Below are 54,920 nucleotides of genomic sequence, written 5' to 3' on the forward strand. Positions count from 1 at the left end.
GTAGGCGGCCGAGACCGTGGCGCTGAACGGGCCGGTGTCGATGAGGCCGAGCGCCAGGCGCACGCCGGCGTCGCGGCGCGCGCCGACCTTCTTGTCGAGGGCGGTGTTCTGCTGCCAGCCGTCGCGTTCGGAGAACAGGGCCGAGGCCGTGGCGCCGACATGGTCGCTGATCGCCCCGCCGGCGCTGGCCTTGTAGCGCTGCAGGCCGTAGTCGCCCCACGAGGCCTCGAGCGAGCCGCCGGCCGCGTCGCCGGGCTGACGGGTGACGTATTTCAGCGCGCCGGTCATCGAGTTGCGGCCGTAGAGCGTGCCCTGCGGCCCGCGCAGCACCTCCACCCGCGTGACGTCGGCCAGGTCGAGGTTCGCGACCGACAGCCGGGCCTGGTAGACGTCATCGACATAGATGCCGACGGGCGGTTCCGAGGTGATCATGCCGCCGGTCTGGTCCAGCGCCCCGCGCAGGGCGACCTGGATGGTCGAGGGCGAGGCGCTGATCTGCGAGACGTAGAGGCTGGGCACGGCCGCGCCCAGGGTCTCGACCTTGGTGATCTGCAGCTGGTCCAGGGCCTTGGCCCCGAAGGCGCTGACGGCGACGGGCGCGTCCTGCAGCTTCTGCTCGCGCCGCTGGGCGGTGACGACCAGATCCTCGACCGTAGTCGGTTTTTCCTGGGCCAGGGCCGGCGTGACGCCGGCCAGGATCGCGCCGATGGCCGCCGCGCCGCATAGAACCGATTTTCGCATTTCCGCTCCCCCTCTGGTGGAGCGTTCAGGAGGGAAAGACGCAAGGCTGGGCGCAAACCCGCCCTGCGCGGCGCCCGATGGTCGGACAGCGGCGCGGGTCGTCGGCGACGGATTGTCAGGAAAGCGGCGCGGCTGCGCCGGAGGCTACCAGTTGGCCTTGACCAGCTTGACCATGAAGCGGCCGTCCTGGACGCGTTCGTCCTCGGCGCGGACGCTGACCGAGAACTCGGCCGGAATGTCGAACGGACGGATCAGACTGAAGTCGACGCCCTCGTCGCCCATGGTGCCGCCGCCGAAGCCGATGGCGGCGACCTGGCGGCCGTCCAGCGTCAGGGCCGAGCGCAGGTTGGCGCGGGCCAGCGGAATGGCGGCCGGGACGATCATCGAGCGCGTGGCGTTCATGTCGACCGACAGGCTGACATAGTTCGACTTGGGCAGGTCGCCGAAGCCGAACAGGCGCGACATCGACGAGCGGAAGCCGGCCTCGCGCTTGTTGAGCGAGGCGCCCAGGGCCATGGCGTGCGGGCTGGGGCCCTGCTCGGCCTTGGCCGTCAGGTTCAGGTTCACGTCGTAGGTGGGCTGCTCGATGTTGCCCGCGACCTTGGCCGTGAAGTCGACGCGCTCGGCGTCGGTCGACAGGTCCATCGGCAGGGCGGCCGAATAGCCCGTGAAGCGGCCGTCGTTTGACGACACCGACAGGTCGGGCTTCTTGATCAGGGTCTGGGCGAGCGTCGGGGCGGCCGACATCGCGAGCGCAAAAGCGCCGCCGACGATCAGGCTCTTGAGGATGCTGCCCCGCATGCCTCTTCCCTAGCCACCGAAGGTGTTAACGGCAAGCTGACTTCCGCGACGAAAGCCTGTTTCGAGGTCGAAATCGACACGAAGGTTTCGGAAGGACACAGACCCGCGCCACCGCGCACGCATTTCAGGCGCCATAGTATAGGGCCTCCACGGCCCCTCCATTGGGCCTGCACCCGATCCTCGTCTTGCCTCCTGGCCCTGTTTCCTGTAATAGCGCGCGCTCTCACGGAAGGCGGTCTTGCGCGAACCCTTCATTGGGCCGGGATTTTCCCGCTCGTCGCACAGGATCCATCGTGGCCGCCGGACTTCCGCCGTCGACCGCGCCGCCTTCCACAGCGGAAGAAGGAAAACTATGTCGTTCTACGAACACGTGGTCATCGCGCGGCAGGACATCTCGCCGCAACAGGCCGAAGCTCTCAACGAGCAAATCAAGACCCTGATCGAAGAAGGTGGTGGTCACATCGCCAAGATCGAATACTGGGGTCTGCGTAACCTCACCTATCGCATCAAGAAGAACCGCAAGGGCCACTACTCCCTGCTCGCCATCGACGCCCCGGCGCCGGCGGTGAAGGAACTGGAGCGCCAGCTGTCGATCAACGAAGACGTGCTGCGTTTCCTGACCATCCGCGTGGAAGAGCTGGACCTGGAACTGTCGCCGGTTCTGGCCCGTCGCGACCGTGAGCGCAGCGATCGCCCCGAGCGTTCGGACCGCCCTGAGCGTTCCGAGCGTCCGCGCGAAGACTTCGCCCCGCAAGCGTAAGGGAGAAATAGATCATGACCGATACGACTGCTCCCGAAGCCGCGGCTCCGGCCGCCGCCGCCGGCGGCGCTCGCCGCCCGTTCTTCCGTCGCCGCAAGGTTTGCCCGTTCTCGGGCGCCAACGCGCCGAAGATCGACTACAAGGACGTGAAGCTGCTGCAGCGTTACGTTTCCGAACGCGGCAAGATCGTGCCGTCGCGCATCACCGCGGTGTCGGCCAAGAAGCAACGCGAACTGGCCAAGGCCATCAAGCGCGCCCGCTTCCTGGCTCTGCTCCCCTACGTCGTGAAGTAAGGGAGACGCCACGATGAAAGTGATCCTGCTCGAACGAGTCGAAGGCAAGGGCGTCCTGGGCGACGTGGTGACGGTGAAGGACGGCTTCGCCCGTAACTTCCTGCTGCCGCGCAACAAGGCTCTCCGCGCCAACTCGAACAACCTGAAGGCTTTCGAAGCGCAACGCGCCGAGATCGAAGCCCGCAACGTCCGCAACCGCGAAGCCGCCGGCAAGTCCGGTGAGGCGCTGGACGGCACGCAGTACGTCCTGATCCGTCAAGCTGGCGAAAGCGGCCAGCTGTACGGTTCGGTCGCGGGCCGCGACGTCGCCGACGCCATCAAGGCCGAAGGCGGCAAGGTCGACCGCTCGATGATCGTGCTGGACAAGCCGATCAAGACGCTGGGCGTCCACGAAGTGAAGGTGAAGCTGCACGCCGATGTGACCGTCACGGTCAGCCTCAACATCGCGCGCAGCCAAGACGAAGCCGATCGCCAAGCGCGCGGCGAAAACGTCATCGCCTCGCAATTCGAAGAAGATCGCGCTGCCGACGCCGAAGCCGCCCAGGACATGCTGGAAGGTGGCGCCGGTTCGCACGAAGGCGACCACTACGAAGCCTGATCCGTCAGGTCATTCGCAGACTGCTGAAAACGGCGCGGAGCAATCCGCGCCGTTTTTTTCTGCGCTGATGGCTAGAATTGCTCAGATTGTAAGCTGCACTCCGGTCAACCAAGTTCGTGTCCGTCTAGCCACCTGTCGGATACAAGAGCCGCATCCATGCGACCCCGCCCGACAGAGTTCGAGAGGGGTTATCTCATGCGTATCAAATCCATCCTGCTGGCCGCCGCTTCGGTGTCGGCCTTCGCCGCCTCGGCCCACGCCCAGGAAGCCGCCGACCAGACCACGGTCGAGGAACTGGTCGTCACCGGCACCCGCACCGCGGGCCGCTCGCGTCTCGACACGGTCTCGCCGGTCGATGTCGTCGACAGCAAGGCCCTGACCCGCCAGGGCTCGACCGAACTGGCCCAGGCGCTGTCGACTCTGGCGCCGTCGCTGAACTTCCCGCGTCCGTCGGCCGTGGACGGCACCGACTCGGTGCGCCCGGCCACCCTGCGCGGCCTGGCCCCCGACCAGACCCTGGTGCTGCTGAACGGCAAGCGCGGCCACGCCGCCGCCCTGGTCAACATCAACGGCGCCGTCGGGCGCGGCTCGGCCGCCTTCGACCTCAACACCATTCCGACCGCCGCCCTCGACCGCGTCGAGATCCTGCGTGAAGGCGCCGCCGCCCAGTACGGCTCGGACGCCATCGCCGGCGTCGTCAACCTGCGTCTGCGCGAAGCCCGCACCGGCGGCGGCGCCACGGCCAGCTACGGCCTCTACGACACCGAGGTGAAGACCGCCCGCGACACCGACGGCCGCAAGGCCCACGACGGCGTCACCTACACCGCCTCGATCTGGCAGGGCTTCACCCTGCCCAACGACGGCTTCCTCACCGTCACCGGCGACTGGTCCAAGCGCAACCCGACCAACCGCAGCGACGTCTCGTCGGCCTTCAGCCCCGGCGTCGTGACCGGCCGCTACGGCGACGCCGAGGTGGAGAGCAAGTCGATCTTCGCCAACGCCGGCCTGCCGCTGAACGAGACCTGGAGCCTCTACGGCTGGGCCGGCTACCAGAAGCGCGAGGGCGAGAGCGCGGCCTTCCCGCGCCTGGCCAACAACGCCGCCAACATCGCCTCGATCTATCCGAACGGCTTCCTGCCGAAGATCACCACCGACATCGACGACTACAACTTCGCCTTCGGGACCAAGGGCGAGCTCGGCGCCTACACGATCGACGCCAGCGTCACCTACGGCGAGAACGACATCGACTATGGCGTCAAGGACAGCCTGAACGCCTCGTACGGCCCGACCTCGCCGACCTCGTTCTACGCCGGCTCGATGAAGTACCGGCAGACGGTGGCCTCGCTGGACATCACCCGTCCGCTGGAGATCGCCGCCTTCGCCCAGCCCTCGACCCTGGCCTTCGGCGCGGAGTACCGCAAGGAAGGCTATGAGATCGTGGCCGGCGAGACGGCCTCGTGGGCCAACGGCGGCTACAACGGCCTGGCCGCCGGCGCCCAGGGCTTCCCGGGCTTCCGCCCGAGCAACGAAGTCGACGTCACCCGCGACAACTACAGCCTCTACATCGACCTCGACAGCCAGATCACCGACAAGCTGGACGTCGACGTCGCCGCCCGCTTCGAGGACTATTCCGACTTCGGCTCGACCACGACCGGCAAGATCGCCGCGCGCTACGACTTCTCGGGCAGCTTCGCCCTGCGCGGCGCGGTGTCGACCGGCTTCCGCGCCCCGGCCCTGCAGCAGCAGTACTTCACCGCCACCTCGACCAACATCATCAGCGGCGTGGCGACGGAAGTCGGCACCTTCCCGGCCACCAGCGCCGTGTCGCAGGTGCTGGGCGCCAAGGCCCTGGAGCCTGAAGAGAGCACCAACTACTCGCTGGGCCTGGTCTATCGCCGCGGCCCGCTGGAGCTGACGGTCGACGCCTACCAGATCGACATCGACAACCGCATCGTGCTCTCGGAGAACATCCAGGGCAGCGCGACCGGCACGGCGACCCAGCAGGCGATCTACACCCTGCTCCAGCCCTACGGCGTGACCACCGCGCGGTTCTTCATCAACGGCGTCGACACCACCACCAAGGGCGTCGACGTGGTGCTGCGCTACCGCCTGGACGCCGAGGAAGCCGGTCGCTTCGACCTGACCCTGGCGGGCAACTACAACGAGACCGAGGTCACCCGCCTGCCGACGACCAACACCCTGTCGTCGCTGCCGGTCCCGCCGACCCTGTTCGGCCGGGTCAACGTCCTGACCTTCGAGAAGGGCACGCCGCGCACCAAGTTCGTCGCCAGCGGCGACTGGAGCAACGGCCCCTGGGGCGCGACGCTGAAGCTGACCGGCTACGGCAGCGTGCTGCAGCCCAACGCCACGGCCTCGCTCGACTACTGGACCGGCCGCAAGGCGGTGATCGACCTGGAAGCCCGCCGCACCTTCGGCGAGAACCTGACCTGGGCCGTCGGCGCCAACAACCTGTTCGACGAGTACCCCAACCGCACTCCGGCGGCCGTCAACAGCACCAGCGGCGTGGTCGGTTTCCCCAACTACTCGCCGTTCGGCTTCAACGGCCGGTTCCTCTACACCCGGGTCAGCTACAACTGGTGACCTGAGCGGGCCTCATCCGGCCTGAACTGACCGAAGGGGACGCAGCGGAACGTTGCGTCCCCTTTTGTCGTACAGAAGATATACACAGAACATCCCCGTTCATCTTCGCCGTTCACCTTGCTCGGCCCGCGCGCTCGGACGGCGTTCGCGTTAACTTATGGCGATGTCTCTGGTCCCTGCCCTCGATCTGCGCCCGCCGGCGCAAGATGCTCCTCCGATCGCCGTCGCGCCGCACAACCTGGAAGCCGAACAGGCGCTGCTGGGTGTGCTGCTGTACGACAACTCGGCCTATGAGCGGCTGACCGACAGCCTGCAGGGGCGGCACTTCTACGAGCCCTTCCACCAGCGGCTGTTCAGCTCGATCGAGACTCACATCCGCAAGGGCCAGCTGGCCGAGCCGATCCTGCTGGCCGACGAGTTCAAGCACGACACGGCGTTCCAGGAGCTGGGCGGCATCCGCTACCTGGCCGACCTGGTGGACCGCGCCCCGCCGGCCGCCAATGTCGGCGACTACGCCCGGGCGGTGTTCGACCTGGCCCTGCGCCGCGACCTGATCCGCATCGGCGGGGAGATCGCCGCGGCCGCCCACGGCCATGGCGACGAGAAGCGTCCGGCCCGCGACCAGATCGAATCCGCCGAACAGCAGCTCTACACCCTGGCAGAAAGCGGCACGGCCAGTTCCGGCTTCGTCAGCTTCGGCGACGCCCTGCGCGGCGCCGTCGAGATGACCGCCGAGGCCTTCCAGCGCGACGGCGGCATGTCGGGCCTGGCCTCTGACCTGATCGACCTCGACCAGAAGATCGGCGGCCTGCACCCGTCGGACTTGATCGTGCTGGCCGGCCGCCCGTCGATGGGCAAGACAGCGCTCGCCACCAACATCGCCTTCAACGTCGCCAAGAAGTACGCCTGGGAGCCCCAGCCGGACGGCAGCCGCAAGACCGTCAGCGGCGGGGTGGTGGCCTTCTACTCGCTGGAAATGAGCGCCGAGCAGCTGGCCCTGCGTATGCTGGCCGACGCGTCCGGCGTGTCGGGCGACAAGCTCCGCAAGGGCGAGATCGACGCTTCGGAGTTCGGCCGGGTGCGTGACGCGGCCATGGAGCTGCAGGAAGCGCCGCTCTATATCGACGCCACCGGTGGTATCTCCATCGCCAAGCTGACCGCCCGGGCGCGACGCCTGAAGCGTCAGGTCGGCCTCGACCTCATCGTGGTCGACTACCTCCAGCTGGTGACGGGCTCGGACCTGGGGTCCAACGCCAGCCGCGTGCAGGAAGTCTCGCAGATCACCATGGGCCTCAAGGCCCTGGCCAAGGAACTGGCCTGCCCGGTCATCGCCCTGTCGCAGCTGTCGCGTCAGGTCGAAAGCCGCGAGGACAAGCGGCCGCAGCTGTCCGACCTTCGTGAATCCGGCTCGATCGAGCAGGACGCCGACATGGTCTGGTTCGTGTTCCGCGAAAGCTACTATGTCGGCCGGGCCGAGCCGCGCGAGGGCACGCCCGAGCACCTGACCTGGCAGGAAGAAATGGACAAGCTGCAGGGCCTGGCCGAAGTGATCATCGCCAAGCAGCGTCACGGTCCCATCGGCACGGTGCGCCTGTCGTTCAACAGCGACACCACCCGCTTCGGCAACCTGTCGCGCGACCACTATTTCCATCAGATGCGCTCGGGCAGCGACGAATAGCGTTTCCTTCCGGACGCGCGCCGGGCGAGGCTCGGCGCGCGATTCAGGAAAGAGCGCCGCCGATGGACTTCAGCCCCCTGCCCGTCACGACCTTCGTCGGGGCGTTCCTGCTGGCCTTCCCGGCCCTGTTCTCGATCGTCAATCCGGTCGGGGCGGCGCTGATTTTCCACCAGATGCTGGCCGACCATCCGGCCGAGACCCGCAGGCGGCTGGCGCCGACCATCGCGCTCTACGCCTTCTGCATCCTGCTGGGCTCGCTGCTGCTGGGCGGCTACGTGCTGAACTTCTTCGGGGTCAGCCTGGGCGCGCTGCGGGTGGCCGGCGGCCTGGTCGTGGCCATCCGCGCCTGGGCGCTCCTGATGGCGCCCGAGGAGCATGAGGAGCGCAAGGCCGACCAGGCCGCCTCGCCCGCCAAGGCGCGGGCCGAGGACATGGCCTTCTTCCCGCTGACCATGCCGTTCACCACCGGACCGGGCGCGATCTCGGTGGCGATCGCTCTCTCCTCCCAGCGGCCGGCCGAGGGCCATTCGGTCGCGCCGTTCTTCCTGGGCGCCAGCCTCGCCGTCGCCGTCATCGCCCTGATGGTGTGGGTGTTCTACCGGGCCTCGGACCGGGTGCTGTCGCTGCTGGGCGTCAACGGCGCGCGAGTGATGTCGCGGCTGATGGCGTTCCTGCTGATGTGCATCGGCGTGCAGATCGTCGCCAGCGGCGTCGAGGCCCTGGTGACGCAGTTCCTGGCCTCTCGCTAGGTCGCATCTCCACAGCATCTGCACTGGCCTTGACGGCGCGGGTCGGCTACCTCCCCAGCCGTGACCGAAGCTCGCCTGACCCTCGACCTGGACGCCCTCGCGGCCAACTACGCGACCCTCAAGGCGCAGGCTGGCGGGACCGAGCTCGCGCCCGCCGTCAAGGCCGACGGCTACGGCCTGGGCGCGGGCCTCGTCGCTCGCCGCCTGTGGGACGAGGGCGCGCGCGCCTTCTATGTCGCGCGCCTGTCGGAAGGCGTGGCGCTACGCAAGGCGCTGGGCGAGCGCGAGGCGGCGATCCACGTGCTGGACGGCGCGACGCCGGGCTCGGGCCCCACGCTTGTCCAGGCCGGGCTGATCCCGGTGCTCAACAGCCTGCCGCAGGTCGAGGCCTGGAACAGCCAGGCCGGCAAGGGAACGCTGGAAGCGGCGATCCACATCGACACCGGCATGAACCGCCTTGGCTTGCGCCACGAGGAGGCCGCGGTGCTGACGGCCTCGATGGACCGGCTGAAGCATTTGAACGTCTCGCTGGTGATCAGCCACCTGGCCTGCGGCGGCGAGCCGGAGCATCCGCTGAACGCCCGCCAGCTGACCCGCTTCACCGACGCGGCCGCCCTGTTCCCCAACGCCCGACGCAGCCTGGCCAATTCGGCCGGGATCTTCCTGGGCGAGGCCTATCTCTTCGACCAGTGCCGGCCGGGGATCAGCCTCTATGGCGGCGGGCCGCGCGACGTGGCCGACGATCGGATCAAGGCCGTGGCCACGCTCGAAGCGCCGATCCTGCAGGTGCGGGTCGTGCCGCGCGGCGAGTCGATCGGCTATGGCGCGGCCTTCACGGCCAGCGAGACCACGCGGGTGGCGATCCTGGCCTGCGGCTATGCCGACGGCGTGCTGCGCTCGACCAGCCCGACCGGCCAGGTGTGGTTCGACGGCGCGCGCCGGCGGATCCTGGGCCGGGTGTCGATGGACCTGATCGCGGTGGAAATCACCGACTGCGACGCCGCCCGTCCCGGCGCGATGGTCGAGCTGTTCGGCCCCAACCTGCCGGTGGACGACGCCGCCGCGGCGGCGGGCACGACGTCCTACGAGTTGCTCGTACGCCTGGCCGGACGCGCCCGCCGCGTGGTGTTGGGCGAGGCCTGACGGGCCCCGCCCTCCCCCTTACTTCGCCAGGCCTTCGAGCCGGCCCGCATCGACCGAGGCCACGGCCTTCTTGAGGTCATCGACGCTGTCGGCCTCGCCATTGGCCTCGATCGTGAAGCGATTGCCCACGACGACGCTGTAGCTGCCGGACTTGGCCTCGCGATCCCACTTCTCGGAGACCAGGCGGCCTCCGGCGGTGCTGGTCTTCTCGTAACCGGTGGCGGTCTCGGTCGAGGTCTGGGCGTTCATGGCCGAGGCCATGGCCGTCAGCCCCGCCAGCGCGCCCAGATCGGTGACGGCCAGGCTGAAGCGGCGGCCGTCCTTCTCGTAGTCGCCCTGGGCCGAGGCCATGCCCGCGCCGTCGGCGCCGGCCGAGTGGGCCTCGAGCGTGGTGCGCGCGAAACCGCCCGACGAGGCCGGCAGGAAGCCCTTGAGCACGTCGGTCGAGGTCAGCGGCTTGCCCTTGCCGGCTTCGGCCGAGGCCGCGGCGGCTTCCAGTTGCTTGGAGGCGGCCTCCATCCTGCCGAGATCGACCGTATTGCCGCCGACCGTCAGCGAGCCGCCCTTGGACGCCGCATGATAGGCGCCGCCGAGGATGGCCGCGCCGACCACGGCGCCGATGATGAAGTTGACGATCAGGCTGAGGACCACGGTGCAGATCACCGTCACGGCCGTGTAGCCCAGGGCCTTCTCCTGCGGAGCCTTCATCAGCCGGGGCAGACCGCGGTAGAGCAGATAGATCCCGTAGATGCTGATCAGCAGCGAGATGAGGCCCAGCACTGGGAAGAACAGAAGAACGCCCGACACCCAGGCGGCGGTGTAGGAATAGGCCGCCACCTTGAAGGCCTGCACCCGATTGCTCTGGCCGCCGAAGCTGCTGGCGAAACCGTCGACGATCAGCGCCACGATGAAGACCAGGATCAGCGAGAACGCATAGCCCAGGAGGGCCGTAGCCAAGGCTCCCACGAGCGAGGGCCTGGCGACCAGGACTCCCGGGATCCCGTTCCCGAAGAGCAGGCTGCCCACCAGGCCCGCGATCGCCGGAATAGCCGCCAGGATGCAGACGTATCCGACGTAGAGCCCCTTGATGGTGGCGGGTTCCGGGTCGATCCGCTCCCACTCGGCGGATGGAGAAAGTAGAAGCCGCTTCACGCGGCTTGCGAGATCGGACGAAACAACTCCGGGTTCGACCACGGACATTTAGGCGCCTCCAGAAAGATCCTGAGTCTGCGCCCCCCGGTGTCTATCTATACGCAACGCGCGCAAAACGGGAACAAGGTTCGGCGACAGGTCGGGCGATACAGCTGCGTCCGGCTTTGGCGCAGGGACGCTCCAGCCTGTAGTCTCCCATCATCCGAGAATCAGGAGACCCCATGGCCCGCGACGGCGCCGTCTACGCCTGCCAGTCCTGCGGGGCGGTTCAGACCAAGTGGGCCGGGCAATGCCCCGCCTGCCAGAGCTGGAACACCCTCGTCGAGGAGGTCGGCGTCCGCGCGCCCGGCAGCCTGTCGGCCACCAAGGCGACCCGCACGCGCGGCCTGCAGTTCGCCGGTCTCGAAAGCGACACCCCCGCCCCGCCCCGCATCCTGACCGGCGTCGACGAGTTCGACCGGGTCTGCGGCGGCGGCGTGGTGCCGGGCTCGGCGATCCTGATCGGCGGCGACCCCGGCGTGGGCAAGTCGACCCTGTTGCTGCAGGTCTGCGCCAACGCCTCGAGCCGGGGCGTGTCCTGCGCCTACATCTCCGGCGAAGAGGCCGTGGAGCAGATCCGCGGCCGCGCCGACCGCATGGGCCTGGCCAATGCGCCGGTGAAGCTGGCGGCGGAGAGCAGCCTGCGCGACATCCTCGACGGGCTGAAGCGCGACCGGTTCGACCTGGTGGTCATCGACTCGATCCAGACCATGTGGAGCGACGCCCACGAGGCCGGTCCCGGCACGGTGACCCAGGTGCGCGCCTGCGCCACCGAGCTGGTGCGCCTGGCCAAGAAACAGGGCGTGGCCATCCTGCTGGTCGGCCACGTCACCAAGGACGGCCAGATCGCCGGCCCGCGCGTGGTCGAGCACCTGGTCGACGCCGTGCTGAGCTTCGAGGGCGAGCGCGGCTATCCGTTCCGCATCCTGCGTGGGGCCAAGAACCGTTTCGGGGCCACGGACGAGATCGGCGTGTTCGAGATGGGCGACGTCGGCCTGCGCGAGGTGAAGAACCCCTCGGCACTGTTCCTCAACGAAGGCGGCGAGCGCGCGGCGGGAGCCGCGGTCTTCGCCGGCATCGAGGGCTCACGCCCGGTGCTGGTGGAATTCCAGGCCCTGGTGGCCCCGTCCGCCTACGGAACGCCCCGACGCGCCGTGGTCGGATGGGATTCCGGACGCCTGGCCATGGTGCTCGCCGTGCTTGAATCGCGCTGCGGCCTTGGTTTTGGTGACAAGGACGTCTATCTGAACGTCGCCGGCGGGCTGAGGATCACCGAACCCGCCGCCGACCTCGCGGCGGCGGCCGCTCTGGCCTCTTCGGCCATGGATGTCGCCCTGCCGCAGGACTGCGTGGTGTTCGGCGAGGTCAGCCTCTCCGGCGAGATCCGGCCCGTGAGCCGAATGGAGTCGCGTTTGAAGGAAGCCGCCAAGCTGGGGTTCGGCCGCGCGCTGGGACCGCTGTCGGGCCTGCCCGAAGGCGGCGGCGCCCTGCCGGTGGCCGGCGCGGCGCGACTGGCCGACGCGGTCCGTAGAATCGAGAACGACATCTGGAGCTCGCACGCGTGACGCCGTTCGACATCATCGCCGGGCTGATCCTGCTGGTTTCCGGCGCCGTGGGCTTCTTTCGCGGCGCCTCTCGCGAACTGACCTCGGCGTTGTCGTTCATCGTCGCCGCCGTCGTCGCCCTGCTGGGCCTGCGCCTGACCGGCCCCCTCTTCCGCGAGCTGATGGACCCGGACTGGGCCGCCACGGCCGCCGCGATCCTGGTCACCTTCGTCATCGCCTTCGTGGGCCTGCGGTTCATCGGCGGCCAACTGACCAAGACCCTGCACGCCGACGGCGCGCTGGGCATGCTCGACCGCCTGGTGGGTCTGGGTTTCGGCCTGCTGCGCGCCCTCGTCGTGCTGGGCGTCTTCAACCTCGTCTTCCACATGGCCACGCCGCGCGACCGCGTGCCGGCCTGGGTGTCGGACTCGATCTTCTATCCGCTGTCCAACGCCAGCGCCCGGGTGCTGAAGGTGTTCGCCCCCAAGGGCGCCGGACTTGCCGGCAAGCTGGCCCCCGCCATCGAGGACGCGGTCCGCGACGGCGCCAGCGACAAACCGTCCGACGCCGAACGTGGCGAAGAAGGCTATGATAAGGACCAGCGTCGGAAGCTCGACGATCTGGTGGAGAAATCGCGATGACGTCTTTCGGCCAGTCGACCGACCGCTTCTCGTCCATGCCCTGGCGTGATCCCGAGGATGACACCCTGCGCCTGGAATGCGGCGTGTTCGGCGTGTTCGGCGCGCGGGACGCCTCGGCCATCGCGGCGCTGGGGCTGCACGCCCTGCAGCACCGCGGGCAAGAGGCCTGCGGCATCGCCGCCTTCGACGGCCAGCGCTTCCACACCGAGCGCCACATGGGCCACGTCGGCGACGCCTTCACCGGCGCCGATCTGGTGCAGCGCCTGCCCGGCCACATGGCCATCGGCCACACACGCTATTCCACGGCCGGCGGCAGCGGCATCCGTAACGTCCAGCCGATGTTCGCCGACCTGGAGACGGGCGGCCTGGCTTTGGCCCACAACGGCAACCTGACCAACTTCCTGACGCTGCGCGAGCGCTTGGTGCAGGAAGGCGCGATCTTCCAGTCGACCTCGGACAGCGAGGTGATCCTTCACCTGATCGCCCGGTCGCGGAAGGCTCGCATCGTCGACCGCTTCATCGACGCCATTGGCCAGATCGAGGGCGGCTACGCCCTGGTGGCCATCACCAACAAGAAGATGATCGGCGTGCGCGACCCGCTGGGCATCCGCCCGCTGGTTCTGGGCGACCTGGACGGCAAGCCGGTTCTGGCCTCGGAAACCTGCGCCCTCGACATGATCGGCGCCCGCTTCGTGCGCGACGTCGAGCACGGCGAGATGGTGGTGATCAGCGACACCGGCGTGAAGTCGCTGCGCCCGTTCGCGGCCCCGGCCGCCCGTCCTTGCGTCTTCGAATACGTCTATTTCGCCCGTCCCGACAGCGTCGTGAACGGCCGCTCGGTCTATGAGGTGCGCAAGCGCATGGGCCGCCGCCTGGCCATCGAGACCGGCGTCGAGGCCGACGTCGTGGTGCCGGTGCCCGACAGCGGCGTGCCGGCGGCGATCGGCTACGCCGCCGAGAGCGGCCTGCCGTTCGACCTGGGCATCATCCGCAACCACTATGTGGGCCGCACCTTCATCCAGCCGACCCAGGGCGTGCGCGAACTGGGCGTGCGCATGAAGCACAGCCCCAACCGCGCCGTGCTGGAAGGCAAGCGCGTGATCCTGATCGACGACTCGATCGTGCGCGGCACCACCTCGCTGAAGATCGTCCGCATGGTCCGCGAGGCCGGCGCCAAGGAAGTGCACCTGCGTTCGGCCAGCCCGCCGATCAAGTGGCCCGACTTCTACGGCATCGACATGCCCGAGCGCGAACAGCTGCTGGCGGCCACCAAGTCGCTGGAAGAGATGGCCAAGTTCCTGGAAGTGGACAGCCTGGGCTTCCTGTCGGTCGAAGGCCTGTACGAAGCCCTGGACTGCGCCCCGCGCGATCCGGCCGCCCCGCAGTTCACCGACCATTACTTCACCGGCGACTATCCCACGCGCCTGACCGATCGCGAGATCGCCGAGGGCCGCAACGATCAGGCCGAAAAGCAGCTGTCGCTGCTCAGCGCCTGACACCAGCCTTTCGGGTCCTTCGGCTTGTTCGAAGGACCCAAGCTGCGCTAACCCGGTATACGGCCTGTCTGGTTCGGCCGCTCGGATCGTCCGGAGAGACCGGGCGACGTCCCCTGTGAGAGTCGCCCCTTGGCCAATCCCGTCTCCGCCGTCCTCTCCAAGCTGAAGATCGACGCCTACATCATCGCCCTGTTCAGCATGGTGGTGCTGGCCTCGTTCCTGCCGGTGCGGGGCCAGGCGGCCGAGATCACCGGCTGGGTGGTGAAGATCGCCATCGCCCTGCTGTTCTTCCTGCACGGCGCCAAGCTGTCGCGCGAGGCCGTGGTCGCCGGGATCACCCACTGGCGGCTGCACCTGACGATCCTGGCCTTCACCTTCCTGCTGTTCCCGGTGCTGGGCCTGGCCATCAGCAAGGCCGGGGTGCTGTCGCCGACCATGGCGGCGGGGATGGTGTTCCTGGCCTGCCTGCCTTCGACCGTGCAGTCGTCGATCGCCTTCACCTCGATCGGGCGCGGCAACGTCGCCGCCGCCGTCTGCGCGGCCTCGGCCTCGAACCTGTTCGGCATCTTCCTGACGCCGGTGCTGGTGGGTCTGCTGATGAACGCCCACGGCGACGTCGGCGGCTGGGAGTCGATCCAGTCGATCGTCGTCCAGCTGCTGCTGCCGTTCGTGGCGGGCCAGCTGGCCCGGCCGCTGGTCGGCAAGTGGATCGAGAAGCACAAGACCCTGGTCGGGCGCGTGGATCGCGGCTCGATCCTGCTGGTGGTCTATTCGGCCTTCAGCGCCGCCGTGGTCGAGGGCCTCTGGCACAAGGTTTCGCCGCTGGAGCTGATCGTGCTGCTGCTGGTCTGCGGCGTGCTGCTGACGCTCGTCATGCTGGCCACCATGTTCGGCGCCCGGGCCCTGGGCTTCTCCAAGGCCGACGAGGTGGCCATCGTGTTCTGCGGCTCCAAGAAGAGCCTGGCCACCGGCGTGCCGATGGCCGGCATCCTGTTCCCCGGCGCAACGGCCGGGGTGCTGGTGCTGCCGCTGATGATCTTCCACCAGATCCAGCTGATGGCCTGCTCGGTGCTGGCGCAGCGCTACGGCGCGCGGCCCGCCGACGAGGCCTGAGACCTTCAATATCGCCCGTCAGAGGCGCAGGAAACGTTCATGACCACCACCGACACGCCGCTGGCCGGCCGCATCGCCCTCGTCACCGGCGCCACGCGCGGCATCGGCCGCGCCATCGCCCTGGGCCTGGCGCAGGCCGGCGCCCATGTCGTGGCCCTGGGCCGCACCCAAGGCGCGCTGGAGGCCCTGGACGATGCGATCTTCGCCGCCACCGGCGAGCACGCCACACTGGTGCCGCTGGACCTGCGCGAGGCCGACGGCCTGGACCACCTGGGCGCGGCCCTGCATCAGCGCTTCGGCAAGCTGGACGTCCTGGTCGGCGCGGCCGGCGTGCTGGGCCCCCTGACGCCCGTGGGCCACCTGGACCCCAAGGGCTGGGACATGATCCTGTCGACCAACCTGACGGCCAACTGGCGGCTGATCCGGGCCATGGATCCGCTGCTGCGCGCCTCGGACGCCGGCCGGGCCATCTTCCTGACCAGCAGCGTCGCCAAGAGCCATCGGGCCTTCTGGGGCGCCTACGCCGCCTCCAAGGCCGGCCTGGAGGCCATCGTCGACTGCTATGCCGACGAGATGGAGAACACCGCCGTGCGGGCCTTCTGCATCGATCCCGGCGCCATGCGCACCAAGATGCGGGCGCTGGCCTTCCCGGGCGAGGATCAGGCCACCGTGCAGGATCCGGCAGAGATCGCCCCCTTCGTCGTCGACCTGGCTCGCCCTGGGCGCGAGCCGCCGCGAGGCGTCGTTCGCTTCAAGGAACGGGGCCAAGAAGCGGCCAGCCTCGGCTGAAATCGCCCTGGTTAAGCACATCCAGGTGCAGATTACGGATTTCAAGTAAAATCTGGATATCCGAAATCGCGGATATCCTCGGATCGTCTACGATCTGCAATAAGGCCTTGAGTCGACAATGAGACTTAAGGCGTTGAAATTGTTGCTCGCGTCAATCCGACGCACCTGACGCAAGATTTCGAAGAACGTTGTTAAGCGCGGGATAACGGATCAAAGCTCACCCTTGGGTCGTGGCGGAACTCGCCGCTGCCTCCGGCGGAGCTCGGATCCGAATGTCTTTCCTGTCGTTCAAGCGCGGTCGCGACACCGCCGATCAGCGCCTCGCCGAGCTTGAGGCCACCGTGGCGGCGATCCATCGCTCGCAGGCGGTCATCGAGTTCGAGCTCGACGGCACCATCCTCACGGCCAACACCAACTTCCTGAAGACGGTGGGCTATTCGCTGGAAGAGATCCGCGGCCGCCACCACAGCATGTTCGCCGATCCGGAATTCGCCCGCAGCGACGAATACAAGCAGTTCTGGCTGAACCTGGGCCGCGGCGAGTTCTTCGCCGGCAAGTTCCAGCGCCAGGGCAAGGGCGGCGTCGAGATCTGGATCCAGGGCGCCTACAACCCCGTGTTCGACGCGGCCGGCAAGCCCTGCAAGGTCATCAAGTTCTGCACCGACATCACCCAGGCCGAACATGAGCGGCTGGCCAACGAGACACTGCGCAGGACCGAGGCCGAACAAGGCGCCGTGGTGCTGACCCTGGCCGACAACCTCAAGCGCCTGGCCGCCGGCGACCTGACCGCCGAGATCACGGCCGCCTTCGAGGGCCGCTTCGCCTCGATCAAGAGCGACTACAATCTGGCGCTGGGCGCCATGCGCAAGGCCATGAACTCCATCGCCAACTCGGCCAATGGCGTGCGCAGCGGCTCCAACGAGATCACCATCGCCTCGGAAGACCTCTCCAAGCGCACCGAACAGCAGGCCGCAAGCCTGGAAGAGACGGCTGCCGCCCTCGACGAGATCACCGCCACCGTCCGCCGCAGCGCCGACGGCGCCAAGGCCGCCTCGACCGCCGCCTCGACGACGCGCCAGGAAGTCACCCGCTCGGGCGAGATCATGCGCGACGCCATCGCGGCGATGGGCGAGATCGAGCAGAGCTCGGGCAAGATCGGCCAGATCATCGGTGTCATCGACGAGATCGCCTTCCAGACCAACCTCCTGGCCCTGAACGCCGGCGTGGAAGCCGCCCGGGCGGGCGAGGCGGGCCGCGGCTTCGCCGTCGTCGCCCAGGAAGTGCGGGCCCTGGCCCAGCGCTCGGCCGAGGCGGCCAAGGAGATCAAGACCCTGATCGCCAACAGCAGCGCCCAGGTCGAACGCGGCGCCCGTCTGGTGGGCGACACCGGCCAGTCGCTGAACGGCATCGTCGGCCGCATCGCCGAGATCGACACCTTGATTTCCGAGATCGCCCAGTCGGCGCACGAACAGGCCGGCGGCCTCAACCAGGTCAACACCGCCATCAACCAGATGGACCAGGTCACCCAGCGCAACGCCGCCATGGTCGAGGAAGCCACCGCCGCCGCGGCCAGCCTGCGCAACGAGGCCTCGGCCCTGTCGGAACTGGTCTCGCTGTTCGACACCGGCGCCGAAGAGGCCGAGCCGGTCGCCCGCCCCGCTCCGGCCCCGCGACCGGCGTCCAACCCGGTCGCCGTCGCCCAGAGCCGCATCGCCCAGTCGTTTCGCCCCGGCTCTGGCTCCGCCGCCGTCGCGGTCAGCCAGGACTGGGAGGAGTTCTAAGCTCCTCCCGAGCTAGGACGCTCCTTGGGAACTAGCGCCCCTTGGGCTTGCCGCCGGGCGTCTTGTTGCCGCGCACCACGCGCGAACCGGCCACCGGACGGCGCGGACCGCCGGCCTTGCCGCCCGCGGCCTTGGTCCCGACCTTGTAGCTCGGGGTGGTCGAGACCTTCTTCTGGGCCTTGGGGCCCTGCGGCTTCACCGACTTGACCGCCGCCTTGCCGGTATCGGCCTTGAAGGCTTCGGCCTTGGCCCCGCCAGTCTTGGTCGATGTCTTAGCTGGGGCCTTGGTCGGGGCCTTGCTGGGCGCAGGCGCGCTGTCGTCCGCCGGCGCCTCGGCCAGGATCGCCGCCCTCTGGGCCGACTTCTTGACTGTGTTGCGCGAGGCCTTCAGGCGCGCCTTCTCGGCTTCCTTCTTGTCGAAGGCGCGTTTCCCTTTGACGACATAGCCCTGATCGGCGTCGGCATAGGGGTTGGCGCCCGACTTGATGGTGATGCGCAGCGGCACGCCTGGCAGGTCGAAGCTTTCCCGCAGGCTGTTCACGAGATAGCGCCGGTAGTGATCGGGCATCTGGTCGGCGCGGCTGGAGAACAGCACGAAGGTCGGCGGACGGGCCTTGGTCTGGGCCATGTACTTGGGCTTCACGCGCTTTCCGCCCACCGAGGGCGGCGGGTGGCGTTGCATGGCCAGCTGCAGCCAGTCGTTCAGGTCGCGGGTCTTGACCTTGGTCGACCAGTCGCGGTGCGTCTTGATGACGGCCGGCATCAAGCGCTCGACGCCGCGGCCGGTCTCGCCCGACAGCGCCACGACGGGCGCCCCGCGCAGCTGGGGCAGCATGCGCTCGGCGTGCTCGTTGAATTCCTTCAGGATCTGACCCGGGTCCTCGATCAGGTCCCACTTGGCCAGCACGAAAACGACGCAGCGCCCTTCCCGCTCGGCCAGATCGGCGATCTGCAGGTCCTGGGTCTCGAACGGATGGGTGGCGTCCATCACCAGCAGCACGACCTCGGCGAAGGTCAGCGAACGGATGGTGTCCTGGGTCGAGAGCTTCTCGAGCTTCTCGTTGACCTTGGCCTTCTTGCGCAGGCCCGCGGTGTCGACGAGGCGGATCTTGCGGCCGTCCCAGGTCCAGTCGACCGAGATCGAATCGCGGGTGATGCCGGCCTCGGGGCCTGTCAGCAGCCGCTGCTCGCCGATCAGGCGGTTGACCAGGGTCGACTTGCCGGCGTTCGGACGGCCGATGATGGCGATCTTGATCGGCTTGCTGTCGTCGTCGTAGTCCTCGAACTCTTCCTGCAGCTCGTCGGGCGTCACCGCCAGCAGCGCCGCATAGAGGTCGGCCATGCCCTCGCCGTGCTCGCCGCTGATCGGGATCGGCTCGCCCAGGCCCAGGCGGTGGGCCTCGGCGGCGCCGGCCTCGGCCTGCTTGCCTTCCGACTTGTTGGCGGCGACCACCACCGGCTTGTTCCGGCGGCGCAGCATCTCGGCGAAGATCTTGTCGAGCGGCGTCAGGCCCTCGCGGGCGTCGAACACGAACAGGGCGACGTCGGCTTCGTCGATGGCCAGCTCGGTCTGGGCGCGCATGCGCGCTTCCAGGCTCTCGTCGGTGACGTCCTCGAAGCCGGCGGTGTCGATCAGTTCCAGGTCGAGGTCGCCGAGGCGGCCGTGCGCGAAGCGGCGGTCACGCGTGACCCCCGGCTGGTCGTCGACCAGGGCCAGCTTCCTGCCGGCCAGACGGTTGAACAGCGTGGACTTGCCCACATTGGGGCGGCCGACGATGGCGAGTTTCAAAGGCATAGGCGGTCAGTAGTCGATTTTTCTGGTCCCGGCAAAGCAACAAGCCCGGGCCGGCGTTTCCGCCAGCCCGGGCCCGGGACGATTTGTGTTGCGCCGGGCTCCGAAGGGAGCCCGGAAAGTATCAGCGGATCGCGATCAGCTGGGCCTCGTCGGTCACCAGATAGACCTTGTCGCCGACCGCGATCGGCGACAGCAGGACCGACGAACCGATCTTCAGGGTCTTTTCCTTTTCACCGGTCTTGGCGTTCAGGGCCACGGCCTCGCCGTAGCTCGACACCGTGATCAGGCGGCCCGAAGCCAGGATCGGGCTGGACCAGATGCGCGGGTGCTTGGCCAGCTTCTTCTTCTGCTTCTTGGTGAGCTTGTCGCTCTCGTTGAGGTCGCGGATCCAGTGGACCTGGCCGCCGTCGCGCGAGACGCAGATCACCTGGCCGGCCTTGTCGACCACATAGACCACGTCGCCGGCCGCCCAGGGGGTGGTGATGGCGGTGACCGGCAGGCTCCAGCGGGCCTGGCCCGTGCGCAGGTCGGTGGCCGAGAACACGCCCGAGTGGCTGACGGCGTAGACGTCGCCCTTGTAGATCACCGGACGGCCGGCGATGTCGCGGATTTCCGACAGGGCGTTGGTGCGGCTGGCGCGGCTGAGCGCCTCGCTCCACAGGTCGTTGCCGTTGCCGGCGCGCAGGGCCACCAGTTCGCCCGAGGCGAAGCCGGCGACGACGGTGTCGCCGCTGACCGCGGGGCTGGAGGCGGCCAGGATGCGGGCCGGCTCGATCAGGGCCTGGTAGGTCCAGCCCGGCGTGCCGTCGGCCGCCGTGAAGGTCAGCAGTTCGTTGTCGGTGGAAACCACGAAGACGCGGCCGTCGACCACGGTCGGGGCGGCGTGGACCGGCGTGCTGGTAGGCTGACGCCAGTTTTCCTTGCCGTTGGCCGCGTCGATCTGGGCCACGAAGCGGAAGCCCGACGAGACGTAGAGCTTGCCGTCGGCATAGGCGATGCCGCCGCCGAAGCCCTCGGTGTCGCCCTTGTCGCCGCCGATGCCGAAGAAGCCGCGCTTGCCCGGCTGGGCGGCCGGACGCAGGTCCTTGCGCCACAGGGTCTCGCCGGTATTGGCGTCAAGCGCCGAGACCTTGGCCTCGCCGTCCATGACGAAGATCTTGCCGTCGGCCGAGACCGGGGTGGCGGTGATGTGGAAGGTGCGGTTGGCCTTCTGGCCGAAGCCCTTGCGCCAGGCGATCTCGAAGTCCTTGCCGGCGGCGACGTGCTCGACCGACTGCTCGGGCGAACCGCCCGGCAGGCGCCAGTCGGCCTTGGGCTGGGCTTCCGGCAGGAAGAAGTCGACGCCCTTCAGGCCGTCGGCGGCCTCGACCTTCTGGTCGAAGGCGATGACCGAGATCCGCTGGCCTTGCGTGGCCTGGGCCTTGTTCTTCTCGTCCTTGCCGAACGGATTGAGTTTCGAAACCGTCGAGCAACCGGTCACCGACACTGCGGCCGACATCATCGCGGCGAGCAGCAGGGAGCGCTTCAAAGTCATGGGTCGGCGGCTCATCGAGCTTGGGGTTGCAGGCCCGGCGGCAGCTGGCCGGGCGCGAGTTGGATCGGCGGCGGCAGAGCGACGGCGGCCTTGACGGCGGCCGGCAGCGACTTGGCCGAGCCGGAGTCGATCATCTGGATAGCGGCCTGAGCCCGCTGGCGCGTGTCGTCGGACGCGTCCGACAGCAGCGACAGCACGACGAAGTCGCCGCGCGCGTCGGCGCTCTTGCCCGCCTGCAGCTTCGCGAAGGCCAAGGCCTCCTTGGCTTGCACGCGGTAAGGGCTCTTCTCGCCGGTCAACGGGGTCAGCCTCGACTCGATCTCCTGATAGGGAGCCGTGTCCATGAGCGCGAAGGCGGATTTGAGGCGAGCTATGTCACCCATGACAGGATCGGGAGCAATCTTGGCCGCTTCGTCGAAATAACGCACAGCTTCAGCGGTCTTGCGCTCGTCCAGGCGGATGCCGCCCATCTGCATGAGGGCCAGCGCGCGGTAGCCGGCATTGCCTTCCTTCGACAGCTTCTCGAACTCGGTAAAGGCCTTGGCGGGACCTTCCTTCTCGTAGGATTCGAGGGTCGCCTGGACGGCTTCCGACGCCTTGTTGGCGCGGTTGGTCTCGTACGTCGTCCAGCCCCACCAGCCGCCGACGCCCAGGACCGCGACCGCGGCGACCGCGCCCAGGACGGGCAGCGACTTCAGCGCGAAGGTCTTGTAGCGGTCGGAGCGAAGCTGCTCTTCGACCTCGTCAAACACATCGACCACGAACGAGGCTCCGATACGGGCGCGGGAAGCGCCGGGGCGTCGAGGACCGGAAGGGTTTCCGGACGACGCAAGGTTGAACATCAAGTCGCCACGGCCCCTGGCCGCGACGCAGGCGGCGAACCTATAGCGTGTCCGCCGCCGCCGCAACGGCGGGATCAGGGTCCTTCTCCCCTTGCGGGAGAAGGTGGCGGCGAAGCCGACGGATGAGGGGTTTCTCAAACGTTGGACGCGTCGCCAGCCTTCGTGGCCGACAGGTCTGAGAGACCCCTCACCCGACCTCGCTCCGCGAGGCCACCCTCTCCCGCAAGGGGAGAGGGATCCAGGTCTCAGTCCTTCTTGGCGTAGTAGGTCTCGGCCGCGCCGGGGAAGCTGCGGTCCTTGACGTCACGGGCGTAGTCGGCGGCGGCCTTTTCGATCTGGCCCTTCAGGTCGGCGTAGCGGCGCACGAACTTGGGCGTCCAGTCGAACAGGCCCAGCATGTCGTCGCTGACCAGCACCTGGCCGTCGCAGCCGGCCGAGGCGCCGATGCCGATGGTCGGCGGGGCGATCGTCTCGGTGATCTCGCGGGCCAGGGCCTCGGCGACGCCCTCGACCACCACGGCGAAGGCGCCGGCCTCGGCGGTGGCGCGGGCCTCGGCCAGGATCTTCTGGCGGCCTTCCTCGTCACGGCCCTTGGCCTTGAAGCCGCCATCGACCAGCACCGCCTGCGGGCGCAGGCCCACATGGCCCATCACCGGCACGCCGCGATCGACGAGGTAGCGGATGGTCTGCGGCACCGTCGGGCCGCTTTCGACCTTCACGGCCTGGGCCCCGGTCTCCTTCATGATGCGGACGGCGTTGGCGTAGGCCTCTTCCGGCGCCCCCTCGTAGGAGCCGAAGGGCATGTCGACGACGACCATGGCCTTCTTCGAGCCGCGCATGACCGCCTGGCCGTGCAGGATCATCATCTCCATGGTCACGCCGACCGTGTTGGGCAGGCCGTGGACGACCATGCCCAGCGAATCGCCGACCAGCAGCACGTCGCAGGCGTCGTCGAGGGCGGCCGCCACCGGGGCGGTGTAGGCGGTGAGGCAGACGATCGGAACGCCGCCCTTGCGGGCGGCGATATCGGGGGCGGCGAGACGGCGGACCGTCTCCTGGCGATGGGCGGACAAGACTCGCTCCGGCTCTCTTCGATGACCGGAGCGCGACGGGGGGCCGCCCTCCGGAATTAGAACTCTTCGACCAGTCGGGTGACGGCGAAGGCCAGAGCGATAGCCGCAAGCGCCGCGCCAAGCCACAGGGTTTCGACGCTGGCCGGGGTGGCGACGAACTGGTCGATCCGCCCCATCAGCTTGTCGACGCCCATGTCCATGCTGGTCACGCCCTGCTCGGAGGCGTGCTGCAGCTCCGAGGCGAAGCGGCTGGTGATCAGCTGGCCGACCGCCACCACGCCGGCCACGGCGCCGGCCGCGCCGATCAGCAGGCGACGCATGGCCCAGCCACGGTCCAGCCGCCGCTCGACCTTGGCCTGAAAGGCTTCGGCGTCGGGAAAGGCCGGCGGGGCCGCGAACAGCCGCGAAAGCTGGGCGTCGAAGTCGCGATCAACCATGACCTTCCCTCCGCGCAGATGAGTCCGGTGACGGGGCCAGTCTGGCCCGGAGCTTATCGAGACCACGTTTGACATGGGATTTGACCGTCCCGATCGGGATATTCAAGGCCTCCGCCGCCTCGGCGTGCGACCAGTCGGCGCCGTAGCACAGCGAGACGCACAACTGTTCGCCGCGCGACAGGCCCTTGAGGGCCTCGTCCAGGTCGAGCCGGTCGCCCGGCGAAGCGCTGGTCGCGGGCGAAGGATCCTCCGGCGTCTCGTCCGAGAAGATCAGGCGCGCGTCGCGCTTGACCTTGCGCAGATAGAGCCGCGCGGCGGTCTTCTTGATCCAGCCGCCGAAGGCGCCCTCGCCGCGATAGTCGGCGATCTGCTCGAAGCCGACCAGGAAGGCGTCCTGGGCGACGTCGTCGGCCGTGGCCGGATCGGCGCCGAGGCGACGCAGCAGCCCCCGTACGGCCGAGCCATGCCTGCGCACGAGTTCGCCGAAGGCGGCGCGGTCGCCGGTGGCGGCGAGGGCCGCCAGCTCGACGTCGTGACCGGTGGTTGGCGGGCGTAGAACACCCATGATGAAAAGTCCCCTCTTCCCCAGCGAACGGCCTCAGTTCAGAGGCCGCGCGCCCTTGTTGGGGTTGAAGAAGCTCAGGACCACATAAGCGACGCCGATCAGGGCCGGGATGGCGGCGACGCCGAGAATCGGGTGCAGCGCCTCGTCTTCGACCTGACCGAGCATGAAGCCCAGCACGGCGAGACCGCCGCCGACGGCGATCAGGATCACGCCCACGCGCATGTCGCGCAGGGCCGAGGATTCCTTCGGCGGTTTGACTTCCTTGCTCATCGCTTCGATCAGCTCGGGCGGCAGCGCCTGGCCCTTCTCGATGGCGGCGCGGACGGTGGCCTGCATCTCACGGCGCTCGCGGCTCTTCAGCCACAGCGGGATGCAGACGATGCAGACGACCATGATGAACGGCGCCAGCGGCACCAGGATGCCAAGTTCCATGACTCGTTCCCCTCGGAATGTTTTCGACGAGAGCCTGTCGCTTTCGTCTCGTACAGGGAAGAGGCTTTGGCGGCGCCGTTTGGAGGCGCCGCGCGAGATGAAACTTTCGTAAGGCGGATCAGGCCGTTGCGGCAGCCCGTTGCGGCGCGAGGCTGGCGACGATGTCCTCGACGGCGTCGAGCAGCACGGTCGGGGTGTGGTCGACCAGCAGCTGGCGGGTGGCGTAGCCCCAGGTGACGGCGCCGGACGCCAAGCCCAGAGCGTTGGCCGCGTCGATGTCGCGGGTCTCGTCGCCGATCGAGATCACCCGGCCGGGCTTCACCCCGGCGGTCTTGATCACCTTGAGGAACTTCTTGGCCTTGCCGAACAGCGAGGCGCCGCAGCCGTAGTGGTCGATCAGCCTGGCCAGGTCGGGGCCCAGCACGGTGCGGATCGTGGCTTCGCTGTTGGAGCTGACCACGGCCAGGCGCACGCCGCCGGCCGACAGGGCGCGCAGCATCTCCGGAACGCCCGGGAACAGTCCGATCGAGCCGATCTCGGCGGCCATCAGCTTCTTGCCATGGGCGGCGATGATCGGGATCTTCCAGGCCGAGACGCCCAGGTACTTGATGATCTCGCGATTGGGACGGCCACGGAGCATCTCGACTTCCTCGTCGGTGACGCTCTTGAAGCCGTAGATCCTGGCCATCGGATTGACGAGCTTCAGCACCACGGCGCCGCTGTCGGCCAGCGTGCCGTCGAAATCGAAGATCGCCAGATCGTAAGGAAGCCCCGAAGTCACGCCCACTCAATCATCCTGTCCCCGCCATTCTCTGGTCACAGAGTCCGGCCGTTTCCCAAAGACTTAGCCGCTGTTCGCCGCGGTTGTCGCCCCAAAGTTCGCCAACTCGCGTATTTCGCGCAAGTGCTGTTTCGCGCTTCAGGCGAGAGCCGCAGCGTAGGCGTCGGGCTTGAAGCCGGCCAGCAGCTTGCCGTCGATATCCAGGATCGGCCGCTTGATCATCGACGGCTGGGCCAGCATCAGGTCGACGGCCTTGGCCGCGTCGATCCCGGTCTTGTCGGCATCGGGCAGCTTGCGGAAGGTCGTGCCGGCGCGGTTCAGCACCGTTTCCCAGCCCAGCTGGGCGACCCAGCCCTCGACGCTGGCGCGGTCGATCCCGGCGACCTTGTAGTCGTGGAAGGCGTAGGCGACACCGCGCTCGTCGAGCCAGGTGCGGGCCTTCTTCATCGTGTCGCAGGCCTTGATGCCGTAGATCGTCACCGTCACCGGACGCGCTCCAGAACTTCGCCCGCGAGTCGGGCTCTTCCCCGACGGATTAGCATTTTCGCCAAAGAGCGCGGCGGATTTGATCCAGAGCAGTTGCGTCTCAATCGCGAGGGGGCGACATTCACCCCATGAACGCCATGACCGATCTCGCCAACGCCGAAAGCCTCGCCAAGCGCCTGAAGGCCGGAACGACCCAGACCCACGAGCGGCTCGACAAGAGCATCATGGCCGGCCGGCCGTTCGAGGATCGCGAGCGCTATGGACGGTTCCTGGAGGTGCAGCAGCGCTTTCATCGCGACATCGACGGCCTCTACCAGCGGCCCGAACTGGCCCAGCGCCTGCCGGACCTGGACGGCCGCCGGCGGCTGGCGGCGATCGAGGCCGACCGCGCCGATCTTGGCCTGCCCGGCCTGGGAGACCCGCCACCGCCGGCCTTCACCGCCGACGCCGAGCCGGACCTGGCGACGGCGCTGGGCTGGCTGTACGTCGCCGAGGGCTCGAACCTGGGCGCGGCGTTCCTGTTCAAGGCGGCCGCCAAGCTGGGGTTGAATGAGACCTTCGGCGCGCGCCACCTGGCAGGCCATCCCGACGGTCGCGCCGCCCATTGGCGCCAGTTCACCGCCGCGCTGGACGCGGCCGATCTCGACGCGGCCGGAGAGGCCCGCGCCATAGCCGGGGCGAAAGCCGCCTTTTCGCAGGTGCAGGCCTATGTCGACACCGCCTTCCGCTGAAGCCCCCGCCGTTGAACTGCCCCCCACGGGCCTCGAAGCCGTGAGCGCACCCGCCACGTCGCGCGGGGTGCGGATCGGCTATCTGATCGCCGGTTTCGCGTTCACGGCGCTGGGGATCATCGGCGCCTTCCTGCCGCTGATGCCGACGACGGTGTTCCTGATCCTGGCGGCCGGCTGCTTCGGCAAGTCTTCGCCCAAACTCGAGGCCTGGCTGCTGAACCACCCGAAATTCGGTCCCTCGGTGCGGGCCTGGCGGGCGAACAAGGCCATTCCCCGCAAGGCCAAGATCGCCGCGTGCCTGGGGATGGCCGGCGGCATGGCGGTGTTCCTGCTGGCGGCGCGGCCCAAGCTGTGGCTGGGCCTGCTGGTGGGCGCGATCATGGCCGCCTGCGCGGCCTTCGTCGTCTCGCGACCGGAGCCGCCGACGGCCTGACGGGAGCTTGGCGCTAGGAACGGGCGACGCGTCCCGATGGTTTTCTTCCCCACAACCATCCGGAGGAAGCCATGTCCAAAGCCCCGCCCATCCCGCCGGAGCAGCGCGCCTTCAAGGGCCAGAAGCCCGACATCGAAGGCCACGCCAGCCGCGAGGACCTGCAGTCGCCCGACCCCGGCAACGCCGACGTCAACCTGGCCGAACAGGGCCGGCACGGGAACCTGCGCCAGAACACCAGTCATTCAGGCAACGTGCAGGACCGCTAATTCACCCCTGAAGGGGCCAGCGCCCGAGCACGATGTGCCGGGTCTGGCCCAGCAGGCTGTGGATCAGCACGAACTCGGAAACCGGCCATGACACCGGTTCGACCGCCGTTTCGGGCGCCAGGCCGCGGTCGTAGAGCAGCGTCACGTGCGGATTGAACTGGCGGGCGACCTGCTTGCCGAGGCCGGCATGGGCCATGGCCAGACCCAAGGCCTTCTGGAAGGTGTGTAACTCGGAGAGTCCCTCCCCGCCCTGCAGGACGAAGGGGTTGTTGCCGCGGTTGTTGAAGCTGGCGGCCTTGTCGAAGGCCACGTCGAACGGCGTCGAGGTCGCGGCGACGGCGGCGCCGGCTTCCAGCGCCTGGGCGACGATGCCGCGCGGCAGGCCGGCATAGTCGCCGATGTGGTGCAGGGTGACGTGGAAGCGGTCGGGCGTCAGCGGTGCGCCGGAGAGCCCAAGACGACGCTTCAGGTCGCGCGCCCGGCCGGCGATGGCCTCGGCGACCGGCGGCTCGGGGAAGATCCCGAAGAACAGGCGGTCGGACGGCGGAACGTCGAGTTCGGGAAAGAGCGACATGCCCGTTTTCTTGGGCGGAATCGGCGGTCGTTGAAAGGGCGGACGGCGCTCGCCGTCCGCCCCTCCGCGACTACGGACGCGCCGGGATGTTGAGGCCGCGCTGCACGGCCGGCCGGGCGAGACCCCGCTCCAGCCAGGCCGGGACGTTCTTCAGGCTCTTGTAGTCGACCAGATCAGCCGCCTCGTAGAAGCCCACGAGGTTGCGCACCCAACCCAGGGTGGCGATGTCGGCGATCGTGTAGTCGTCGCCCATGATCCAGTCGCGGCCTTCCAGGCGGGTCTCCAGCACGCCCAGCAGGCGCTGGCTCTCGGCGCGATAGCGCTCTAGCGGGCGCTTGTCCTCGTATTCGCGGCCGGCGAACTTATGGAAGAAGCCCAGCTGGCCGAACATCGGGCCGACGGCGGCCATCTGGAAGAACACCCACTGCAGGGTCTCGTAGCGGGCGGCCGGATCGGACGGCAGCAGCTTGCCGGTCTTCTCGGCCAGATAGACGAGGATCGCGCCGCTCTCGAACAGGCCCAGCGGCTTGCCGCCCGGACCGTCGGGATCGATGATCGCCGGGATCTTGCCGTTGGGGTTGAGGCTGAGGAATTCCGGGGTCCAGGTCTCGTTCTTGCCGATGTCGATCGTGTGCGGCTCGTACGGCAGGCCCAGTTCTTCCAGGATGATCGACACCTTCACGCCATTGGGCGTGGGCAGCGAATAGAGCTGGATGCGGTCAGGATGGGCGGCGGGCCAGCGGCTGGCGATCGGGAAGGCCGAGAGGTCGGACATGGGAGCTCCTGGGAAGGGTCCCGGTCGATATAGGCGCCGCCCGGGCGATCCCCAGCCCCCTATCGCAACTTTATTGGTTTCAGTTCTAGGATCTTAGTTCTTGCCGGCGGTCCGCAGGATGAAGCCCAGGATCTCGGCCACCGCGACATACAGCGCCTCGGGGATCTCCTCCTCCATCGGGATGGTCGAAAGGGCCTGGGCCAGGGCCGGGTTCTCCTCCAGCGGCACGCCGTGCTCGCGGGCGGTCTCGACGATCTTGTCGCCCACCCAGCCGCGGCCACTGGCGACCACGCGCGGGGCGTCGGGCGCGTCGTAGCGCAGGGCGACGGCGATGCGGGGACCGGAAACGCGGGTCATGTGGCGCGGTCCACGAAGCGGCCAGGCGCCGGCGGCGCGGCGACGGGCGCGGGCGAGGCGTGGAAGGCCACTTCCGGCTCCAGGGCGGCCTCGCGCAGGGCGGCGTCGAGGATTTCCTGGCCGCCGCGCAGGCGGGTCATGGTCTCGGTCCGCTCCGCCCACAGCGACACGCGGGCCCGCTCGCCGGTCAAGGCCAGTTGGGCGTCGATGCGGCCCATGGGCTCGACGTCGAGCGAGAAGCGCACCTTCCAGGTGCGGGCCTCGTCCGGACCGCCGGCGGCTCCACCTCCTCCGCCGTCGCGACTGATCTCGAACTGGGCGACGGACGAGCCCTGAGGCGTGGCGAAGGGCACGTCGAATACCCAGCGGGGACCGGTCTTCTCTTCGACCGCGCGCCCATCGAGGGGCTGGGCGGCCCGAGCGGCGTCGGCTCGCTCGGGCAGCGAGGCGGCCTGCATCAGCTCCTGCCGGGCCAAGGCGGCGTCGACGCCCTTCGACAGTTGATGAGCCATCGTGGCGGGCGCGGCGTCGTGGGCCAGGGTCGAGGTCACGGCCGCCTGGGCGACGACCGGACCGCCCGCGAACGGCGGCGGCGGTCCCTTACCGGGGGGCGTCAGAGGCGTCTGGACCAGGGGCTGGCGGATCACCGGCTCCTCGAAGCCGGCGGCGGCCTCCTGGGCCAGGACGAACAGGGCGGCGGCCGGCTGGGCGGCCTGCGCCGGCGTCGGGCGCGGCGCGACGGCGGCCAGGAAGCGGGCGACAGGCGTCTCGGCGGCTTCGTCGGGCGTCGCCGGCGGGGAAGGCGCCGTCTCGGGCTCGCCGGACGTGGCGGAGGCCGACGCAGGACGGGCGAGCGGGGTCGGAGTCCCCGCCTCCGCCACGCCGGGCTGCGAAGGCGCGCCGGCCGTCGGGATGGTCGAGGTCAACACCGGGTCGGCATCGGCCTGGACCGGAGCAGGCAAGGCCGATGGCGTCGCGACGGCGGCAGAGGTCGATCCAGCGGCCGACGGTGTCGGCGACGGCGTCGCGGAAGCCGCCGTGGACGACGCTCCGGCCGGGCCCGTCTGGGCGCTCCAGCTAGCGACAGCGGCGCGCAGCACCAGCATGGCGGCCTTGAGGTCCTTTGCCGCCAGAGGTGCGCCGCCAGGCTCGGCCTCCTCGGCCAGGCGCTGCTCCATGAACAGGCCCGAACGGCTGAAGGCCTGGCGGATCTCGCCGGCGGTCACCGCGCCGTCGATCGGCGAGCGCAGGGCCAGCATGTTGGCGGCGGCCTGGCGGACCACGGCGGGAGCGTCGGGCGAGGTCGTGACACGCTCCAGGTCGGCCAGCAGAGGGGCCATGCCGCCCTGGGCGGGCGCGGCGCGGCCGACGAGGTCGGAGACGGCCTTGGCCTGCACCGTGGGGCTGGACAGCAGGATTTCGCGGGCCTGGCCCGTCGCCCCGCCCTTCAGCAGGCTCTCGACGGTGTCGGCCGCTTCGGGGGCGGCCTGGGCGCCCGCCTCGGTGGCGATCTTTCCCAGGGTCTCGGCGGCTTCGGCCAGGGCCTTCTGGGCCAGCATGGCCGGCGGCGGCAGGCCCGGCTGCCCGGTTTGACCGCCTTGCGGACCGGCGGGCGCGACCATCGCCGTCGGCATCACCGAGGCGGACGTCGGGACAGCGGGTCCAAGCGGTTGAACCGACACGGCGGGCTCCACGAGCGCGCGATGCGCGCAGGGTTTCCGCAAGATTAATCCACAGGCGTGAAGCGGGTCTTAAGCCCGCCCAGCGTCTCGACTTTGGGCGGCTCGGCTTTCCAGAAAGGCGAGCATGGCGTCGGCGGCGGCTTCGGCCGGATCAGGCATGCCGCGCCCCAGCTTGTCGAGGGCCGCGTACTGCTCGGCCACCTGGCGCTCGCGCAAAGCCGGGTCGTCGAGGCGAAGGGCCAACTCGGCCGCCAGGCGCTCACCGGTGCAGTCGTGCTGCAGCAGCTCGGGCGCGACCTCGCGGTCGGCGGCGATGTTGAACAGGGTCACCCAGCGCGGGGTCATCAGCCGTTTGAGGAGCGCGTAGCTGATCGCGCCGATCTTGTAGCCGACCACCATGGGCGCGCCGGCCAGGGCCAGCTCGATGGTCACCGTGCCCGAGCAGGCCAGGGCCACGGTGGCGGCCTTCATGGCGTCGTCCTTGGCGTGGTCGTCCTCGATGACATGGGCGCGGAACGGCCAGCCGGCGACGCGGGCCTTCACGGCCGCCGCCACGGTCGAGGCGGCGGGCACGACGACGTGCAGGCCCGGGCGCTCGGCTTTCAGGATCCGCACGGCGTCCTCGAAGGCCGGCAGCACGCGCTCGATCTCGGACGGACGACTGCCCGGCAGGACGGCCAGGATCGGATCGTCCGGGCCAGCCCCGACCGCGGCGCGGGCGCGGGCGGCGTCGGCGCCGCTGAAGTCGCGGGCCAGGGCCGGATTGCCGACGAAGACGCTGGGCAGGCCAACGGCGTCGAAGAACGGCTTGTCCATGGGCTGGGTGGCCAGCAGCAGATCGACGGCCTGGGCCAGGGTCGCCGCCCGGCCCGGACGCGAGGCCCAGACCTGCGGCGCGACGTACTTGATCAGGGCGATCGACGGGTCGAGCGCGCGCAGGCGCCTGGCCAGGCGGATGTTGAAGCCCCAGGAGTCGATAAGCACGGCCACATCGGGCTTTTCGCGCACAGCCACGGCCTCGACGTCTTTCAGGCGGCGCAGGACGCGCGGATAGGCCTTCAGGCCTTCAAACAGGCCCAGGATCGACAGTTCGGCGATGTCGAACGGGCTCTGCACCCCTTCGGCGGCCATGCGCGCGCCGCCGAGGCCCACGAAGCGGACCTGATCGCCCAGGCGCGCCCGCAGCACGCGGGCCAGACCCGCGCCCAGATTGTCGCCCGAAGCCTCGGCCGCGACCAGCATGACCGTCAGCGGCCGGCCGGCGGACGTCTCAACAGTCATCAGCCCGGCTCGACGCCGTAGACGAAGAGGCCCAGGTCGTCGGCGCAGGCGATGACCTGCTCACGATCGACGATCAGCAGGCGGCCGGCCTCGCCGACCACGCCGGCCAGGCCCGCGCGCGCGGCGCGCTGGATGGTGGCGACGCCGATGGTCGGCAGATCGACCTTGGTCTCCTGGATCGGCTTGGGCGCCTTGGCCAGAACGCCCTTGGGCGCCTCGGGACAGCCGCGGATCGCCTGCGGCAGGTCGGCCACCCGGCGCAGCATGGCGTCGGTGCCTTCCTGGGCCTCGACGGCCAGGACGAGGCCGTCGCAGACCACGGCCCCCTGCCCCACGTCGAGCCCCCCGATGGCGCGGGCGACGGTCAGGGCGCGGTCGATGTCGGCGCCGTGCTCGGCGCGCGGGGCGTAGCGGCCCAGCGATCCGCTCGGCAGAGTCATCTCGCCGCGCACCTCGTGGGCGCCCTCGACGACGAAGCCTTCCTTCTCGAACTCGGTCAGCACGCGGCGCAGCAAAGCATCATCGCCCTCGCGCGCAGCCTTGATCAGGCCCGGCAGCACCTTCACGCCCCGGAAATCCGGGATCAGGGCCGAGAAGTCGGGGCGGTCGACCGTGCCGGCGAAGCAGACAGCCTCGCAGCCCTCGTCCTTCAGCGCCTTGAAGGCCTTGCCGAACTCGGCGAGGCCGACCTCGATGCCCGCGTACTGCTCCAGCGTCGCATCGGCGAAGCCCTTGAGCCGCATGACGGCGAACGGACGCGCGGCGCGCTCGCAGTGGGCGGCCAGTTCGATCGGCAGGGCCCCGCCGCCGGCGATCAGTCCGAGCTTGCGCAAGGCTAGACCTCGCGCTCGGGCAGGCAGAGCGGCCGGTTGCCCTCGTCGCGGATGAACGCGATGATTTCCATCACCTCGGGAATAGAGGCGTAGGTCTCGGCCGCGTCGTCCAGGCGCTCCTGGAAGGTGCCTTCGTCGGCGAACATCATGCGGTAGGCCGAGCGCAGGGCGTTGATCGCCTCGCGCGAGAAGCCGCGGCGCTTGAGGCCCACGAGGTTCAGGCCCTCGAGGTGGGCGTGGTTGCCCCACACCGAACCGTACGGAATGACGTCTTTGGTCACGGCGGCCAGGCCGCCGATGAAGCTGTAGCGGCCGACGCGCGAGAACTGGTGGATGGCCGCCAGGCCGCCGACGAACACGAAGTTGCCGACGTCGACATGGCCGCCCAGGGTCGCGCCCTTGGCCAGCACGACATTGTCGCCGACCGTGCAGTCGTGGGCCACGTGGGCCTCGGCCATGAAGAAGCCGTCAGCGCCGATGGTGGTCACGCCGCGGCCCGAGGCCGTGCCGGTGTTCATCGTCACCTGCTCGCGGATCGTGTTGCGCGGACCGATGACCAGCTGCGTGCGCTCGCCCTTGTAGCCCAGGTGCTGCGGCGGGCCGCCCAGGGCCGAGAAGGCGTGGACCACGGTGTCCTCGCCGATGGTGGTGACGCCATCGACCACCACATGCGACAGCAGGCGCACGCGGTCGCCCAGGGTCACGTCGGGGCCGACGATGCAGAACGGCCCGATTTCGACGTCCGCGCCCAGCTTGGCGGCGGCGTCGACGATGGCGGTCGGATGGACTTTGGTCATTTCGTCGGGGTCTCCACGACCATGGCGGCGAACTCGACCTCGGCGGCGACCTTGTCGCCGATCTTGGCCACGCCCTTGAACTTGAAGATGGTCGAGCGCGCGCGAAGCACCTCGACCTCCATGCGCAGGACGTCGCCCGGGCGCACGGGGTTGCGGAAGCGGGCGTTGTCGACCGACATGAAGAAGATCGTCTTGCCCTCGGTGTCGACTTCCAGCGACTTGCTCATCAGCACCGCGCCCGTCTGGGCCAGAGCTTCGATGATCAGCACGCCGGGCATCACCGGGTTGCCCGGGAAGTGGCCCTGGAAGAACGGCTCGTTGACGGTCACGCACTTGATGCCGACGATCGACTGGTGCGGGACGTAGGCTTCGGCGCGATCGACCAGCAGGAACGGATAGCGGTGCGGGATCCGGTTGAGGATCTCGGCGATGTCGATGTCGGTCTGCGCGGCCGCGGTTTCGGTCTGGCTCATGCCTCGTCTTTCATCCCCCGACTGCGCGCGCTGCGCGACAGCCATGCCGTTTCCCTCAGCCACCGCTTGATGGGGCGCGCGGGAAACCCTGTCCATGTCTCACCGGCCGGCACGTCCTTGAACACCGAGGCCGAGGCCCCGATGCTGGCGCCGGCGCCGATCGTCAAGTGGTCGGCGACGCCGGCCTTGCCGCCGAAGGCGACGCCGTCGCCGACGACCGTGCTGCCCGACAGCCCGGTATAGGCCGCCAGCAGGCAGTTTCGGCCAAGCTGCACATTGTGCGCAACGTGGACCAGATTATCGATCTTGGTGTTTTCGCCCACCGTGGTGTCGTCGAACGCGCCCCGGTCGATGCAGCTGTTGGCGCCCAGGGTGACGCCGTCCTGCAGGACCACGCGGCCAAGCTGCGGCAGGTCGACGACGCCCTTGGGGCCACCGGCCGCGCCAAACCCGGCCTCGCCCACCGCCGAACCGGCGTGCAGGCTGACGCGGTCGCCGATCAAAGCAAAGCCGACCACGGCGTTGGCGCCGATGACGCAGTCGCGGCCGATGGCGACGCCGGGACCGACCACCGCGCCGGGACCGATCACAGTGCCTCGGCCGATGCGCACGTCCTGGCCGATCACCGCGCCGGGCGACAGGCGCACGCCCTCCTCCAGCACGGCGGACGGATGGATGGCGGCCGAGCCCGGCTCGTGGCGGCGCGGCGCGTAGAGGCGCGCGACGGCGGCGGCCCAGGCGGCCTGGGGATGGGGGGTGAGCAGCGCTGCGCAGCCTTCCGGCGCGAACTCGCGATGCTGGGGCTTCATGAAGATCGCGCCTGCCTTGCAGGCCGACAGGCCGGCGGCCCGGCGCGGATCGGAAAGGAAGGAGACGGCGTCAGGCCCGGCGCCGTCCAGCGGCGCGACGGTGGCGATCAGGCGCTCGCCCAGGGTCGGATCAGCCAGTTCCGCGCCGCCGGCCAGGGCCAGATCGGACACGGAAACCGGACCCAGGGTCTCGAAAAAGCGGGGGTCCGGCATGGAAACCTCTCGACGACGGCCGTCCCGGGAATCGCCCGATACGGACGAAGTGTAGGCGGCCGAAAGCCGTCCCGAGTCAATGCCGTAACGGAAGGCGCCCGCCCGGCGAGAAGCCGGGCGGGGCCCTCTTAGTCCTTAGTTCCGCTGCAGTTCGGCGGCCAGCTGGGCGGCCTGCTGCGGGGTCAGCTTGGTGCGTTCCAGGGCCTGGAACGACGCGGCCTTGCCGCGGGCGTCCAGCAGGCTGACGACCTGCGGGGTGATGTCCATGGCCGGGTTGAAGATGGCCACGGCGTTGCGCTCGACCAGCAGGCCGCAGGCCTTTTGCTGGTAGGCGGCGATCACGGCCGGCTGCAGTTCAGTCTGGTACAGGCCCTGGGCGGTGTTGGCCGTGGCGACCAGTTCCATCTGGGTGTGGGCGGCGTCACGCTGCAGAGCGCTCTGCTCCAGTTCCAGGTCCGACTTCTGCTTTTCGCGAGCGGTGATGTCGGCGGCCGGGGTCTTGGCGGCGGCGTTGAAGGCGTCGATCTTGGTCTGCAGGGCCTTTTCACGGGCGGCCAGCGGCGTCTCGGCCGTGGCCTGCAGGGCCTTCAGGCGGGCGTCGAGCGCCTGGCCGGTTTTCGAGGTGCCGCGCACGGCGCCGGCCGAGAACACGCACAGGCTCGGGATCGCCGCACCGTGGGTGATCGGCGGAGCGGCCGGGGCGGCCGGAGCCTTGGCGAGCGGAGCGGCGGCTTGAGCGAAAGCGCCGGAAGCCACGGCGAGCGCGGCCAGGCCCGAAGCGGCCGCGGCGAAGAACTTGGAGGACATGCTGTCAGGAGCCTTGTGGAGATTAGAAACGGGTTGAAGTGGAGAAGCGGAAGGTTTCCGTCCGGTCGTAGTCTTCCTTCTTCAGGATCTGGCTGATGTCGAACCGGATGGGACCCATGGGCGACTTCCAGTCGATGCTGATGCCGGCGGAAGCCCGCAGACCGAGGTTGTCCCGGATGTTTTCGTCGAAGACTCCGGTCGAACTTTGGCGATCGACGTCATCCAGCTGACCGGCGGTGCCGAAGTCGGTGAACAGGGCGGCCTTGATGCCGTACTGCTCGGGCAGGAAGGTCGGGATGCTCAGCTCCAGCGAACCGATGGCGTACAGCTTGGCGCCCAGGGCGCTGCTGTCGGTCGAGGTGTCGCGCGGGCCGATACCGGCGGTCTCGAAGCCGCGGAAGCTGGAACCGCCCTTGTAGAAGCGGTCGTTGATGCGGACGCTGTCGCCGCCCCACCCCTCGATGTAGCCGGCCGAACCGGTGGCCTGCAGGACGAAGTCCTTGTTGAAGCCCCAGTACCAGCCGCCGTCCACCTCGGTCTTGAGGTAGTTCACGTCGCCGCCGAAACCGGCCAGGTCCTGGTTCAGGTCGGCGAAGAAGCCGCGGGTCGGACGCAGCGGATCGTTCCGCTTGTCCAGACGCAGGCCGTAGCCGACCAGCGAGGTCATGTAGGCGCCGCGCTGCAGGCAGAGGATCGCCGAGACGGTGCCGGCGGTGCAGTAGCTGTCGGCCACGTCCACCTCGTCCTGGCGCAGGGTGTAGCGCAGGCTCATCGAGGTGTTCTGGGTCAGGCCGAAGCCCAGGGTGAAGCCGCCGCCGATCGACTTGGTGTCGTAGGCTGCGTAGTCGCTGAGGTCGTAGCGATACGAATAGAGGTTCACGCCGGCGGCCAGGTTGCGGCCCAGGAAGCGCGGCTCGGTGAAGGCGAAGTCGACCTGCTGACGCAGCGAGCCGACCGACACGCGGGCGCGCAGGTTCTGGCCGCGGCCGCGGAAGTTCCGCTCGGTGACGCCGACGTCGAGCACCAGCTGATCGACCGAGCTGTAGCCGGCGCTGAACGACAGTTCGCCGGTCGGCTGCTCCTCGACCTTCACGCGCAGGGCGGTGCGGTCGGGGGCGCTGCTCGGCACTTCCTCGATGTTGACGTCCTTGAAGAAGCCCAGGCGGCGCATGTTGTTGCGCGACCGGTCGACCAGCACACGGTTGTAGGCGTCGCCTTCGGCGACTTCCATTTCGCGGCGCAGGACGTAGTCGAGGGTGCGGGTGTTGCCGACGATGTCGATGCGATCGACGTAGACCCGCGGGCCTTCACGCACCTGGAACACCACGTCGACCGTCTGGGTCTCGCGGTTGGGCACGTAGCGCGGACGCACGTCCACGAAGGCGAAGCCGGCCGCGCCCGCCGCGAAGGTCAGGGCGTCGGTGGCCTGCTCGATGCGCTCGTCTTCGTAGATCTGACCGGTCTTGATCGGCAGGATCTGGGCCAGCAGGTTGCCGTCGAGCTTCTTCAGCTCGGTTTCGACGGTGACCTTGCCGAACTTGTACTTGGGACCTTCGTCGATCGTGTAGGTGACCGCGAAGCCGTTCTTGTCGGTGGCCAGCTCGGCCGTCGAGGCCACGACGCGGAAGTCGAAGAAGCCGCGGTTGCGATAGTACTTACGCAGCTGCTCGCGGTCGTACTCGATACGGTCCGGGTCGTAGTTGTCGTTGCTGGTCAGGAACTTGTACCAGTGCGACTCCTTGGTGACGATGACGTCGGCCAGTTCGTTGTCCGAGAACTCCTTGTTGCCAAGGAAGTTGACGCCGAGGACGCCGCTCTTGGGGCCTTCGTTGATTTCGAACACCAGGTCGACGCGCTTCTGCGGCAGCTCGACGACCTTGGGGGTCACGGTGGCCGAGATGCGGCCCGAGCGGCGGTAGAGCTCGATGATGCGCTGAACGTCGGCCTGAACCTTGGCGCGGGTGAAAATGCCGCGCGGACGGATCTGGACCTCGTCCTTCAGCTTGTCTTCCTTGAGCGCCGAGTTCCCCTCGAAGACCACCTGATTGATGATCGGGTTCTCGACGACCTTGACCACCAGGTCGCCGCCGACCAGCTCGATCGAGACGTCGGCGAAGAGATCGGTGCGCGCCAGGGTCTTCAGCGCCAGGTCGAGGCGGGCCGGATCGACGGTCTCGCCGGCCTGGATCGGCAGGTACGACAGCACGGTGCCTGCTTCGATCCGCTCGTTGCCCTGCACGACGATGCGCTGCACCACGCCCGAGGTCTGGGCCTGGGCGAACGCGGCCTGGGGCGCGATCAGGGCGGTGGAGCCGAAGAGGAGCGCAACGCCGGTGGCGAACGCGGCGCTGTGTGCGCGAATTTTGCTCATGGGACCAATCATGGACGGGCGGGCGGCGTTCACGTGAACAGGCCGCCGATGAATTTGAACACGTCGAAGCGGTTGAGGTCGTTCCAGGCCGCGAACAGCATGAAACAAAGGATCAAGGCAAGGCCAGCCCGGAAACCGGCGGCCTGGAAGTCGGCGCGCAGAGGACGCCGGAAGACGGCCTCGTAGGCGTAGAGCAGCAGATGGCCGCCATCGAGCACGGGGATCGGCAGCAGGTTCATGAAACCGATGCTGACCGACAGGCTGGCGATGAACAGCAGCTGGTTGAACAGCAGCCGCAGCATCACCGTGCCGACGTCAGGCGCGCCTTCGACGCTGGCCTTGGTCACCGCGCCGGCCGAGTGGCCGATGCCGATGATGCCGCTGATCTGGTCGGCCGGCAGCTGACCGGTCAGCAGGCGGCCCAGATAGAAGGCGATGGTCTTCAGCATGTCCCAGACCTGGCCGATGGCGTCGGGGATGGCGCTGAGCAGGCTGGACTTCTGCAGGTAGGGCCGGCTGCGGCTTTCGAGACCCAGCTGGCCGACCTTCACGCGGCCGCTGAACTGGTCCTTCTGCTCGACCAGGCGCGGGGTGGCGGTCAGAGAGACGGTCTGGCCGCCGCGCTCGACGCTGAACGCGATCGGCAGCTTGGCGCGCAGGGTCACGTAGCGCTGGACCTGCTGGAAGTCCTTCACCTTGCGGCCGTCGATGCGGACGATGGTGTCGCCCGGACGGAAGCCCGCTTCGGCGGCGGCGCTGCCCGGCGTGACGGCCGAGATGGTGGCGGGCGACTTCAGGTCGCCGATGACCAGCAGCACGACGGCGAAGATCAGGGTCGCCAGCACGAAGTTGGCGAACGGACCGGCGGCGGCGATGACCGCCCGCTGCCAGATCGGCTTGAAATGGAAGTACTTACCGACCGCCTCGGCGCCTTCGCGCTTGGCGATCTCGGCCTTCATGGCGTCGAGGTCGTTCTGGTCGGGCACGCTGGCGGCGTTCTCGTCGCCGGCGAAGCGCACGTAGCCGCCCAACGGGATCGAGGCGATCCGCCACTCCACGCCGTGCTTGTCGCGCCAGGAGAACAGGGCCGAGCCGAAGCCGATCGAAAAACGATCGATCGCGACGCCGCACGCGCGCGCCGCCCAGAAGTGTCCGAGCTCGTGCACCGTCACCACGACGGACAGCACGATGATCATCGACACGATCGAGATCAGAATACTGATCATCGGCTTGGAATCAGAGCTCCCCGGTCACTTCACTAAAGGCGCTTGTGAGCGACAACCTCGGCCGCAATACGGCGGGCCGAGCCGTCGATCATCATGGCTGTGTCAAGAACGTCACCCGCCGTTACGGCGAGGTCCCCTACCCCATTCATGCGTTCAAGCGTCCCCTCAACCGAGGCGGCAATATCGAGAAAGCCGATCTGCCGGTCAAGGAAAGCCGCGACGGCCACTTCATTGGCCGCGTTCATCGCCGTCGGCGCGCCGCCGCCGAGGCGCAAGGCCTCGCGTGCGACGCCCAGCAGCGGGAACCGCTCGAGGTCCGGATCCTCGAAGGTCAACTGGCCGTAGGCGCCCAGATCCAGAGGCTTGGCAGGCCAAGCCAGGCGCTCGGGCCAAGAATAGGCGTAGGAGATCGGGCTGCGCATGTCCGGCGGACCCAGCTGCGCCAGGGTCGAGCCGTCGGTGTACTCCACCAGGCTGTGGATCACGGACTGCGGGTGGATCACGACGCCGATGCGCTCTTCCGGCGTGTCGAAGAGGTAGGAGGCTTCGATCATCTCCAGCCCCTTGTTCATCATCGAGGCGGAATCGACCGAAATCTTGGCCCCCATCGACCAGTTGGGGTGAGCCACCGCCTGCTCGGGCGTGGCGGCGGCCATCTGCTCGCGGGTCCAGGTGCGGAACGGGCCGCCCGAGGCGGTGAGGATCAGGCGCGCGACGCGGTCCAGGCACGCCGGCTGCAGCACTTGGAAGATGGCCGAATGCTCGGAATCGACCGGGATCACCGTCCCGCCGGCCTCGCGCGCGATGCGCAGCAGTTCGGGACCGGCGCAGACCAGGCTTTCCTTGTTGGCCAGGGCCACGACCGCGCCGGTGCGGGCGGCGGCCAGGGTGGGCGCCAGGCCCGCCGCGCCGACGATGGCCGACATCACCCAGTCGGCGCCCATGGCGGCGGCCTGCTCGACCGCGGCCGGACCGGCGGCAGTTTCGACGCCCGAACCGGCCAGGCGTTCGCGAAGCTCGCCAAGCAGGCTTTCGTCCTCGATCACCGCCAGCTTGGGCCGCCAGTGCAGGGCCTGCTGCGCCAGGCGCTCGACGTTGCGGCCGGCGGCCAGGGCCAGGATCTCGACCGGAACCTTGGACTGTTCGAAGAGATCGAGGGTGGAGACGCCGATCGACCCCGTCGATCCCAGAACCACAACCTTACGGGACGCGGTCAATGAGCCCATCCCCAGTGGTCGATCAAACGCACGGCGGCCACGACGATGGCCGCGAACATCAGACCGTCGACGCGATCCAGCAGGCCGCCGTGGCCGGGGATCAGGTCGCCGCTGTCCTTCACGCCGAAGCGGCGCTTGAGCATCGATTCCCACAGGTCGCCGGCCATGGTGGCCAGACCGCCAAGCAGGCCGATCAGCGCCGCCGCCGGCCAGATCAGCCGCAGGCCGGCCAGTTCGGACACCGCCACGGCGCCCAGCGTGGCCGCCACGAGGCCGCCGACGAAGCCCGACCAGGTCTTGTTGGGCGAGATGCGGGGCCACAGCTTGGGGCCCTTCAGCACGCTGCCGGTCGCATAGGCGAAGATGTCGGCGAACCAGGTGACGACGAACAGCAGCAGCGTCCACCACAGGCCGTCCGACAGCGAGCGCACCCAGACCATCGCGATGACGGCGGGGGCGATGTAGATGACGCCATAGGCCGCGTCGGCCCGACGCTCGACGGCGCCGCGCGCGATCAGGCCGGCCAGGAAGGCGCCGGCCAGCACGACGGCCCAGGCGACGAAGAAGTGGGCCAGGAAGGCCGCGATCACCGCCACGGCGCAGAACACGGCGACCACGGCGCCAACGGCGTTGGGGGCCTTGGGGGCGCTGATCTTGCCCCATTCGCGGGCCAGAAGGCCCACGCAGACCAGGGCGAGCGCCAGGAACCAGTAGCCGCCCAGCCAGACGGCGGCCACGACCGTGGGAACGAGCACGGTGGCCGAAGCCACGCGCGTCCAGAGATTGCCCCAGTTGAAGCGCTTAGCCGGCGACGGCGACGTCATCGGCCGCAATGCCTCCATAGCGCCGGTCACGGCTACGATATTCCGCGACGGCGGCGGCCAGATGTTCGGGGCCGTAGTCGGGCCACAGGACATCCTGGAAGATCAGTTCGGCGTAGGCGCATTCCCACAGCAGGAAGTTGGAGATGCGGTGCTCGCCGCTGGTGCGGACGATCAGGTCCGGCGCGGGCGCGGCCGAGGTCGACAGGAAACCGCCGAACATCTGCTCGTTCAGGTCGGCCGCCCTCGCCTCGCCCCGCTCGACCAGCTCGGCGAAGCGGCGCGCGGCGTCGGTGATGTCGGCCTGGCCGCCGTAGTTGAAGGCCACCTGCAGCAGGAAGCGGTCATTGTTGGCCGTCCGGCGCTCGGCGCGCTCGATCACTTCGAGCACGTCGGGCGACAGGCCGGTGCGCCGGCCGACGATCCGCACACGGACGCCTTCACGGCTCAGGCGTTCGAGGTCCGATTCGACATAGGCCTTGAGCAGACCCATCAGCTCGGAGACTTCCTGGGCCGGGCGGCGCCAGTTCTCGGTCGAGAAGCCGAACACCGTCAACACGCCGACGCCGGCCGAGGGCGCGCCCTCGACCGTGCGCTTCAGCGCGTTGACGCCGGCCCGGTGGCCCAGCGCGCGCGGCATGCCGCGACGCTTGGCCCACCGGCCGTTGCCGTCCATGATGATGGCCGCATGCAGACCCGCGCCGGCCTCGCCCCCGGGGCGCGCGGTCTTGGTCTGCAGGCCGGTCTTCGGCGACATGCGCTCTTAGCCTTCCCTTCTCATCCCCCAGGCGTCCAGCTTAGAGGACGATCAGACCTGCATGATCTCTTGTTCTTTGGTTTTCAAGGCCTCGTCGATGCGCTTGATGGCCTCGTCGGTCAGCTTCTGGACCTCGGTTTCCATCTTCTTGCGCTCATCCTCGTTGATGACGCTGTCCTTCTCGGCCTTCTTGAGGTCGTCGTTGGCGTCGCGGCGAACGTTGCGCACGGCGATCTTCTGTTGTTCGGCGTACTTGCCGGCGATCTTGGAGAGGTCCTTGCGGCGCTCCTCGGTCAGCGGCGGGATCGGGATGCGCAGGTTCTGGCCTTCGACCACCGGGTTCAGACCCAGGCCCGAGGCGCGGATGGCCTTCTCGACCGACACGACGACGCCGCGATCCCAGACGCTGACGTTGATCTGGCGGGGCTCGGGGACGCTGACCGAGGCCACGGCGTTCAGCGGCGTGCTGGAACCGTAGGCCTCGACCATCACCTGGTCGAGCAGGCTGGCCGACGCGCGGCCGGTGCGCAGGGAGCCGAACTCGTCCTTCAGGGCGAGCACGGCCTTGTCCATGCGGTCTTTGTAGCGGGAAAGGACGGGCTTTTCGGCGGCGGCCATGGCTTGGGCTCTCTTCGCTTAGATAAAATCAGGCGTTGGCGACGACGGTGTGCGTGCCTTCGCCGCGCAGCACGTCGAGCAGGTTACCCCGCCCCTTGATCGAAAACACCACGATCGGGATGTTGCTGTCGCGCATGAGGGCGACGGCCGAGGCGTCCATGACGCGCAGGTCCTTGGCCAGCACGTCCATGTAGCTCAGGCGGTCGTAGCGCTGGGCGGTCGGATCCTTCTTGGGATCGGCGGTGTAGACGCCGTCGACGCTGGTGCCCTTGAACAGGGCGTCGCACTGCATCTCGGCGGCGCGCAGGGCGGCGGCGGTGTCGGTGGTGAAGAACGGGTTGCCGGTGCCGGCGGCGAAGATCACCACGCGGCCCTTCTCGAGGTGGCGCTGGGCGCGACGGCGGATGTAGGGCTCGCAGACCGTGGCCATCGGGATGGCCGACTGCACGCGGGTCTCGACGCCGATGCGCTCGAGGGCGTCCTGCATGGCCAGGGCGTTCATGACCGTGGCCAGCATGCCCATGTAGTCGGCGCTGGAGCGCTCCATGCCCTTGGCCGCGCCGGCCATGCCGCGGAAGATGTTGCCGCCGCCGATCACCAGGCACAGCTCGACGCCCGACTTGACGATCTCGGCGATGTCCTGGGCGACGGATTGGACGGTGTTGGTGTCGATCCCGTAGGGCGTGTCGCCCATCAGCACTTCGCCGGAAACCTTGAGCAGAAGACGACGGTACGGCTTGGCGGGGGTGGGATCGGACATGGACCGGGCTCTTCCTGAGTCGTCGGCACGCACCATAGTGTGCGTTACACAAAAGTGGGATCGGTTTTGCGCCATCCGGGCGCGACGCCGTTCAAGCGCAAAAAAAAGGGCGCGGCGCGCGTTCGATGCGCGCCGCGCCCTTGATTTGAAGACAGCGAAAGCGGCGAGCATGGCCCGCCGCCTTGCCTGTCTCGTCCGGCCTTAGGCTTGGCCGGTCATCGAGGCGACTTCGGCGGCGAAGTCGTCCTGCTTCTTTTCCACGCCTTCGCCCAGGGCGAGACGGGTGAAGCCCTTCACGACGATCGGCGCGCCGAGGGTCTTGGCGGTTTCAGCCACCAGCTGCTCGACGGTCTGGTCCGGGTTCATGACGAAGGCTTGCTTCAGCAGCACGACTTCTTCCAGGAACTTGCGGATGCGGCCTTCGATCATCTTCTCGACGACCGAAGCCGGCTTGCCCGATTCCAGAGCCTGCTCGGTGAACACGGCCTTTTCGCGCTCGATGGCGGCCGGGTCCAGATCGTCCGGCGACAGCGACAGCGGGGCGGTCGCGGCGACGTGCATGGCGATCTTGCGGCCCAGCTCGCGCAGGGCGGCCTTGTCGCCGGTCGACTCGAGGGCGACCAGCACGCCGATGCGGCCGAGGTCCGGCGCGGTGGCGTTGTGGATGTACGAGGCGACGACGCCGTTCTCGACCGTCCACTTGGCGGCGCGACGGACCATCATGTTCTCGCCGATCGTGGCGATCAGGTTGGTCAGGTGCTCCTGGGCGGTCTCGCCGCCGGGCAGCTTCGCAGCGCCGATGGCGTCGACCGAACCGTCGGTGCCGAGGGCGGCCTGGGCGATCTGACGGGCGGCGCCCTGGAACAGGTCGTTGCGCGACACGAAGTCGGTTTCGGCGTTCACTTCGACGGCGGTGGCGGTTTCACCAGCGCCGGCTTCGGCGACGGCGATGGCCACCAGGCCTTCGGCGGCGGCGCGATCGGCCTTCTTGGCGGCCTTGGACAGGCCCTTGGCGCGCAGCCAGTCGATGGACGCTTCGATGTCGCCGTTGTTCTCGGACAGGGCCTTCTTGCAGTCCATCATGCCGACGCCGGACTTTTCGCGCAGTTCCTTGACCAGCGCAGCCGTGATCTCAGCCATGGAAAATCTCCAGATTCAAACGTTTAGCGACCGGGCTTGATAGCCCGGTCGCGTGTCGGTAGCGCGACGGCCGCCGGACTCCATCAGGAGAGCCGGCGGCCGAAGAGAAATCAGCCGGCGGCCGATTCGTCGGCGGCCGGAGCGGCGACTTCTTCAGCAGCAGCTTCCGGGGCGGCCGCTTCGGGAGCGACTTCCGGGGTCAGTTCGCGGGCCAGGGCCGGCTCGATCGGAGCGACCGAAGCGCCCAGGTCGACGCCCGAGGCGGCTTGACCGGCGGCCAGGCCGTCGAGGACGGCGTCGGCGACCAGGTCGCAGTACAGCTGCAGGGCGCGGGCGGCGTCGTCGTTACCCGGGATCGGGTAGGTGATGCCGTCCGGATCGCAGTTGGTGTCGAGGATGGCGACGACCGGGATGTTCAGCTTGCGGGCTTCCAGGATCGCGATCGCTTCCTTGTTGGTGTCGATCACGAACATGATGTCGGGGATGCCGCCCATGTCCTTGATGCCGCCCAGCGACAGCTCGAGCTTGTCGCGCTCGCGGGTCAGCTGCAGCAGTTCCTTCTTGGAACGGCCGGCGCCTTCGCCGCCCAGGACGCCTTCCAGCTCGCGCAGACGAGCGATCGAGCCCGAGACCGTGCGCCAGTTGGTCAGGGTGCCGCCGAGCCAGCGGTGGTTCACGTAGTACTGGGCGCAGCGCTTGGCGGCCGTGGCGACCGGATCCGAAGCCTGGCGCTTGGTGCCGACGAACAGCACGCGGCCGCCGGCGGCGGCGACTTCACGGACCTTCACCAGGGCCTGGTGCAGCAGCGGGATGGTCTGCGACAGGTCGATGATGTGGATGTTCGAGCGCGAACCGAAGATGTAGCGGTCCATCTTCGGGTTCCAGCGGTGGGTCTGGTGGCCGAAGTGGGCGCCGGCTTCCAGGAGCTGACGCATGGAGAATTCGGGAAGAGCCATCGGGCCTTTATCCTTTTTCCGGTTGAACCTCCGTGGACACCCCCGCTCCAGACCATTCTGGAGGCGGGACCGGAACGGCGACGTCGGGATGTCTCCCCGGCGCTGCCGAACGTCCACGTGTGGAATGGCGCGCAGATAGTCGGGAAACGTCCCGAATGCAAGCCTTTCCCGGCGCTTGTCGGTCGCAAGGGCCGTTCTTTCCGGACATTCGCAGTCGGACGAACGCCCAGACCGTCGGCGAGAACCTGGCGACGAGAACTTCCCTTGCTCGCCCCCTCCCCGCCCCGACTCGCCGCCCGCCTCTCGGCATTGCGGAACGAGGACCGACAAGGTTGAGTGCAGGCTCGAACCTCGCCCAACTCGCCCCGCACCAGGATCCCGATGCCCGATCTCTCGCGCCTGTCCGACGCCGAACGCCGCGCCCTGCGGCTGCTGGCGCGCGGCCATACGGCCAAGAGCGCGGCCGTCGAACTGGGCGTCAGCGAGGGCGCGGTCAACGAGCGACTGCGCGAGGCGCGGCGCAAGACCGGCGTCGGCAGCAGCCGGCAACTGGCGCGCTTGGTGGCGGACGGCGGGACGGATTGCGGGGCGGACGACGCGGGGGATGATGGAACGGCCGCCTCGGCGAACCGCGCGCCGGCCGAAGTCTCGTTCGTGACGCTTCCGGCTTCGCCACAAGAAACTCGGGACGAGAAAATCGGGATGGCCGCGCACCGCCCAGGGGGGCCAGGACGGACGGCGCAACCCCGCGCCCCGGGCCGCCTGGCCCCTCCTCGCCGGAGCTTCAGCCATGATCGTCCTAGCCGCCGCCGTCGGCGCCTTCGCCGCCCTCGCCGCCCTCGCCGTCGCCGACCACAGGGACCCGCGGCCGCCCGCGCCGCCCCGCGTCGTCGCCGTCTCGCCCGCGCCCGGCGCCGTCGTCCCGGCCGGGCCTCTCGCCCTGAGCGTCACCTTCGACCAGCCCATGCAGGCCGGGTGGTCGTTCGTCACCCGCGCCCCGGCGACCTTCCCGACCTGCGCGCCCAAGCCCGTCCAGTCGAGAGACCGACGCAGCTTCACCCTCTCCTGCACGATCCAGGCGGGGCGCAGCTACCAAGTTGGCTTCAACAACGACCGCCATCGCAAGTTCACTTCGGAAGCGGGGCTTTCGGCGGTTCCAGCCGTGGTCAGGTTCTCGGCGCGGTAGACGCTGAGGATCACGCCCCCGTTAGCTCCCCCCGACGCACTCAGAACGAGACGCCCTCAGAACGACTTGCCGTCGACCTGTTGCGGCTCCAGGGCGAAGACATCGACGCCATCGACGCAGCGGACATTGATCGCCGCCATCTTCGCGCCGTTCGGGGCTTCGCCCCGAGCGAAGGACTCGATGCCGCAGTCGGCGCAGAACAGGTGCTGGATCTTGCCGGTGTTGAACCGGTACTCGGTCAGGGCGTCCTCGCCCGAGACGAGACTGAACTGGTCGATCGGCGCGAAGGCCAGGACCGAACCCAGCTTGCCGCAGCGCGAACAGTTGCAGGTGATGGTCTGAGACAGGTCGGCCTCGACCTCGAAGCGAACCTTGCCGCATTGGCAGCCGCCGGCGTGCTTGGTCATGCAATCCTCCCTTGCCGGATCACCAGATTGTCCGGACGCCGATCCGCCTAGGCTAGGCAGGACCGGAACCTGTCAGCAACACAACGCGCGCCGCCGAAAAGCGCACCGCAACTGGCGCCACCACATGGCGCGCACGCACAGTCACCAAGGGCCAGCCGCCCGGACAACGCCGACGCGCCGCCCCCGTGGCCGCCAAAGCCCTCTCCACAACCAGACCCGCGGACGCTGACGCGCCAGACGGCGCGGCCCACAGGGGCCAAGGCGCGCCTAGACGTCTTCCAGCAGCGCCACGCCCGGCGCGGTCTTCAGCGCGCCGCGCAGCGAAGCGTCCAGAGTGTAGCGCCCCGGCAGCTTCAGTTCGATCTCGCGACCGCCGCCCAAAGCCGCCACAAAGCTGATCTCGCCGCCCTTCTGGGCAGCGGCCGGCTCGATGCGACGCTTGAGGGCCTCGATCTCGGTGGCCGAGGGCGACAGGTGCACGCGCAGACCGGCGACCACGTTCTCGATGGCCTTCTCGATCGGCTCGGCGTCGTCGCCGAAGAACCGCACCTCGCCGTCGCGGGCCTTGGAGCGGACCTTGATGACCACGCCCTTGCCGGGCTCGAGCACGTCGCGGCACTTGCGCAGGGATTCCGGCGGGAACAGCACTTCGTATTCGCCGGACGGGTCGGACAGAGACACGAAGGCGAAACGCTCGCCGCTCTGCGAGGCGCGCTCCTGGCGGCGGCGGACGATGCCGCACATCCGCAGGGCCTCGGCGCCGGCCTCGGCCTGGGCCAGGGCTTCGGTCAGCATGACGGTGCGCCGGCGGCGCAGCATGCCGATCATGTCCTCCAACGGGTGGCCGGTCAGGTAGAAGCCGACGGCCGACAGCTCCTCGTCCAGCAGGTCGACCTGGGTCCAGGGCTCGACCTTCTTGAGGCGCGGGCGGCTGGCGGCGGCGTCGCCGCCGAACAGGGCGTGCTGGCCGCCCTGGCGATCGGCGGCGATGCTCTGACCATGGGCGATCAGCACGTCGGCGTTGGCGAACACCTGGGCGCGGTTCTTGTGCAGCGAGTCGAAGGCCCCGGCCCGAGCCAGGTTTTCGATGGCGCGCTTGTTGACCTGCTTGGGATCAACGCGCTCGACGAAATCGAAGATGTCGCGGAACGGCCCGCCCTCCTCGCGCACGGCGACGAGGTGCTTCATGGCTTCCAGGCCGACGTTGCGCACCGCGCCCAGGGCGTAGAGCACCTCGCCGTTTTCGACCTCGAAATCGGCGCCCGAACGGTTGACGTCCGGCGCCCGCACGGTGATCGAGAAGCGGCGGGCGTCCTGGTGGAAGACGGCCAGCTTGTCGGTGTTGGAGATATCGAGGCTCATCGACGCGGCGAGGAACTCGACCGGCGTGTTGGCCTTCAGCCAGGCCGTCTGGTAGGCGATCAGGGCGTAGGCGGCGGCGTGACTCTTGTTGAAGCCGTAGCCGGCGAACTTGGCCACCAGTTCGAAGATCGAACCCGACTGATCCTCGGGCACGCCCTTTTCCTTGGCGCCGGAGACGAAACGGATCTTCTGGAGATCCATCTCCTCCTTCTTCTTCTTACCCATGGCCCGACGCAGCAGGTCGGCCTCGCCAAGGCTGTAACCGGCCAGGATCTGGGCGATCTGCATCACCTGCTCCTGGTAGACGATGACCCCGTAGGTCTCGCGCAGCACGCCTTCCAGTGACGGGTGCAGGGTGTCGACGGGTTTGCGGCCGAACTTGCAGTCGACGAAGGTGTCGATGTTGTCCATCGGACCCGGGCGATAGAGCGAGATCAGCGCGGTGATCTCCTCGATCGAACCGCAGCGCATCTTGCGCAGGGTGTCGCGCATGCCCTGGCTTTCCAGCTGGAACACGCCGACCGTCTGGCCCGAGGCGAGCAGTTCGTAGCTCTTCGTATCGTCGAACGGCAGGCGGCCGAGATCGACCTCCATGCCGCGCTTGCGCAGGTGCTTCACCGCCCGGTCGAGCACGGTCAGGGTCTTCAGGCCCAGGAAGTCGAACTTCACCAGGCCGGCGCTCTCGACCCATTTCATGTTGAACTGGGTGGCCGGGAAATCCGAGCGCGGATCCTTGTAGAGCGGCGTCAACTGGGTCAGCGGGCGGTCGCCGATGACCACGCCGGCGGCGTGGGTCGAGGCGTTGCGGAACAGGCCTTCCAGCTGCAGGGCCACGTCCAGGCAGTTGGAGACGTTGGCGTCCTCGTTCTTGGCCTGCTTGAGGCGCGGCTCGATGTCGATGGCCTGGGCCAGGGTCACCGGCGCGGCCGGGTTGTTGGGCACCATCTTGCAGAGACGATCGACCAGGCCCAGCGGCAGCTGCATCACACGGCCGACGTCGCGCAGCACGGCCCGGGCCTGAAGCGAACCGAAGGTGATGATCTGGGCCACGCGGTCGCGGCCGTACTTGTCCTGCACGTAGGCGATCACCTCTTCGCGCCGCTCCTGGCAGAAGTCGACGTCGAAGTCGGGCATGGAAACCCGCTCGGGATTGAGGAAGCGCTCGAACAGCAGGCCAAAGCGCAGCGGATCCAGGTCGGTAATGGTCAGCACCCAGGCGACCAGCGAACCGGCGCCCGACCCCCGCCCCGGACCGACCGGGATGCCGTGGTCCTTGCCCCACTTGATGAAGTCGGAAACGATCAGGAAGTAGCCGGGGAAGCCCATCTTGACGATGATGCCCAGCTCGAAGTCGAGCCGCTCCCAGTAGACGTGCTCTTCCATCGCCAGCGTCAGGCCGTCGAGCCGCTTGCGCAGGCCTTCGCGGGCCTGGTGGGCTAGTTCCTCGGCTTCGTTGCGGCCGTCGCCGGTGGGGAAGCTGGGCAGGATCGGGTCGCGCTTCTTGACCATGAAGGCGCAGCGCCGGGCGATGTCGAGGGTGTTGTCGCAGGCTTCCGGCAGGTCGGCGAACAGCTTGCGCATCTCATCGGCCGGCTTGAACCAGTGCTCGGGCGTCACCCGCCGGCGCTCGTCCTGGCCGACGAACGAGCCGTCGGCGATGCACAGCAGCGCATCGTGCGCGTCGTAGAGCTCAGGCTTGGCGTAATAGCAGTCGTTGGTGGCGACCAGCGGCGCGTCGTGGTCGTAGGCCCAGTCGACCAGGCCCGGTTCGGCGGCCGCTTGCTGCGGCAGGCCGTGGCGCTGGAGCTCGACATAGAAGCGGTCGCCGAACGCCCGCTGCATCTCGGCCAGGGCCGCATGCCCCTCGGCCGTCTTGCCGGCGGCCAGCAGGGAGTCCACCGGACCGTCGGTTCCGCCCGACAGCAGGATCAGCCCCTCGGCGTGCTCGACCACCTTGGCCCAGGGCACCACCGGCTCGGCCAGTTCGCCGCTTTCCAGATAGGCCAGGGACGACAGTTCCGAGAGGTTCAGATAGCCCTTCTCGTTCTGCACCAGCAGGGTGATCGTCGGCTCACGCGCCCAACGTTCGGACGGTTTGGCGCCGATGCCATTGACCGGCAAGGCGCAGCCGATGATCGGCTGCACGCCGTTGTCCTTGGCGTAGACGGAAAACTCCAGGGCCCCGAACAGGTTGGCCCGGTCGGTGATCCCCACGGCGGGCATGCCGCCGGCGGCTGTCATGCCCGGGATCTTGTCGGCCTTGATGGCCCCTTCCAGCAGCGAATAGGCCGACCGGACGCGGAGGTGGACGAAACCCTGACCTTCCACACCCGACATGACCATGACCTCGCTGCTTCTCGACTCAGGCCACCAACTGGGCGACCGAACACATCATCCAGACGAAGCCGGCGACAGATACAAGCGCCAAAGACTCACGCGCGATCCGGACCATAACATCCCTCCACAGCTCGTTGACCAGTTGCCTTTTTGTTCTCTATTCCCCTTTCGTTCTCATCGCAATAGTCCACAGGCAAATTGCGAGCTTTTTTGTCGCGTGGGGTTGATCGCCACGCCACAACCTTCCGGCTCTGGCCTTGCCGGCTGGAACGCGGCAGAAGCCGTCTCATGCGCCTGATCATCGACACTGACACCGCCGGAGACGACGTCTTCTCCCTGATGCTGGCCCTGCGCCGTCCGGGCGTCACCGTCGAGGCGATCACCATCAGCCATGGCAATGTCGGCTTCGAGCAGCACGCCGAGAACGCCCTGGTGACGCTGGAGGCCTGCGAGGCGGCCGGCGTTCCGGTCTATCTGGGCGCCCGCAAGCCGTTCAGCCGCATCCCCCTGGACGCGGCCTATGTGTTCGGCGAGGACGGCATGAGCGACGCGGGCTTCGCCAAGACCGCCCAGCGCCCCTCCCCCGGCCATGCGGCCGACGAGATCGTGCGGCGGGTGATGGAAGCGCCCGGCGAGATCACCCTGCTGGCCCAGGCGCCGCTGACCAACATCGCGCTGGCGGTGCTGCGCGAGCCGCGCATCGCAAAGGCCGCCAAGGCCCTGTGGGTGATGGGCGGCACCGACAACGGCGTCGGCAACGTCACGCCGGCGGCCGAGTACAATTTCTATGTCGATCCGGAGGCGGCCAAGATCGTCGTCAACGCCGGCTTCGACCTGCACGTGGTGACCTGGACGCAGACCCTGCGCGACGGCCTGCTGACCACGGCGCAATTGGCGCAGCTGGATGCGATCGGCACGCCGCGCGCCAAGTTCTTCACCAAGGTCAACGAAGCCTCGCTGGCCTTCGCCCGCGACACCGAGGGTCTGGACGGCAGCCTGCACCCCGACGCCCTCACCTGCGCCGCCATGCTGGACGAGCGCCTGGTGCTGGAAGCCGAGCGCTGCGTCATCGACGTGGAGACCATGGGCGAGCTGACGCGTGGCTATCTCAGCGTCTCGCACTCGATCCTGCCAGACATCGAGATCGCCGACCCGGCCCTCAAGCGCCGCGAACCCAACGCCCGGGTGATCAAGAAGATCGACCAGGCGGGGTTCTTCGACGCGATGCGAAACGCCCTGCTCTAGACTCTACTTTCGACGCATTTTCTTCACGCGAACCGGAAGCCACTTCGCTCGAAAATGCTCTAGTCGCTAAAAGCTCTGCGGCTCCAGGTGGCCGTCGCGCAGGGCGAAGACCCGGTCCATGTAGCGGGCCAGTTCCATGTTGTGGGTGGCGATCAGGGCGGCGACGCCCTGGCCGCGCGCCAGGTCGTAGAGCGCCTGGAAGGTGGCCGCCGAGGTCCCCGGATCGAGATTGCCCGTCGGCTCGTCGGCCAGCAGGAGCTTGGGCGAATTGGCCAGGGCGCGGGCGATGGCCACGCGCTGCTGCTCGCCGCCCGACATCTGGCCGGGCTGGTGATCGACGCGGGCCGCCAGACCCAGCTGGCTGAGCAGCCCCACGGCGTGCTCGCGGGCCTCGCCGCGACGGCGGCCGGCGATCATCAGCGGCAGTTCCACGTTCTCGGCGGCCGTGAACTCCGGCAGCAGGTGGTGGAACTGGTAGACGAAGCCGACGGTCGACAGCCGCACCTTGGTGCGCTGGCGCTCGGAGAGCTTGGAGCAGTCCTTGCCGTCGACGGCGATGACGCCGGCGTCGGGGCGCTCCAGCAGGCCAGCGGCGTGCAGCAGCGACGACTTGCCCGAGCCCGACGGGCCGATCAGCCCGACCACTTCGCCCGGATAGACGTCGAGATCGACGCCGCGCAGCACGGTCAGCTTGCCGGCCTCGGTGACATAGGTGCGCTCGACGCCGCGCAGGGCCAGGACCGGACTACTCATAGCGAAGGGCCTCAACGGGATCGAGGCGCGAGGCCCGCAGCGCCGGCGGCAGGGTCGCCAGCACGCTCATCAGGGTGGAGATCGAGACGACGCCGGCCACCTCGGCCCAGTCGATCTTGGCCGGGATATGGGCCAGGAAATAGATGTCGGCGCTGAACACGGCCGTGCCGGTGGCCCATTCGACGAAGTTCTGGATGGCGGTGATGTTGGCGCAGAACAGCGTGCCCAGCAGCAGGCCCGCCAGGGTGCCGGCCACGCCGATAGAGGCGCCGGCCATGATGAAGATACGCAGGATCGAGGACTGGCTGGCCCCCATGGTGCGCAGGATGGCGATGTCGCGGCCCTTGTTCTTCACCAGCATGACGAGGCCGGAGATGATGTTGAGGGTGGCGATGGCGACGATGAAGAACAGGATCAGCCGCATGACCTTGCGCTCGACCTGCAGCGCGTTGAAGTAGCTGCTGTTCTTGTCCATCCAGTCGGTGATGAACGCGCCGGGGCCGACGGCCTGCTCGATGGTGGCCTTGGCCGTCTTGGCGTTGTCGGGATCGGTGAGCTTGACCTCGACATAGTCGATAGCCGTGTCGCGCCCGAAGAACGGCTGGGCCTGGGCAAGCGGCATCATCACGTAGGACTCGTCGAACTGGCTCATGCCGACGCTGAAGATCCCGCCGACGACATAGTCCTTCTCACGGGTCGAGGTGCCGAAGGCGGTGGCCGGGCCGGCGGGCGAGATCAGGGTGATCGGGTCGCCGACCGAAAGACCCAGGTTGCGGGCCATGCGGTCGCCGATCAGCACCATGTCGCCGCCGTACTCGCCCTCGCCGAAGCCGTCGAGCGAGCCCTGCTTGATGTTGGCGGAGATCAGCTTCATGCCGCGCAGGTCGGCCGGATTGACGCCGCGGACGATGGCGCCGGTCACCTGGTTGGGACCGATGACCATGGCCTGGGCCTCGACCAGGGGCGCGGCCTGGATGACGCCGGGCACGGCCTTGATGCGGGCGATGACGCCCTCGCGGTCGGGGCCGTTCACCAGCGGTCCCTGGGCGTAGATATGGCCGTTGAAGCCGAGCAGCCGGCCGAGCAGTTCGGCGCGGAAGCCGTTCATGACGCTCATGACGGTGATAAGGGCGAAGACCGCCAGCATCACCGCGCTGAACGAGATCACCGAGATCAGGGCGACGCCGCCGTTCTTGCGCTTGGTGCGCAGGTAACGCCAGGCGACCGTCCGTTCCCAGGTTCCGAAAGGCCCCGCGCCGATAGCCATCAGGCGGCCTTGCCGGTCAGGCGGGCCAGGACCGCGTCGAGCGGCTCGGACACGCGCTCGCCGGTCTTGCGGTTCTTCAGCTCGACCACGCCCTCGGCGACGCCCTTGGGACCGACGATCAGCTGCCAGGGCAGACCGATCAGGTCCATGGTGGCGAACTTGGCGCCGCCGCGCGCATCGGTGTCGTCATAGAGCACGTCGACGCCGGCCGCCTGCAGGGCCTTGTAGGCTTCGTCACAAGCCGCGTCGCAAGCCGCGTCGCCCTGGCGCATGTTGACGATGCCCACGTGATAGGGCGCGACGCTTTCCGGCCAGATGATGCCGCCGTCGTCGTGGCTGGCCTCGATGATCGCGCCCAGCAGGCGCGAGACGCCGACGCCGTAGCTGCCCATCTGAACCGGGACTTCCTTGCCGTCCGGCCCCATGACCAGGGCCTTCATCGGCTCGGAATACTTGGTGCCGAACGAGAAGATGTGGCCGACCTCGATGCCGCGGGCCGATAGGCGGTCGCCCTCGGGGATCGCGTCGAAGGCGGCTTCGTCGTGCATCTCCTCGGTGGCGGCGTAGAGCGCGGTGCGCTGGTCGACCAGAGGCTGCAGGTC

Annotated in this window: 55 protein-coding genes and 1 pseudogene (2 of these 56 cut by a window edge); 19 read left to right on the forward strand and 37 right to left on the reverse strand. The window is 68.6% G+C overall.

Going from position 1 to position 54,920, the window contains the following annotated elements; genetic code table 11:
• Both AC07NS_RS20350 and AC07NS_RS20355 read right to left on the reverse strand, forming a co-directional pair.
• Positions 1-741: the beginning of a TonB-dependent receptor gene (locus tag AC07NS_RS20350; protein WP_494606170.1), read on the reverse strand. The gene continues 1,422 nt to the left of window position 1, outside the view; only the first 741 of its 2,163 coding nucleotides appear in the window; its start codon is at positions 739-741; its stop codon lies off the left edge, out of view.
• Positions 742-885: 144 nt separating this feature from the next.
• Complete coding sequence (locus tag AC07NS_RS20355) at positions 886-1,542, reverse strand: hypothetical protein (RefSeq protein ID WP_494606172.1); 657 nt, start codon at positions 1,540-1,542, stop codon at positions 886-888.
• A 352-nt stretch (positions 1,543-1,894) separates the two neighbouring features.
• Between AC07NS_RS20355 and rpsF the strand changes: the two genes are divergently transcribed.
• From rpsF to alr, 7 genes are all read left to right on the forward strand, one after another.
• On the forward strand, positions 1,895-2,302 hold the full coding sequence (gene rpsF / locus AC07NS_RS20360) for a 30S ribosomal protein S6 (RefSeq protein WP_110117828.1): 408 nt from the start codon (positions 1,895-1,897) through the stop codon (positions 2,300-2,302).
• A gap of 14 nt (positions 2,303-2,316) precedes the next feature.
• Positions 2,317-2,595: a 30S ribosomal protein S18 gene (rpsR, locus tag AC07NS_RS20365; RefSeq protein ID WP_058346420.1), complete on the forward strand. Its 279-nt coding sequence runs from the start codon at positions 2,317-2,319 to the stop codon at positions 2,593-2,595.
• A 13-nt stretch (positions 2,596-2,608) separates the two neighbouring features.
• Positions 2,609-3,193: a 50S ribosomal protein L9 gene (rplI, locus tag AC07NS_RS20370; protein WP_494606174.1), complete on the forward strand. Its 585-nt coding sequence runs from the start codon at positions 2,609-2,611 to the stop codon at positions 3,191-3,193.
• 195 nt (positions 3,194-3,388) lie between these two features.
• Positions 3,389-5,794 carry a TonB-dependent receptor plug domain-containing protein gene (locus AC07NS_RS20375; protein ID WP_494606176.1) on the forward strand — a complete coding sequence of 802 codons (2,406 nt, stop codon included), beginning with the start codon at positions 3,389-3,391 and terminating at the stop codon, positions 5,792-5,794.
• A 157-nt stretch (positions 5,795-5,951) separates the two neighbouring features.
• Positions 5,952-7,472 carry a replicative DNA helicase gene (locus AC07NS_RS20380; protein WP_494606178.1) on the forward strand — a complete coding sequence of 507 codons (1,521 nt, stop codon included), beginning with the start codon at positions 5,952-5,954 and terminating at the stop codon, positions 7,470-7,472.
• Positions 7,473-7,534: 62 nt separating this feature from the next.
• Positions 7,535-8,221, forward strand: coding sequence for a MarC family protein (locus AC07NS_RS20385; RefSeq protein WP_494606180.1), 687 nt, complete (start codon positions 7,535-7,537; stop codon positions 8,219-8,221).
• 60 nt (positions 8,222-8,281) lie between these two features.
• Positions 8,282-9,364 carry an alanine racemase gene (gene alr / locus AC07NS_RS20390; RefSeq protein WP_494606182.1) on the forward strand — a complete coding sequence of 361 codons (1,083 nt, stop codon included), beginning with the start codon at positions 8,282-8,284 and terminating at the stop codon, positions 9,362-9,364.
• Positions 9,365-9,382: 18 nt separating this feature from the next.
• On the opposite strand, the gene AC07NS_RS20395 is transcribed toward alr, so the two are convergent.
• Positions 9,383-10,564 (reverse strand): Yip1 family protein, encoded by a 1,182-nt coding sequence (locus tag AC07NS_RS20395; RefSeq protein WP_494606184.1) that lies wholly within the window; start codon positions 10,562-10,564, stop codon positions 9,383-9,385.
• Between the two features lie 173 nt (positions 10,565-10,737).
• Between AC07NS_RS20395 and radA the strand changes: the two genes are divergently transcribed.
• The 6 genes from radA (at position 10,738) to AC07NS_RS20425 (ending at position 17,919) form a co-directional block, all read left to right on the forward strand.
• Positions 10,738-12,120, forward strand: coding sequence for a DNA repair protein RadA (gene radA, locus AC07NS_RS20400; RefSeq protein WP_494606186.1), 1,383 nt, complete (start codon positions 10,738-10,740; stop codon positions 12,118-12,120).
• On the forward strand, positions 12,117-12,740 hold the full coding sequence (locus AC07NS_RS20405; RefSeq protein WP_494606188.1) for a CvpA family protein: 624 nt from the start codon (positions 12,117-12,119) through the stop codon (positions 12,738-12,740). The genes radA and AC07NS_RS20405 overlap by 4 nt, the downstream gene beginning before the upstream one ends.
• The gene (gene purF, locus AC07NS_RS20410; protein WP_110117818.1) at positions 12,737-14,236 is read left to right on the forward strand and encodes an amidophosphoribosyltransferase; all 1,500 of its coding nucleotides are present in this window, start codon (positions 12,737-12,739) and stop codon (positions 14,234-14,236) included. The genes AC07NS_RS20405 and purF overlap by 4 nt, the downstream gene beginning before the upstream one ends.
• A gap of 129 nt (positions 14,237-14,365) precedes the next feature.
• The gene (locus AC07NS_RS20415) at positions 14,366-15,349 is read left to right on the forward strand and encodes a bile acid:sodium symporter family protein (protein ID WP_494606191.1); all 984 of its coding nucleotides are present in this window, start codon (positions 14,366-14,368) and stop codon (positions 15,347-15,349) included.
• A 39-nt stretch (positions 15,350-15,388) separates the two neighbouring features.
• Positions 15,389-16,138, forward strand: a complete 750-nt coding sequence (locus AC07NS_RS20420; protein WP_494606192.1) for an SDR family NAD(P)-dependent oxidoreductase — start codon at positions 15,389-15,391, stop codon at positions 16,136-16,138.
• Positions 16,139-16,410: 272 nt separating this feature from the next.
• Positions 16,411-17,919 carry a methyl-accepting chemotaxis protein gene (locus tag AC07NS_RS20425; protein WP_494606194.1) on the forward strand — a complete coding sequence of 503 codons (1,509 nt, stop codon included), beginning with the start codon at positions 16,411-16,413 and terminating at the stop codon, positions 17,917-17,919.
• A 31-nt stretch (positions 17,920-17,950) separates the two neighbouring features.
• On the opposite strand, the gene der is transcribed toward AC07NS_RS20425, so the two are convergent.
• The 9 genes from der to AC07NS_RS20470 all read right to left on the reverse strand — a co-directional run bounded on the left by der (position 17,951) and on the right by AC07NS_RS20470 (position 25,864).
• On the reverse strand, positions 17,951-19,714 hold the full coding sequence (gene der, locus AC07NS_RS20430) for a ribosome biogenesis GTPase Der (RefSeq protein ID WP_494606196.1): 1,764 nt from the start codon (positions 19,712-19,714) through the stop codon (positions 17,951-17,953).
• Positions 19,715-19,835: 121 nt separating this feature from the next.
• A complete protein-coding gene (locus tag AC07NS_RS20435) occupies positions 19,836-21,248 on the reverse strand; it encodes a PQQ-like beta-propeller repeat protein (RefSeq protein ID WP_494606198.1) in 1,413 nt (470 codons plus the stop codon).
• A gap of 11 nt (positions 21,249-21,259) precedes the next feature.
• A complete protein-coding gene (locus AC07NS_RS20440; protein WP_494606200.1) occupies positions 21,260-22,009 on the reverse strand; it encodes a tetratricopeptide repeat protein in 750 nt (249 codons plus the stop codon).
• 326 nt (positions 22,010-22,335) lie between these two features.
• Positions 22,336-23,163: a 3-methyl-2-oxobutanoate hydroxymethyltransferase gene (gene panB, locus AC07NS_RS20445; protein WP_494606202.1), complete on the reverse strand. Its 828-nt coding sequence runs from the start codon at positions 23,161-23,163 to the stop codon at positions 22,336-22,338.
• A 56-nt stretch (positions 23,164-23,219) separates the two neighbouring features.
• Positions 23,220-23,600: a hypothetical protein gene (locus AC07NS_RS20450; protein WP_494606204.1), complete on the reverse strand. Its 381-nt coding sequence runs from the start codon at positions 23,598-23,600 to the stop codon at positions 23,220-23,222.
• On the reverse strand, positions 23,593-24,165 hold the full coding sequence (locus tag AC07NS_RS20455) for an RNA polymerase sigma factor (protein ID WP_494606206.1): 573 nt from the start codon (positions 24,163-24,165) through the stop codon (positions 23,593-23,595). Before AC07NS_RS20455 ends, AC07NS_RS20450 begins: the two co-directional genes overlap by 8 nt.
• 33 nt (positions 24,166-24,198) lie before the next feature.
• Positions 24,199-24,597 carry a DUF6249 domain-containing protein gene (locus tag AC07NS_RS20460; protein ID WP_494606208.1) on the reverse strand — a complete coding sequence of 133 codons (399 nt, stop codon included), beginning with the start codon at positions 24,595-24,597 and terminating at the stop codon, positions 24,199-24,201.
• Between the two features lie 118 nt (positions 24,598-24,715).
• Positions 24,716-25,384, reverse strand: coding sequence for an HAD hydrolase-like protein (locus AC07NS_RS20465; protein ID WP_494606210.1), 669 nt, complete (start codon positions 25,382-25,384; stop codon positions 24,716-24,718).
• A gap of 132 nt (positions 25,385-25,516) precedes the next feature.
• The gene (locus AC07NS_RS20470; RefSeq protein WP_494606211.1) at positions 25,517-25,864 is read right to left on the reverse strand and encodes an ArsC family reductase; all 348 of its coding nucleotides are present in this window, start codon (positions 25,862-25,864) and stop codon (positions 25,517-25,519) included.
• Positions 25,865-25,992: 128 nt separating this feature from the next.
• Here AC07NS_RS20470 and AC07NS_RS20475 point away from each other — a divergent pair, with 128 nt between their 5' ends.
• The 3 genes from AC07NS_RS20475 (at position 25,993) to AC07NS_RS20485 (ending at position 27,294) form a co-directional block, all read left to right on the forward strand.
• Positions 25,993-26,595 (forward strand): biliverdin-producing heme oxygenase, encoded by a 603-nt coding sequence (locus tag AC07NS_RS20475; RefSeq protein ID WP_494606213.1) that lies wholly within the window; start codon positions 25,993-25,995, stop codon positions 26,593-26,595.
• A 40-nt stretch (positions 26,596-26,635) separates the two neighbouring features.
• Complete coding sequence (locus AC07NS_RS20480) at positions 26,636-27,028, forward strand: YbaN family protein (protein WP_494606215.1); 393 nt, start codon at positions 26,636-26,638, stop codon at positions 27,026-27,028.
• 71 nt (positions 27,029-27,099) lie between these two features.
• Positions 27,100-27,294 carry a hypothetical protein gene (locus AC07NS_RS20485; protein ID WP_110117803.1) on the forward strand — a complete coding sequence of 65 codons (195 nt, stop codon included), beginning with the start codon at positions 27,100-27,102 and terminating at the stop codon, positions 27,292-27,294.
• A 1-nt stretch (position 27,295) separates the two neighbouring features.
• On the opposite strand, the gene AC07NS_RS20490 is transcribed toward AC07NS_RS20485, so the two are convergent.
• The 19 genes from AC07NS_RS20490 to rpsB all read right to left on the reverse strand — a co-directional run bounded on the left by AC07NS_RS20490 (position 27,296) and on the right by rpsB (position 45,761).
• Positions 27,296-27,868: a 2'-5' RNA ligase family protein gene (locus AC07NS_RS20490; protein ID WP_494606217.1), complete on the reverse strand. Its 573-nt coding sequence runs from the start codon at positions 27,866-27,868 to the stop codon at positions 27,296-27,298.
• 70 nt (positions 27,869-27,938) lie between these two features.
• On the reverse strand, positions 27,939-28,643 hold the full coding sequence (locus tag AC07NS_RS20495; RefSeq protein ID WP_494606218.1) for a glutathione S-transferase N-terminal domain-containing protein: 705 nt from the start codon (positions 28,641-28,643) through the stop codon (positions 27,939-27,941).
• Positions 28,644-28,736: 93 nt separating this feature from the next.
• The gene (locus AC07NS_RS20500; RefSeq protein ID WP_494606220.1) at positions 28,737-29,000 is read right to left on the reverse strand and encodes an EscU/YscU/HrcU family type III secretion system export apparatus switch protein; all 264 of its coding nucleotides are present in this window, start codon (positions 28,998-29,000) and stop codon (positions 28,737-28,739) included.
• Positions 28,997-30,682 (reverse strand): flagellar hook-length control protein FliK, encoded by a 1,686-nt coding sequence (gene fliK / locus AC07NS_RS20505; RefSeq protein WP_494606222.1) that lies wholly within the window; start codon positions 30,680-30,682, stop codon positions 28,997-28,999. The genes AC07NS_RS20500 and fliK overlap by 4 nt, the downstream gene beginning before the upstream one ends.
• Before the next feature lie 69 nt (positions 30,683-30,751).
• Positions 30,752-31,963, reverse strand: coding sequence for a lipid-A-disaccharide synthase (gene lpxB, locus AC07NS_RS20510; RefSeq protein WP_494606224.1), 1,212 nt, complete (start codon positions 31,961-31,963; stop codon positions 30,752-30,754).
• Entirely contained in the window at positions 31,963-32,796 is an 834-nt protein-coding gene (gene lpxI, locus AC07NS_RS20515; protein WP_494606226.1) for a UDP-2,3-diacylglucosamine diphosphatase, read from the reverse strand. The genes lpxB and lpxI overlap by 1 nt, the downstream gene beginning before the upstream one ends.
• A gap of 2 nt (positions 32,797-32,798) precedes the next feature.
• A complete protein-coding gene (gene lpxA / locus AC07NS_RS20520; RefSeq protein WP_110117797.1) occupies positions 32,799-33,593 on the reverse strand; it encodes an acyl-ACP--UDP-N-acetylglucosamine O-acyltransferase in 795 nt (264 codons plus the stop codon).
• Positions 33,590-34,066 (reverse strand): 3-hydroxyacyl-ACP dehydratase FabZ, encoded by a 477-nt coding sequence (gene fabZ, locus AC07NS_RS20525; protein WP_110117796.1) that lies wholly within the window; start codon positions 34,064-34,066, stop codon positions 33,590-33,592. The genes lpxA and fabZ overlap by 4 nt, the downstream gene beginning before the upstream one ends.
• Positions 34,063-35,088 carry a UDP-3-O-(3-hydroxymyristoyl)glucosamine N-acyltransferase gene (lpxD, locus tag AC07NS_RS20530; RefSeq protein WP_494606228.1) on the reverse strand — a complete coding sequence of 342 codons (1,026 nt, stop codon included), beginning with the start codon at positions 35,086-35,088 and terminating at the stop codon, positions 34,063-34,065. Before lpxD ends, fabZ begins: the two co-directional genes overlap by 4 nt.
• Positions 35,089-35,223: 135 nt before the next feature.
• Positions 35,224-35,895 carry an OmpH family outer membrane protein gene (locus tag AC07NS_RS20535; RefSeq protein WP_494606229.1) on the reverse strand — a complete coding sequence of 224 codons (672 nt, stop codon included), beginning with the start codon at positions 35,893-35,895 and terminating at the stop codon, positions 35,224-35,226.
• A 22-nt stretch (positions 35,896-35,917) separates the two neighbouring features.
• Positions 35,918-38,278, reverse strand: coding sequence for an outer membrane protein assembly factor BamA (gene bamA, locus AC07NS_RS20540; protein ID WP_110117794.1), 2,361 nt, complete (start codon positions 38,276-38,278; stop codon positions 35,918-35,920).
• Between the two features lie 17 nt (positions 38,279-38,295).
• Entirely contained in the window at positions 38,296-39,492 is a 1,197-nt protein-coding gene (locus tag AC07NS_RS20545) for a M50 family metallopeptidase (RefSeq protein ID WP_494606231.1), read from the reverse strand.
• Positions 39,493-39,524: 32 nt separating this feature from the next.
• Entirely contained in the window at positions 39,525-40,718 is a 1,194-nt protein-coding gene (gene dxr, locus AC07NS_RS20550) for a 1-deoxy-D-xylulose-5-phosphate reductoisomerase (RefSeq protein WP_494606232.1), read from the reverse strand.
• On the reverse strand, positions 40,706-41,551 hold the full coding sequence (locus AC07NS_RS20555) for a phosphatidate cytidylyltransferase (RefSeq protein ID WP_494606296.1): 846 nt from the start codon (positions 41,549-41,551) through the stop codon (positions 40,706-40,708). The genes dxr and AC07NS_RS20555 overlap by 13 nt, the downstream gene beginning before the upstream one ends.
• Positions 41,511-42,287: a polyprenyl diphosphate synthase gene (uppS, locus tag AC07NS_RS20560; protein WP_494606233.1), complete on the reverse strand. Its 777-nt coding sequence runs from the start codon at positions 42,285-42,287 to the stop codon at positions 41,511-41,513. The genes AC07NS_RS20555 and uppS overlap by 41 nt, the downstream gene beginning before the upstream one ends.
• Before the next feature lie 51 nt (positions 42,288-42,338).
• Positions 42,339-42,905, reverse strand: coding sequence for a ribosome recycling factor (gene frr / locus AC07NS_RS20565; RefSeq protein WP_494606235.1), 567 nt, complete (start codon positions 42,903-42,905; stop codon positions 42,339-42,341).
• A gap of 28 nt (positions 42,906-42,933) precedes the next feature.
• The gene (gene pyrH / locus AC07NS_RS20570; RefSeq protein ID WP_494606237.1) at positions 42,934-43,665 is read right to left on the reverse strand and encodes a UMP kinase; all 732 of its coding nucleotides are present in this window, start codon (positions 43,663-43,665) and stop codon (positions 42,934-42,936) included.
• 201 nt (positions 43,666-43,866) lie between these two features.
• A complete protein-coding gene (gene tsf, locus AC07NS_RS20575) occupies positions 43,867-44,805 on the reverse strand; it encodes a translation elongation factor Ts (protein ID WP_494606239.1) in 939 nt (312 codons plus the stop codon).
• 110 nt (positions 44,806-44,915) lie between these two features.
• A complete protein-coding gene (gene rpsB, locus AC07NS_RS20580) occupies positions 44,916-45,761 on the reverse strand; it encodes a 30S ribosomal protein S2 (protein ID WP_494606241.1) in 846 nt (281 codons plus the stop codon).
• A 381-nt stretch (positions 45,762-46,142) separates the two neighbouring features.
• Here rpsB and AC07NS_RS20585 point away from each other — a divergent pair.
• A pseudogene (locus AC07NS_RS20585) lies at positions 46,143-46,310 on the forward strand (sigma factor-like helix-turn-helix DNA-binding protein); the annotation flags it as partial.
• A gap of 241 nt (positions 46,311-46,551) precedes the next feature.
• Positions 46,552-46,947: a hypothetical protein gene (locus AC07NS_RS20590; RefSeq protein WP_494606243.1), complete on the forward strand. Its 396-nt coding sequence runs from the start codon at positions 46,552-46,554 to the stop codon at positions 46,945-46,947.
• A 56-nt stretch (positions 46,948-47,003) separates the two neighbouring features.
• Here AC07NS_RS20590 and AC07NS_RS20595 read toward each other — a convergent pair whose 3' ends face one another.
• From AC07NS_RS20595 to sidA, 3 genes are all read right to left on the reverse strand, one after another.
• A complete protein-coding gene (locus AC07NS_RS20595; RefSeq protein ID WP_110117782.1) occupies positions 47,004-47,354 on the reverse strand; it encodes a GFA family protein in 351 nt (116 codons plus the stop codon).
• A 267-nt stretch (positions 47,355-47,621) separates the two neighbouring features.
• Positions 47,622-51,053 carry a DNA polymerase III subunit alpha gene (gene dnaE, locus AC07NS_RS20600; RefSeq protein WP_494606298.1) on the reverse strand — a complete coding sequence of 1,144 codons (3,432 nt, stop codon included), beginning with the start codon at positions 51,051-51,053 and terminating at the stop codon, positions 47,622-47,624.
• Positions 51,054-51,078: 25 nt separating this feature from the next.
• Positions 51,079-51,168 carry a cell division inhibitor SidA gene (gene sidA, locus AC07NS_RS20605; protein WP_058346375.1) on the reverse strand — a complete coding sequence of 30 codons (90 nt, stop codon included), beginning with the start codon at positions 51,166-51,168 and terminating at the stop codon, positions 51,079-51,081.
• A gap of 173 nt (positions 51,169-51,341) precedes the next feature.
• Between sidA and AC07NS_RS20610 the strand changes: the two genes are divergently transcribed.
• The gene (locus AC07NS_RS20610) at positions 51,342-52,298 is read left to right on the forward strand and encodes a nucleoside hydrolase (RefSeq protein ID WP_494606246.1); all 957 of its coding nucleotides are present in this window, start codon (positions 51,342-51,344) and stop codon (positions 52,296-52,298) included.
• Between the two features lie 66 nt (positions 52,299-52,364).
• On the opposite strand, the gene AC07NS_RS20615 is transcribed toward AC07NS_RS20610, so the two are convergent.
• The 3 genes in view from AC07NS_RS20615 to proS are tightly spaced (each overlapping or abutting the next) and all read right to left on the reverse strand, a layout consistent with a single transcriptional unit that may run on beyond the window.
• Entirely contained in the window at positions 52,365-53,051 is a 687-nt protein-coding gene (locus tag AC07NS_RS20615) for an ABC transporter ATP-binding protein (RefSeq protein ID WP_494606248.1), read from the reverse strand.
• Positions 53,044-54,318, reverse strand: a complete 1,275-nt coding sequence (locus AC07NS_RS20620) for a lipoprotein-releasing ABC transporter permease subunit (RefSeq protein ID WP_494606249.1) — start codon at positions 54,316-54,318, stop codon at positions 53,044-53,046. The genes AC07NS_RS20615 and AC07NS_RS20620 overlap by 8 nt, the downstream gene beginning before the upstream one ends.
• Positions 54,318-54,920: the 3' end of a proline--tRNA ligase gene (gene proS / locus AC07NS_RS20625; protein ID WP_110117778.1), read on the reverse strand. Its footprint extends 723 nt past the window's final position; 603 of the gene's 1,326 nt are visible here — the last part of the coding sequence; its start codon lies off the right edge, out of view; it ends in the stop codon at positions 54,318-54,320. Before proS ends, AC07NS_RS20620 begins: the two co-directional genes overlap by 1 nt.

This window comes from Caulobacter sp. GW821-FHT10A10 (assembly GCF_059415745.1).

Bases quoted from the DNA above. Each gene is read 5' to 3' on its own strand.
- AC07NS_RS20485 (WP_110117803.1), top strand. From the start codon at position 27,100: ATGTCCAAAGCCCCGCCCATCCCGCCGGAGCAGCGCGCCTTCAAGGGC.
- rpsB (WP_494606241.1), bottom strand. From the start codon at position 45,761: ATGGCTCTTCCCGAATTCTCCATGCGTCAGCTCCTGGAAGCCGGCGCC.
- AC07NS_RS20475 (WP_494606213.1), top strand. From the start codon at position 25,993: ATGAACGCCATGACCGATCTCGCCAACGCCGAAAGCCTCGCCAAGCGC.
- AC07NS_RS20425 (WP_494606194.1), top strand. From the start codon at position 16,411: ATGTCTTTCCTGTCGTTCAAGCGCGGTCGCGACACCGCCGATCAGCGC.
- AC07NS_RS20455 (WP_494606206.1), bottom strand. From the start codon at position 24,165: ATGGGTGTTCTACGCCCGCCAACCACCGGTCACGACGTCGAGCTGGCG.
- sidA (WP_058346375.1), bottom strand. From the start codon at position 51,168: ATGGTCCGGATCGCGCGTGAGTCTTTGGCGCTTGTATCTGTCGCCGGC.
- AC07NS_RS20495 (WP_494606218.1), bottom strand. From the start codon at position 28,643: ATGTCCGACCTCTCGGCCTTCCCGATCGCCAGCCGCTGGCCCGCCGCC.
- radA (WP_494606186.1), top strand. From the start codon at position 10,738: ATGGCCCGCGACGGCGCCGTCTACGCCTGCCAGTCCTGCGGGGCGGTT.
- rpsF (WP_110117828.1), top strand. From the start codon at position 1,895: ATGTCGTTCTACGAACACGTGGTCATCGCGCGGCAGGACATCTCGCCG.
- AC07NS_RS20545 (WP_494606231.1), bottom strand. From the start codon at position 39,492: ATGATCAGTATTCTGATCTCGATCGTGTCGATGATCATCGTGCTGTCC.
- AC07NS_RS20450 (WP_494606204.1), bottom strand. From the start codon at position 23,600: ATGGTTGATCGCGACTTCGACGCCCAGCTTTCGCGGCTGTTCGCGGCC.
- AC07NS_RS20380 (WP_494606178.1), top strand. From the start codon at position 5,952: ATGGCGATGTCTCTGGTCCCTGCCCTCGATCTGCGCCCGCCGGCGCAA.
- AC07NS_RS20535 (WP_494606229.1), bottom strand. From the start codon at position 35,895: ATGTCCTCCAAGTTCTTCGCCGCGGCCGCTTCGGGCCTGGCCGCGCTC.
- rplI (WP_494606174.1), top strand. From the start codon at position 2,609: ATGAAAGTGATCCTGCTCGAACGAGTCGAAGGCAAGGGCGTCCTGGGC.
- lpxA (WP_110117797.1), bottom strand. From the start codon at position 33,593: ATGACCAAAGTCCATCCGACCGCCATCGTCGACGCCGCCGCCAAGCTG.
- AC07NS_RS20375 (WP_494606176.1), top strand. From the start codon at position 3,389: ATGCGTATCAAATCCATCCTGCTGGCCGCCGCTTCGGTGTCGGCCTTC.
- tsf (WP_494606239.1), bottom strand. From the start codon at position 44,805: ATGGCTGAGATCACGGCTGCGCTGGTCAAGGAACTGCGCGAAAAGTCC.
- AC07NS_RS20420 (WP_494606192.1), top strand. From the start codon at position 15,389: ATGACCACCACCGACACGCCGCTGGCCGGCCGCATCGCCCTCGTCACC.
- der (WP_494606196.1), bottom strand. From the start codon at position 19,714: ATGCCTTTGAAACTCGCCATCGTCGGCCGCCCCAATGTGGGCAAGTCC.
- lpxB (WP_494606224.1), bottom strand. From the start codon at position 31,963: ATGACTGTTGAGACGTCCGCCGGCCGGCCGCTGACGGTCATGCTGGTC.
- AC07NS_RS20610 (WP_494606246.1), top strand. From the start codon at position 51,342: ATGCGCCTGATCATCGACACTGACACCGCCGGAGACGACGTCTTCTCC.
- AC07NS_RS20595 (WP_110117782.1), bottom strand. From the start codon at position 47,354: ATGACCAAGCACGCCGGCGGCTGCCAATGCGGCAAGGTTCGCTTCGAG.
- AC07NS_RS20555 (WP_494606296.1), bottom strand. From the start codon at position 41,551: ATGGAGGCATTGCGGCCGATGACGTCGCCGTCGCCGGCTAAGCGCTTC.
- purF (WP_110117818.1), top strand. From the start codon at position 12,737: ATGACGTCTTTCGGCCAGTCGACCGACCGCTTCTCGTCCATGCCCTGG.
- frr (WP_494606235.1), bottom strand. From the start codon at position 42,905: ATGGCCGCCGCCGAAAAGCCCGTCCTTTCCCGCTACAAAGACCGCATG.
- uppS (WP_494606233.1), bottom strand. From the start codon at position 42,287: ATGTCGCCGAAGACCGGCCTGCAGACCAAGACCGCGCGCCCCGGGGGC.
- AC07NS_RS20490 (WP_494606217.1), bottom strand. From the start codon at position 27,868: ATGTCGCTCTTTCCCGAACTCGACGTTCCGCCGTCCGACCGCCTGTTC.
- AC07NS_RS20355 (WP_494606172.1), bottom strand. From the start codon at position 1,542: ATGCGGGGCAGCATCCTCAAGAGCCTGATCGTCGGCGGCGCTTTTGCG.
- AC07NS_RS20460 (WP_494606208.1), bottom strand. From the start codon at position 24,597: ATGGAACTTGGCATCCTGGTGCCGCTGGCGCCGTTCATCATGGTCGTC.
- AC07NS_RS20385 (WP_494606180.1), top strand. From the start codon at position 7,535: ATGGACTTCAGCCCCCTGCCCGTCACGACCTTCGTCGGGGCGTTCCTG.
- pyrH (WP_494606237.1), bottom strand. From the start codon at position 43,665: ATGTCCGATCCCACCCCCGCCAAGCCGTACCGTCGTCTTCTGCTCAAG.
- bamA (WP_110117794.1), bottom strand. From the start codon at position 38,278: ATGATTGGTCCCATGAGCAAAATTCGCGCACACAGCGCCGCGTTCGCC.
- dnaE (WP_494606298.1), bottom strand. From the start codon at position 51,053: ATGTCGGGTGTGGAAGGTCAGGGTTTCGTCCACCTCCGCGTCCGGTCG.
- AC07NS_RS20615 (WP_494606248.1), bottom strand. From the start codon at position 53,051: ATGAGTAGTCCGGTCCTGGCCCTGCGCGGCGTCGAGCGCACCTATGTC.
- dxr (WP_494606232.1), bottom strand. From the start codon at position 40,718: ATGGGCTCATTGACCGCGTCCCGTAAGGTTGTGGTTCTGGGATCGACG.
- AC07NS_RS20500 (WP_494606220.1), bottom strand. From the start codon at position 29,000: ATGACCCGCGTTTCCGGTCCCCGCATCGCCGTCGCCCTGCGCTACGAC.
- rpsR (WP_058346420.1), top strand. From the start codon at position 2,317: ATGACCGATACGACTGCTCCCGAAGCCGCGGCTCCGGCCGCCGCCGCC.
- AC07NS_RS20590 (WP_494606243.1), top strand. From the start codon at position 46,552: ATGATCGTCCTAGCCGCCGCCGTCGGCGCCTTCGCCGCCCTCGCCGCC.
- AC07NS_RS20395 (WP_494606184.1), bottom strand. From the start codon at position 10,564: ATGTCCGTGGTCGAACCCGGAGTTGTTTCGTCCGATCTCGCAAGCCGC.
- fabZ (WP_110117796.1), bottom strand. From the start codon at position 34,066: ATGAGCCAGACCGAAACCGCGGCCGCGCAGACCGACATCGACATCGCC.
- AC07NS_RS20620 (WP_494606249.1), bottom strand. From the start codon at position 54,318: ATGGCTATCGGCGCGGGGCCTTTCGGAACCTGGGAACGGACGGTCGCC.
- lpxD (WP_494606228.1), bottom strand. From the start codon at position 35,088: ATGCCGGACCCCCGCTTTTTCGAGACCCTGGGTCCGGTTTCCGTGTCC.
- AC07NS_RS20435 (WP_494606198.1), bottom strand. From the start codon at position 21,248: ATGACTTTGAAGCGCTCCCTGCTGCTCGCCGCGATGATGTCGGCCGCA.